The sequence below is a fragment of the Neobacillus citreus genome (assembly GCF_018343545.2).
Lineage (GTDB): Bacteria > Bacillota > Bacilli > Bacillales > Cytobacillaceae > Neobacillus > Neobacillus citreus.
The window spans coordinates 129,440-187,059 of the sequence record NZ_JAGYPE020000004.1 but is presented as its reverse complement, the minus strand read 5'-3'; the positions used below and the strand labels follow the sequence as shown (position 1 = coordinate 187,059).

At 41.8% G+C, this 57,620-nt stretch carries 54 protein-coding genes (1 of these 54 cut by a window edge); 13 read left to right on the top strand and 41 right to left on the bottom strand.

Annotated elements, in window-relative coordinates:
- The 7 genes from KHB02_RS04470 to KHB02_RS04440 form a co-directional block, all read right to left on the bottom strand.
- A partial coding sequence (locus KHB02_RS04470) for a proline dehydrogenase family protein (protein ID WP_241113713.1) occupies positions 1-505 on the bottom strand: 505 nt, incomplete at its 3' end.
- Positions 506-601: 96 nt separating this feature from the next.
- Complete coding sequence (locus KHB02_RS04465) at positions 602-1,057, bottom strand: hypothetical protein (protein ID WP_241113712.1); 456 nt, start codon at positions 1,055-1,057, stop codon at positions 602-604.
- Positions 1,058-1,144: 87 nt separating this feature from the next.
- Positions 1,145-2,083, bottom strand: coding sequence for an NAD-dependent epimerase/dehydratase family protein (locus KHB02_RS04460; RefSeq protein ID WP_213139980.1), 939 nt, complete (start codon positions 2,081-2,083; stop codon positions 1,145-1,147).
- A gap of 84 nt (positions 2,084-2,167) precedes the next feature.
- Complete coding sequence (locus KHB02_RS04455; RefSeq protein WP_213139979.1) at positions 2,168-3,235, bottom strand: phosphotransferase; 1,068 nt, start codon at positions 3,233-3,235, stop codon at positions 2,168-2,170.
- A 30-nt stretch (positions 3,236-3,265) separates the two neighbouring features.
- A complete protein-coding gene (locus KHB02_RS04450) occupies positions 3,266-4,444 on the bottom strand; it encodes a carboxylate--amine ligase (protein WP_213139978.1) in 1,179 nt (392 codons plus the stop codon).
- A gap of 14 nt (positions 4,445-4,458) precedes the next feature.
- Positions 4,459-5,754 carry a glycosyltransferase family 4 protein gene (locus KHB02_RS04445; RefSeq protein ID WP_241113711.1) on the bottom strand — a complete coding sequence of 432 codons (1,296 nt, stop codon included), beginning with the start codon at positions 5,752-5,754 and terminating at the stop codon, positions 4,459-4,461.
- Complete coding sequence (locus KHB02_RS04440) at positions 5,751-6,407, bottom strand: PIG-L deacetylase family protein (RefSeq protein WP_213139977.1); 657 nt, start codon at positions 6,405-6,407, stop codon at positions 5,751-5,753. Before KHB02_RS04440 ends, KHB02_RS04445 begins: the two co-directional genes overlap by 4 nt.
- Positions 6,408-6,557: 150 nt before the next feature.
- On the opposite strand from KHB02_RS04440, the gene KHB02_RS04435 reads away from it, so the two are divergent.
- Positions 6,558-8,141, top strand: coding sequence for an acetolactate synthase large subunit (locus KHB02_RS04435; protein ID WP_241113710.1), 1,584 nt, complete (start codon positions 6,558-6,560; stop codon positions 8,139-8,141).
- Between the two features lie 67 nt (positions 8,142-8,208).
- Here the strand turns inward: KHB02_RS04435 and KHB02_RS04430 are convergent, their stop codons facing one another.
- The 3 genes from KHB02_RS04430 to KHB02_RS04420 form a co-directional block, all read right to left on the bottom strand.
- Entirely contained in the window at positions 8,209-10,164 is a 1,956-nt protein-coding gene (locus tag KHB02_RS04430; protein ID WP_213139975.1) for a TRAP transporter permease, read from the bottom strand.
- A complete protein-coding gene (locus KHB02_RS04425) occupies positions 10,151-10,684 on the bottom strand; it encodes a DUF1850 domain-containing protein (RefSeq protein ID WP_213139974.1) in 534 nt (177 codons plus the stop codon). Before KHB02_RS04425 ends, KHB02_RS04430 begins: the two co-directional genes overlap by 14 nt.
- A 79-nt stretch (positions 10,685-10,763) precedes the next feature.
- Positions 10,764-11,768: a TAXI family TRAP transporter solute-binding subunit gene (locus KHB02_RS04420; protein WP_213139973.1), complete on the bottom strand. Its 1,005-nt coding sequence runs from the start codon at positions 11,766-11,768 to the stop codon at positions 10,764-10,766.
- A gap of 193 nt (positions 11,769-11,961) precedes the next feature.
- Here KHB02_RS04420 and KHB02_RS04415 point away from each other — a divergent pair, with 193 nt between their 5' ends.
- The gene (locus tag KHB02_RS04415) at positions 11,962-12,465 is read left to right on the top strand and encodes a DUF2243 domain-containing protein (RefSeq protein WP_213139972.1); all 504 of its coding nucleotides are present in this window, start codon (positions 11,962-11,964) and stop codon (positions 12,463-12,465) included.
- Positions 12,452-13,255: a cytochrome c oxidase assembly protein gene (locus tag KHB02_RS04410; protein WP_213139971.1), complete on the top strand. Its 804-nt coding sequence runs from the start codon at positions 12,452-12,454 to the stop codon at positions 13,253-13,255. Before KHB02_RS04415 ends, KHB02_RS04410 begins: the two co-directional genes overlap by 14 nt.
- Positions 13,256-13,364: 109 nt before the next feature.
- Here KHB02_RS04410 and KHB02_RS04405 read toward each other — a convergent pair whose 3' ends face one another.
- From KHB02_RS04405 to KHB02_RS04395, 3 genes are all read right to left on the bottom strand, one after another.
- The gene (locus KHB02_RS04405) at positions 13,365-14,270 is read right to left on the bottom strand and encodes a fumarylacetoacetate hydrolase family protein (protein WP_213139970.1); all 906 of its coding nucleotides are present in this window, start codon (positions 14,268-14,270) and stop codon (positions 13,365-13,367) included.
- A gap of 14 nt (positions 14,271-14,284) precedes the next feature.
- A complete protein-coding gene (locus tag KHB02_RS04400; RefSeq protein ID WP_213139969.1) occupies positions 14,285-15,055 on the bottom strand; it encodes a cyclase family protein in 771 nt (256 codons plus the stop codon).
- Between the two features lie 168 nt (positions 15,056-15,223).
- A complete protein-coding gene (locus tag KHB02_RS04395; protein ID WP_213139968.1) occupies positions 15,224-16,414 on the bottom strand; it encodes an aminotransferase-like domain-containing protein in 1,191 nt (396 codons plus the stop codon).
- Between the two features lie 239 nt (positions 16,415-16,653).
- On the opposite strand from KHB02_RS04395, the gene KHB02_RS04390 reads away from it, so the two are divergent.
- The gene (locus tag KHB02_RS04390) at positions 16,654-17,553 is read left to right on the top strand and encodes a DMT family transporter (RefSeq protein WP_213139967.1); all 900 of its coding nucleotides are present in this window, start codon (positions 16,654-16,656) and stop codon (positions 17,551-17,553) included.
- A gap of 31 nt (positions 17,554-17,584) precedes the next feature.
- Here KHB02_RS04390 and cysI read toward each other — a convergent pair whose 3' ends face one another.
- A complete protein-coding gene (cysI, locus tag KHB02_RS04385; protein WP_213139966.1) occupies positions 17,585-19,303 on the bottom strand; it encodes an assimilatory sulfite reductase (NADPH) hemoprotein subunit in 1,719 nt (572 codons plus the stop codon).
- A gap of 27 nt (positions 19,304-19,330) precedes the next feature.
- On the bottom strand, positions 19,331-21,136 hold the full coding sequence (locus KHB02_RS04380; protein WP_213139965.1) for an assimilatory sulfite reductase (NADPH) flavoprotein subunit: 1,806 nt from the start codon (positions 21,134-21,136) through the stop codon (positions 19,331-19,333).
- A gap of 236 nt (positions 21,137-21,372) precedes the next feature.
- Here KHB02_RS04380 and KHB02_RS04375 point away from each other — a divergent pair, with 236 nt between their 5' ends.
- Positions 21,373-22,260, top strand: coding sequence for a LysR family transcriptional regulator (locus KHB02_RS04375; protein ID WP_213139964.1), 888 nt, complete (start codon positions 21,373-21,375; stop codon positions 22,258-22,260).
- Between the two features lie 112 nt (positions 22,261-22,372).
- Positions 22,373-23,218 (top strand): MBL fold metallo-hydrolase, encoded by an 846-nt coding sequence (locus tag KHB02_RS04370; RefSeq protein ID WP_213139963.1) that lies wholly within the window; start codon positions 22,373-22,375, stop codon positions 23,216-23,218.
- On the opposite strand, the gene KHB02_RS04365 is transcribed toward KHB02_RS04370, so the two are convergent.
- Together KHB02_RS04365 and KHB02_RS04360 are read right to left on the bottom strand one after the other, a co-directional pair.
- Positions 23,195-23,869 (bottom strand): NUDIX hydrolase, encoded by a 675-nt coding sequence (locus tag KHB02_RS04365; protein WP_213139962.1) that lies wholly within the window; start codon positions 23,867-23,869, stop codon positions 23,195-23,197. The two genes, KHB02_RS04370 and KHB02_RS04365, sit on opposite strands and share 24 nt — an antisense overlap.
- 121 nt (positions 23,870-23,990) lie before the next feature.
- The gene (locus KHB02_RS04360; protein WP_213139961.1) at positions 23,991-24,494 is read right to left on the bottom strand and encodes a DinB family protein; all 504 of its coding nucleotides are present in this window, start codon (positions 24,492-24,494) and stop codon (positions 23,991-23,993) included.
- A gap of 166 nt (positions 24,495-24,660) precedes the next feature.
- Between KHB02_RS04360 and KHB02_RS04355 the strand changes: the two genes are divergently transcribed.
- On the top strand, positions 24,661-25,056 hold the full coding sequence (locus tag KHB02_RS04355; RefSeq protein ID WP_213139960.1) for a DUF2243 domain-containing protein: 396 nt from the start codon (positions 24,661-24,663) through the stop codon (positions 25,054-25,056).
- 35 nt (positions 25,057-25,091) lie between these two features.
- Here KHB02_RS04355 and clpP read toward each other — a convergent pair whose 3' ends face one another.
- The 8 genes from clpP to KHB02_RS04315 form a co-directional block, all read right to left on the bottom strand.
- Entirely contained in the window at positions 25,092-25,676 is a 585-nt protein-coding gene (clpP, locus tag KHB02_RS04350) for an ATP-dependent Clp endopeptidase proteolytic subunit ClpP (protein WP_213141231.1), read from the bottom strand.
- A gap of 28 nt (positions 25,677-25,704) precedes the next feature.
- Positions 25,705-26,385, bottom strand: coding sequence for a sigma factor-like helix-turn-helix DNA-binding protein (locus tag KHB02_RS04345; protein ID WP_213139959.1), 681 nt, complete (start codon positions 26,383-26,385; stop codon positions 25,705-25,707).
- A gap of 155 nt (positions 26,386-26,540) precedes the next feature.
- Positions 26,541-26,681 carry a hypothetical protein gene (locus KHB02_RS04340; RefSeq protein ID WP_213139958.1) on the bottom strand — a complete coding sequence of 47 codons (141 nt, stop codon included), beginning with the start codon at positions 26,679-26,681 and terminating at the stop codon, positions 26,541-26,543.
- 144 nt (positions 26,682-26,825) lie between these two features.
- Positions 26,826-27,527 carry a type 1 glutamine amidotransferase gene (locus KHB02_RS04335; protein WP_213139957.1) on the bottom strand — a complete coding sequence of 234 codons (702 nt, stop codon included), beginning with the start codon at positions 27,525-27,527 and terminating at the stop codon, positions 26,826-26,828.
- Between the two features lie 33 nt (positions 27,528-27,560).
- Positions 27,561-28,907 (bottom strand): glutamine synthetase family protein, encoded by a 1,347-nt coding sequence (locus KHB02_RS04330; RefSeq protein WP_213139956.1) that lies wholly within the window; start codon positions 28,905-28,907, stop codon positions 27,561-27,563.
- Between the two features lie 2 nt (positions 28,908-28,909).
- A complete protein-coding gene (locus tag KHB02_RS04325) occupies positions 28,910-30,100 on the bottom strand; it encodes a M20 metallopeptidase family protein (RefSeq protein ID WP_213139955.1) in 1,191 nt (396 codons plus the stop codon).
- A 14-nt stretch (positions 30,101-30,114) separates the two neighbouring features.
- Positions 30,115-31,479 carry an APC family permease gene (locus KHB02_RS04320; protein WP_213139954.1) on the bottom strand — a complete coding sequence of 455 codons (1,365 nt, stop codon included), beginning with the start codon at positions 31,477-31,479 and terminating at the stop codon, positions 30,115-30,117.
- Complete coding sequence (locus KHB02_RS04315) at positions 31,476-32,645, bottom strand: amidohydrolase family protein (protein ID WP_213139953.1); 1,170 nt, start codon at positions 32,643-32,645, stop codon at positions 31,476-31,478. Before KHB02_RS04315 ends, KHB02_RS04320 begins: the two co-directional genes overlap by 4 nt.
- A 318-nt stretch (positions 32,646-32,963) precedes the next feature.
- Between KHB02_RS04315 and KHB02_RS04310 the strand changes: the two genes are divergently transcribed.
- Together KHB02_RS04310 and KHB02_RS04305 are read left to right on the top strand one after the other, a co-directional pair.
- Positions 32,964-34,727: a sigma 54-interacting transcriptional regulator gene (locus KHB02_RS04310; protein ID WP_241113709.1), complete on the top strand. Its 1,764-nt coding sequence runs from the start codon at positions 32,964-32,966 to the stop codon at positions 34,725-34,727.
- Between the two features lie 14 nt (positions 34,728-34,741).
- Positions 34,742-36,070 carry an aspartate aminotransferase family protein gene (locus KHB02_RS04305; protein WP_213139951.1) on the top strand — a complete coding sequence of 443 codons (1,329 nt, stop codon included), beginning with the start codon at positions 34,742-34,744 and terminating at the stop codon, positions 36,068-36,070.
- Between the two features lie 51 nt (positions 36,071-36,121).
- On the opposite strand, the gene deoD is transcribed toward KHB02_RS04305, so the two are convergent.
- Positions 36,122-36,835: a purine-nucleoside phosphorylase gene (gene deoD, locus KHB02_RS04300; protein WP_213139950.1), complete on the bottom strand. Its 714-nt coding sequence runs from the start codon at positions 36,833-36,835 to the stop codon at positions 36,122-36,124.
- A gap of 132 nt (positions 36,836-36,967) precedes the next feature.
- Entirely contained in the window at positions 36,968-37,537 is a 570-nt protein-coding gene (locus KHB02_RS04295) for a YitT family protein (RefSeq protein ID WP_338088260.1), read from the bottom strand.
- Positions 37,538-37,697: 160 nt separating this feature from the next.
- Here KHB02_RS04295 and KHB02_RS04290 point away from each other — a divergent pair, with 160 nt between their 5' ends.
- Positions 37,698-38,822 carry a CAP domain-containing protein gene (locus KHB02_RS04290; protein WP_241113708.1) on the top strand — a complete coding sequence of 375 codons (1,125 nt, stop codon included), beginning with the start codon at positions 37,698-37,700 and terminating at the stop codon, positions 38,820-38,822.
- A 508-nt stretch (positions 38,823-39,330) separates the two neighbouring features.
- Here the strand turns inward: KHB02_RS04290 and KHB02_RS04285 are convergent.
- On the bottom strand, positions 39,331-40,032 hold the full coding sequence (locus KHB02_RS04285; RefSeq protein WP_213139949.1) for a 3-oxoacid CoA-transferase subunit B: 702 nt from the start codon (positions 40,030-40,032) through the stop codon (positions 39,331-39,333).
- 1 nt (position 40,033) lies between these two features.
- Positions 40,034-40,720 carry a CoA transferase subunit A gene (locus KHB02_RS04280; RefSeq protein WP_213139948.1) on the bottom strand — a complete coding sequence of 229 codons (687 nt, stop codon included), beginning with the start codon at positions 40,718-40,720 and terminating at the stop codon, positions 40,034-40,036.
- A 398-nt stretch (positions 40,721-41,118) separates the two neighbouring features.
- Here KHB02_RS04280 and KHB02_RS04275 point away from each other — a divergent pair, with 398 nt between their 5' ends.
- Positions 41,119-41,895, top strand: a complete 777-nt coding sequence (locus tag KHB02_RS04275; RefSeq protein WP_213115532.1) for an acetoacetate decarboxylase — start codon at positions 41,119-41,121, stop codon at positions 41,893-41,895.
- A 91-nt stretch (positions 41,896-41,986) separates the two neighbouring features.
- Here the strand turns inward: KHB02_RS04275 and KHB02_RS04270 are convergent, their stop codons facing one another.
- The 6 genes from KHB02_RS04270 to KHB02_RS04245 form a co-directional block, all read right to left on the bottom strand.
- Positions 41,987-42,517, bottom strand: coding sequence for a DUF2179 domain-containing protein (locus KHB02_RS04270; RefSeq protein WP_213139947.1), 531 nt, complete (start codon positions 42,515-42,517; stop codon positions 41,987-41,989).
- A 72-nt stretch (positions 42,518-42,589) separates the two neighbouring features.
- Positions 42,590-44,317 carry a CocE/NonD family hydrolase gene (locus tag KHB02_RS04265; RefSeq protein WP_213141228.1) on the bottom strand — a complete coding sequence of 576 codons (1,728 nt, stop codon included), beginning with the start codon at positions 44,315-44,317 and terminating at the stop codon, positions 42,590-42,592.
- 108 nt (positions 44,318-44,425) lie between these two features.
- Complete coding sequence (locus KHB02_RS04260) at positions 44,426-45,313, bottom strand: glycine betaine ABC transporter substrate-binding protein (protein WP_338088259.1); 888 nt, start codon at positions 45,311-45,313, stop codon at positions 44,426-44,428.
- Positions 45,314-45,322: 9 nt separating this feature from the next.
- Positions 45,323-46,159: an ABC transporter permease gene (locus tag KHB02_RS04255; protein ID WP_213139946.1), complete on the bottom strand. Its 837-nt coding sequence runs from the start codon at positions 46,157-46,159 to the stop codon at positions 45,323-45,325.
- Entirely contained in the window at positions 46,156-47,355 is a 1,200-nt protein-coding gene (locus tag KHB02_RS04250; RefSeq protein WP_213139945.1) for a quaternary amine ABC transporter ATP-binding protein, read from the bottom strand. The genes KHB02_RS04255 and KHB02_RS04250 overlap by 4 nt, the downstream gene beginning before the upstream one ends.
- Positions 47,356-47,413: 58 nt before the next feature.
- On the bottom strand, positions 47,414-48,187 hold the full coding sequence (locus tag KHB02_RS04245; protein WP_213139944.1) for an IclR family transcriptional regulator: 774 nt from the start codon (positions 48,185-48,187) through the stop codon (positions 47,414-47,416).
- A gap of 270 nt (positions 48,188-48,457) precedes the next feature.
- Here KHB02_RS04245 and KHB02_RS04240 point away from each other — a divergent pair, with 270 nt between their 5' ends.
- Positions 48,458-48,652 carry an alpha/beta-type small acid-soluble spore protein gene (locus KHB02_RS04240; protein ID WP_026576247.1) on the top strand — a complete coding sequence of 65 codons (195 nt, stop codon included), beginning with the start codon at positions 48,458-48,460 and terminating at the stop codon, positions 48,650-48,652.
- Between the two features lie 69 nt (positions 48,653-48,721).
- Here KHB02_RS04240 and KHB02_RS04235 read toward each other — a convergent pair whose 3' ends face one another.
- The 6 genes from KHB02_RS04235 to KHB02_RS04210 all read right to left on the bottom strand — a co-directional run bounded on the left by KHB02_RS04235 (position 48,722) and on the right by KHB02_RS04210 (position 56,793).
- Positions 48,722-50,899 carry a malate synthase G gene (locus KHB02_RS04235; protein ID WP_213139943.1) on the bottom strand — a complete coding sequence of 726 codons (2,178 nt, stop codon included), beginning with the start codon at positions 50,897-50,899 and terminating at the stop codon, positions 48,722-48,724.
- Between the two features lie 221 nt (positions 50,900-51,120).
- Positions 51,121-52,026, bottom strand: a complete 906-nt coding sequence (locus KHB02_RS04230; protein WP_213139942.1) for a fumarylacetoacetate hydrolase family protein — start codon at positions 52,024-52,026, stop codon at positions 51,121-51,123.
- Positions 52,027-52,279: 253 nt separating this feature from the next.
- Entirely contained in the window at positions 52,280-53,020 is a 741-nt protein-coding gene (locus KHB02_RS04225; RefSeq protein ID WP_213139941.1) for a maleate cis-trans isomerase family protein, read from the bottom strand.
- 20 nt (positions 53,021-53,040) lie between these two features.
- Positions 53,041-54,375 (bottom strand): MFS transporter, encoded by a 1,335-nt coding sequence (locus KHB02_RS04220; RefSeq protein ID WP_213139940.1) that lies wholly within the window; start codon positions 54,373-54,375, stop codon positions 53,041-53,043.
- Between the two features lie 143 nt (positions 54,376-54,518).
- Complete coding sequence (gene hydA, locus KHB02_RS04215) at positions 54,519-55,925, bottom strand: dihydropyrimidinase (protein WP_213139939.1); 1,407 nt, start codon at positions 55,923-55,925, stop codon at positions 54,519-54,521.
- A gap of 187 nt (positions 55,926-56,112) precedes the next feature.
- Positions 56,113-56,793, bottom strand: coding sequence for a GntR family transcriptional regulator (locus KHB02_RS04210; protein WP_213139938.1), 681 nt, complete (start codon positions 56,791-56,793; stop codon positions 56,113-56,115).
- A 321-nt stretch (positions 56,794-57,114) separates the two neighbouring features.
- On the opposite strand from KHB02_RS04210, the gene KHB02_RS04205 reads away from it, so the two are divergent.
- Positions 57,115-57,620, top strand: the start of a protein-coding gene (locus tag KHB02_RS04205; RefSeq protein ID WP_213139937.1) for a TldD/PmbA family protein. The gene runs 883 nt beyond the window's last position; the window shows 506 of its 1,389 coding nt (coding positions 1-506); the start codon lies at positions 57,115-57,117; its stop codon lies off the right edge, out of view.

The following is a 57,620-nucleotide window of genomic DNA, read 5'->3' as shown; positions in this document are numbered from 1 at the left end:
GATAATCCATTGCCTGATGGAAGTAAGCCTGGATAACGGTACCGACATTATCATACTCTAAAGAAAGATCATCTAATAGATCAAACGTTGGCTGAAGATGCTTGAAATCCTCCATGTCGATATTGACAAACATGTTATATTGATTTGCCTTGTCGACAATCTCTCTGACATTGTTTAAGCAAAGACTATAATCAATATCTAACCCGAGTTGAGTCGGTTTTAAAGAGATATGTGCGTCGGCATTATTACTATGTATTGCTTCGATAACTTTAAGAATCTGTTCCCTAGCAGCTGCTGCCTCTTCTTCTTTGAATACAAACTCTCCCAAATTATCGACAGTACAGGAGATTCCGTTGGCGTTGAGGTCCTTAATACTCTTTATTGCTTCCTCAATATTTGTTCCCGCAACAACACTTTGTGCTCCCATCTTCAAGCCGTACTTTTTGGCAGTACTATTAAGGAATTGATTTTGCGATAGACTCATAAATATATCTTTTAACATCATGACTGCTCCCTTTTACTGTTGTATTCAATTTACAAAAATATTATAGCATACGCTTCCAATAAAACTTATTTTGAGAAAATTCAAAATGAATCTAGCTTATACCCAATTATCGTCACCGCTGTCATAATCTCCTTGGTCATAATCATCCTGCTGGTCATCGTTGTCTGCATTGTCATAATCGTAATCCTGGTTAGGGTCATTCCCTAGCTCTTCCCGGAGCTGTTCAATCTCATCCTCTTGGATAATATTTTGCTCCATCAACTGCTGCATGATTTCATGGTCTTGCAGGTGCTGCATTGTTTGAAATTGATCAAAGCCAATTCTGCCTTGTTCAAAAAGATAGGTCAATAAAGCGCCTGCCGCCATGCCCCCTGCGAAGGTTCCAAACCGACCAAAACCTCCGCCCCCAGAAGGGTAATAATCCTGCCGTCCGTAGTAATTTCTGTGCGGAGGTTCCATGATTTGTGGACGGTTTCGGCTGGTTAGCGGTCGTACAATTAAAAAATATACTAATAAGATAATGATTATGATGCTCGTAAAAATCATTTTCATCCCTGCCCTCAAATAGCTTAAGTCTGTTTGCCTATAGTGTTGCACTTATTTTTAAAAAATAAAAGCCCCCAATTTAGGAGGCGATGTTCAGGCACCAAATGAACCTTTTTCATTTGTGTTCAAGTAATAATTTAGTGTTTCGGTTAGACCGCTATGAAGATCATATTTTGGCTCCCAGCCCAAAAGTGACTTCGCTTTGGAGTTGTTAAGGCAGCTGTGGAGGATATCTCCACTGCGGGCTTGCGAGAAGATTGGTTGGATGTTTTTAGAGGTAAGTTTGGAGATAGATTGAAAGAGTTCATTGATGCTAGTTTTTATATTACAGCCAATATTAAAGGTTTCATTCGTACCACTGTTAAGCGATAGCACATTAGCCTCGGCAACATCTTTCACGAAGACGAAATCTCTTGTCTGCTCTCCGTCGCCATAAATAAAGGGCGGAATTCCCTGAAGAACCTTTTGCGCAAAAATCGAAATGACCCCGCCTTCCCCTTTTGTGCTTTGCCGGGGTCCGTACACATTGGCATATCTCAATATCGTATAGGGAAGTTGATGCAAACTGTTAAAGGCTTTGATATACATTTCTGAGGAATACTTGGAAATCCCATAATAGGATAAAGGCTGAACAGGGAATGTCTCCTCTATACTTACATCATCCTGTTTCCCATAGACAGCACAGCTAGAGGAAAAGATAAATTTCTTCACATCAAATCGCTGGCTATTGGCCAAAAGCTGAATCGTTCCGAGAATATTTTGTCTGGCGTCCCCTGCCGGATCTTGAATTGAATAGGCCACATCTACCTGTGCCGCTAGGTGAATAACTGCATCCGGACGTTCCTTTGCAAAAACAGTCTCGATCTGCGGCGAGGTTATATCTACCTTATAAAAGGGGACATCCTTTTCAACAAACTCAAGACTACCTGTACATAAATTATCGGCCACAACCGGATCATGGCCGGACTTTATTAAATTTTGCACAACATGAGAGCCGATAAACCCCGCTCCACCTGTTACCAGAACTTTCATTTATACTCACTGCCATCCAGTTCAGCGAGTTTGCCCTGCTTCTTTCTCATCATAAAATGATCCCCCTAACTTTCAATAAAAAACCTAATATAAATCGAGCTCCTTACCCCAAACCACGATTTTCTCAAGGTATCTTTTTAAAAGGAGGCTCTTTTCTCCGTTTAACACCCTGCGTAAATGATTTAGCAATCTTTTTTCCAAAACCCTTTGCAAATAAGTCATTTTTAAAAGCTTAACAGGATCTTCTTGAAAGACAATTCCGTACTTTGCCATTTCTTTGCTGTAAATGTCTACACAGCGGCAGCGAATGTCCTCCTCCTTCTTATGCCAATCGGCGCGGAAATCAATAAGCAGTTCAACAAGTACAACAAGATCATACCAGCAAGGTGCGTATTTGGCAGACTCCCAATCAATCAATTGAACAGGCCAATTGTGTTCATCGCTCGTGTCTTGACAGCAAATATTGTGAATATGAAGATCACCGTGGATGAGGCACTGCCCTGCTTTAATCACTTCAGGGAAAAATAATGGCCCCTTTCCCAAAATGACTTTAAGGATATCATAAGCGGGCTCTACCAATTTCCTTAAATCTGGATCCTTCATGGCTAAATCCAGGTGTTCCTTTGTTTTTTCAATATGTTCGATTCTTTCCGTAGTCAACTCCTTAGACTCATAACGGGGAAGCCACGAATCAAATAACGGCGCCTGCTCATCTGAAAGACGGTTTTTAAAAGTAAGGGCATGAAATTTGGCCACTGTTGGAATCATTCGTTCTAGGTGATAAGGTCTCAGCTTAATCTGACCCCGAACCGTCTCCAAGCATTCAGTAAACAGCCAGAATTCACGATCCTTTACATCAGACTCCAGCCAAATCATTTTCGGCATCATTTCCTGAAAAACAGGATAGGCCTTACGATACATATTCATTTCTACCAGGTGGTTTTCTTTTAACGGTTGCTGAAAAATTTTCAGGATGACAGGAACGGTTCCTGATTCCGAATTTAAAGTTAGTTTCCAAACACTTGTTTTATCCCTTGAATTTTTCAAACATTCTATTTCGCTTAAGGTGACGGGTTTTTGAAGAACGCCCGCAAACTTTTCTTCCCAGCCATAATGCTGCCATTGGCTGAGAATTTCTTCCTTACTGGTCAAAGGAAAAATCCCTCCTTTTGTGCAAATTTTTTACCGTCTGCTCCATAAATTGCGAAGATGTGAGACAAAGCTGCGAATAAACGGTAACGGATCGTCCCACCTGAACAGCGCCTCGACTTTTTTCCCGGAAAGACCCTTCAGCCACTCGAAAAATGTCATCTCACCGAGTCTTTTCTTTTGCCGGAAGGACAAGAAATCACGAACAAAGTAGACCCATTTGATACCATCCTTCTGCACTACGACTGGCTCCGGATCTTGATTGGTAAGTGATAAATAATATAAATAGGCTAAATCAACGCCACAAGCAATCGATAAGCCTTGAGTCAAACCGATTCTTGGGTTAATTTCGATGAATTTAAACTTTCCGTCTCTAGGATCCTTTTTAAATTCAGCAATGGCCAATCCTTTCATTTCAATTGACTTTAGAAAGGGTACAGCAAGCTTGATGACTTCCTCCTCCCTTTTGCTGACTACTAGTGCAGAAGAGCCAAAGTGCGGCGGAAATTGATGGAGCTTTTGATTCATCCACAGACCCTTTAAATCCATCTTCTTATCAAAAAAGGTTTTAACGGAGAAAATAGCATTCTCCTCACCCGGTATGGCTTCTTGAATCATTAGCTCTCCATATTGACGATAAAAAAGATATTCCTCTTGTAGTTGTGCGGCATCTTCAATCAAGATGGCTTTTTTATACAGCTTGTGATCAATATTAGAGCGAAAATGAGAGGAATGGACGGGTTTTAAAATACAGGGGAAGATTAGCTGTCCAATAATTTGAACTAGCTGCTGCTCATCGTTTACGATAAAAGTTTTTGGGCAGGGAACGCCGGATTTAACGGCTAATTCATAGGTCAGTCGTTTATCGAGGACTGCTTCGATCAGAGAGTGCTCTGGCAATAAAAAACGATAGTATTGCGATAAAACGTATCTATTTTTTGAAATAAAATGAACATAATCATCTGAGCCTGCTAACATGACCGCTTTCTGAGAAAAGTTAAGTCCAACTTGGCAGAGAAAATAGAGCAGCGCCTCTTCTTCCGTTACCGGATTCGGACAAGCGCCGCAAATGGCATGCCGCGTTTTGCCAATTTTGTATTTACCTAAAGTGTCAAAGGCGTAAACCTTAATTCCTTTTTGTGCCAGGCTTCTGACGATACCGATTCCGGTGGCACTCATATCAAGTACGACGGCAGGGATATCGTGATGCACACGTTTCCCTCCTTTCATAATAAAGATTGATAGATTCCAGCTATTTTTAGAGCCATATAATTCACAGTTAATTGTTTTTTCGCATAGTTCCGTGCCTGTCTCGCCAATTTTTTCCTTAAGGTCTGTTCCTTTACGAGCCTAAGCAGCTTTTTGGCGAGCTGTTTGGAATTGGCGGGTTCTGCTATCAGTCCGGAATATTCATCACGGATGATCTCAGGGATGCCGCCGCAATCAGTTGTTAAAATGGCTTGCTTGGCAAACATCGCTTCAATGACTGAAATTGGCAAAGTATCACTCGTCGTGGGTAGGACAAAGATGTCAGATTCGCTTAAAAGATCCGGAATATCGGTCCTCTTTCCCAAAAATTTAACATTCTTCAGTTGAAGGTCCAGAACCTGCTTCTCGAGTTCCTCCCGCATCTCCCCGTCACCAACAATACGGACTTCTACATTTCCTAGTTTTTTCTTAAGAAGGGCAAGTGCTTCGAATAAATATTTATGGCCCTTGCGCGGGCGAAGACGGGAAACGCAGGTAATCACGATGCTGTCCCTCTGCTTCGCCGCTTTCACTCTTTCAAATTGGATACCGGTATAAACGGTCGTCATCTTTTCATCTTCTGCTCCTAGACTTTGCAAAAGAGGCCTGAATACTTCGCATAAGATGACGATATGACTGGCGTTGATTACGGCTTGTCTATCAATTTCAGAAAAGTAGAATTCCTCTAACGAGCCTTTTTCAATTAAATTGAACTTTAAGCGGCGCTGGGTCATAAAACCATGCGGAGTGAATAATAGTGGTTTGTTATATTTCTGATTTAATTTTGCCATCACCAGTGCAGTAAACCGGTCTTGCGAATGAATAATATCGTATTCTTTTAAATCCACACTTTTTGCCAAAGCTTCAAAAACAGATAAATCACAATAATTTCTTAAAATTTTTTGATTATAACTCCCATAACGGTTAATGAAAAATTGTTTTGCATTCTCGGTAATCTCAGACCGAAGCTTTTTCACTTCATCCCTTGGAAATTGATTCGGGCTCAAAACATCGACCTGGTGCCCCAAATCCTCAAGCCCGCTCTTCAAAGCAGCAATATAATTCTGCAAGCCCCCCACAAACGGATATTCCCAAAAAGTTGTCATTAAAATACGCAATTTATCCTTTTGAGAACTTATAGAAGAAGGTGTCTGACACCTTTTTCCATTATCCTCCAATTGTTCTGTTAATCCATAATATTTGTCCATTTGGGCGATGAGCTGCGGGAATAAGATTTGTGTGGAGGGTGGTTCATTTTTTTGTTCTTCAGTCACTTCCAAACCCTCCTGATGATTTCAAATGCTTCGGCATATTCGACACCGACTGTCATCCCGCGGACTCGAGCCAAATAGGTGACTCCCTCATAAGAACGTGGATGAGGATAAGGGCGCATTTCTACATCATAATGCTTTAGGGCACTGATTTTATCATGAATGGTATCGGATATATCGACAAAATAATTAGGTTTAAACTCCTTGTCATTTGTGTGCTGACTCCATTCGCTTGAGGAAACTGTTTCGAAGCAGAGAATCTCTATCGGTCTCCTGCCGGGCAGCGGCCGGGCTGCCGTAAGGACCGCTTGAAACAGAACCTGATGATCTCGGTTTAGGTCGCCATAATGATGGGTAAAAATCATGCATGGGTCATATTGGGCGATTAGTTTTTCCACTTCCTTATTAAGTTCGTGCAAGGGCATCATTTCTAATAACAGGTTCGGCATTTCTAAAAAAACGGTTTCTTCCACCCCTAGTTGTTCGTTTGCTTTTTGCATAAAGGGCTTGATATGATTCTCCTCTTCCTTCCTCCCTTTTGCAGCAACAACGGTTACAACCTTATAGCCGTGATTAATTAATTTTTTTATCGTTCCGCCGATTCCGAGGATTTCGTCATCGGGGTGTGCTGCAACCACGAGAACTGTCTGATTCACTGTTCCACCTCACCTTATAAAAAATGCTTTCTTGTAATTATATGTAAAAAGCGTATCAGGGACAGGGACACCCGTTCAGGAACAATGAAAACGGGCAGATTTTTTGGACATTATTTGGTAAAAACTAGAGTATGAAAAAATTTTGGGGAGATGAATGATTTGAAAGTAACGGATGTGCTTGTACAATGCCTGGAAAACGAAGGTGTGGAATATATATTTGGAATTGTCGGAAAGGAAACGCTGGATTTTGCCGAATCCATGTCAAAATCGGAGCAGATCCAGTTTGTAAATGTCCGGCACGAACAAGGTGCCGCTTTTATGGCAGATGTTTATGGGAGGCTAGCTAATAAACCTGGTGTTTGTACGTCCACTCTTGGACCCGGTGCCGCCAATCTATTAACTGGCATTGCCAGTGCCCAGCTTGATCATTCACCGGTCGTGGCCATTGTCGGCCAGGCAGGCTTGAATAGGCAGCATCCGGAATCCCATCAATTTGTCGACATTGTCAAGTTGTTTGAACCGGTCACAAAATGGAGCACGCAAATTCTGGAGTCTCAATCCCTTCCAACTACAATCCGAAAAGCTTTCAGAACGGCAAAATTAGAAAAACCCGGCTCTGTAGTGGTCACCCTCCCGGAAAATCTGGCAGCACAGATGATCCCAAACAAACCTTTGCCGGTTCCGCCGATTCCAGACTTGGTTCCTGATATGGAGGCGATAAAATATGCCGTCCGCCTTATTGAAAATCATCTTAAGCCATTTATCATTGTCGGAAACGGGGTCATCCGTCAGGATGCCGGGGACGCACTGCTCTCCTTTATCGAGGCCCTCGATGTCCCTGTCACACATAGTTTTATGGCCAAAGGGGTGTTGCCAAAAGATCACCGTCAGCAATATTTTACCTTTGGCTTTAATGAGCAGGACGAAGTTTTAGTTGGACTAGAAGAGGCAGACCTCCTCATTGTCATAGGGTTTGATGTTGTTGAAAAGTTGCCAAAGGATTGGAATCCAAAAAAACTGCCGGTTTTCCATATTGATACAGTTCCGGCAGAAGTAAATGAGTATTACCCAGTTCAAGCTGAATTGGTCGGAAATATCAAGAAAACACTTGAAATGCTTGTGCAGCAAAAGCTTCCGCACAAAACTTGGGCCCCATCTGGCGGCGGCCTTCAGGAAAAAATAAAAACAGCTTATCAAACAGAGCAAACCGATTCGAATTTAACGATCGAAAACATTCTTCATATAGTTGAAAAATGCACCAACGAAAACGCAATTGTGATTTCCGATGTAGGGGCCCATAAAGTTGCAATTGCCCGAACCTATCAGCCTAAAAAGCCGAATAGAACGATAATCTCAAATGGGCTGGCTTCAATGGGGATTGCCATTCCGGGATCCATTGGTGCGAAGCTTGCCTGCCCTTCCGACCAGGTTATTTGCATTACCGGAGACGGCGGAGCTTTAATGAATATTTCCGAAGTCGAAACCGCCAAGCGTTTAGGCCTTTCTTTTATCATCATTGTCTTAAACGACTCAATGCTCAAGCTTGAAGTCCAAACGATGAACAAAATGTTTGGAGAAAACTACGGCCTTACCTTCGGGAATCCTGATTTTGTCCAATTGGCCGATAGCTTCGGCATTAAAGGTTTCCGGATCGAAACGTTGTCATATTTTGAAAAAGTTTTTAAAGAGGCACTTGCCTCAGAGGAAATCGTATTGATTGATGTTTCCATCTGAAGTAACCCATGACGGGATATAAAAAGGCGGCTCCACCTTAGAACTTTATGGTGGAACCGCTTTTTGTTTAGGGACTAGTTTTCGCAGCATTTCCTCGTTTATGCATTACCTGTAGGCCGAATAAAAGCGCGAATACCACCAGCCCGACAATGTCGCTTATTTTTTCCGGATAAATTAAGCATAAACCGGCAATCAAGGCGACAATCCGTTCTAACCAGTGCATTTTTCTCATCCAAAAACCAATTACACCTGCACTGATGGCAATCATCCCGATAAACGCCGTAAAGACCACCCAAATAACATACGTCCAGGTTGTATTAATCATTAGCAATTCCGGTGAAAGCACAAACATATACGGGATGATAAATGCACTGATCGCCAGTTTCGTTGACTCCACCCCTGTCCGGAATGGTTCACCTCCCGATATAGCCGCTGCAGACATCGCAGCTAAGGCCACTGGCGGTGTAATATCGGCGACAATCCCGAAATAAAACACGAATAAATGGGCTGATAAATCTGGAACCCCTAATAAAATGATGGCTGGTGCGGCTATCGTGGAGGTGATGACATAGTTGGCTGTCGTCGGAGAACCCATGCCCAATATCAGAGAAGCGATCATTGTCAAAAATAAAGTCGGCAACAAATATCCACCGGATAAATCGAGCAAGCCATTCGCCATTTTCAGGCCCAGCCCCGTCTTCGTCACCACCCCAACAATGATGCCGGCGGCTGCTGTAGCGGCGGCCACTCCGAGGGCCGACCTCGCACCATCTGCCAATGCGTCGATGATTCCTTTAAAGCCGATTCTGGTTTCTTTTTTTAATGCACTTACCACCACGGTGATGACGATTGACCAAAGAGCCGCGCGTATTACACTCATCCCGGACATCAACAACAGAACGATGGCAACAATCGGAAGCAATAAATAAAGCTTGCTGAATACTTCTTTCCGGTTTGGCATCTCTTCCTTTGTCAACCCGCGAAGGCCGATTTTCTTAGCTTCGAAATGAGTCATAATCCAAATTCCGGTAAAATACAGGACAGCTGGGATCGCCGCAGCTTTAGCGATATCCCAGTAAGAAATCCCGTTTCCGATAAACTCGACCATGAGGAAGGCCGCTGCCCCCATTACAGGAGGCATCAACTGTCCCCCGGTTGATGAGGCTGCCTCAACTGCCCCGGCAAATTCCTTTTTATAACCAAGATTTTTCATCATCGGGATTGTAAAGGCCCCAGACGTTACTACATTGGCGACAGAACTACCGCTGATTGTTCCTTGCAAGGCACTTGAGAAAACCGCCACCTTGGCCGGCCCGCCGACACTTCGGCCCGCAATCGCAATCGACAAATCGTTAAAGTATTCGCCCACTCCTGTTTTAATTAAAAAAGAACCAAATAATAAGAACAAAAAGATGTAGGTAGCAGACACCGCAATCGGTGTTCCCAATATGCCTTCCGTCGTAAAAAACATCGTTTGCACGAGTCGGTCCAGGTCCAAGCCGCGGTGCGCTAAAAAGCTGGGCATATATGGACCGAATAGAGCGTACACCATAAAAACGATGGCAATAATCGTGATGGGCAAACCAACCGCTCTGCGGGTCGCTTCCAACACCAATACAATCGCTGCCAAACCAACATAAAAGTCAAGATCGGTAAGCATGCCAGCCCGTAATACCAAGTCATCGATCATGACCGGCCAATAGGCGCCAACAACCACTGAAATTGCGGCTAAAATATAATCGTACCAAGCAACCTTATGCTCTTTCCCACGTTTTTTCTTGCTGGCCGGAAAAAGTAAAAATATAAGCGCTAATGCAAAACCTAAATGAATGGACCTTTGCAGTTGGGCAGTTAATACTCCGAAAATTCCCGTATAGAGATGAAATAAAGAAAAGGCCAACAGAATGGCAAACACAATCCAGCCAATCCTGCCCTTCAGCCTTCTTGCACCTGCTTCCGGGTCGTATTTTTCTAAAAGCTCCTGCTGTTGTTCTTCAGACAGTGCTTCCTCATAAGTACTCAAGGATGTTCACTCCTTTCCAAATTTGAAATATATTCAGTTTCCGTATTTCTACATTAACGACTGTTCCCGGTTTAATGGTATGCGCTAAAGGATATTCCTTATGATTAAAAATGACGCGGTGATTGGCCCGGACCTGTCCGATTCGCAAATAAAAGGATGGGAAAATTCGTTTCATGTTCTTGATGTAATACTTTCCGTTGAGCTGTTCAAAACGTTCACCCTTATCGGCATTTGCCGGCATTCCAATTGATGTATCCTCATACTCTAATTCATATTGCTGAATTTGCTGATCAGCGGTGATTTTGTAGCTTTCCACTACGTCAGACAGGTGGATTGAATGGGTGTACTTAATTTGAAAGGTGGATTCATTGTTTACTAGAATAAAAGCGGCTTTGGCACTTGAATGAACCGGTGTGAACACAAGCGCCTGCCGGAGTGGAATGAGTGCTATTACAAGCATAGCGATAGATAAGCAAATAGCTAGCACAATGAATATTTGTGCTATTTTTTTAATTTTCATTTTTCCTCCTTAAATAATGAAGAAAACGAGACCGGCTAGCGTATGCCAGAGCCGGTCAATAATTGTGAACAAGATAGTTTTATTGGGCCTTGACGCCTTTCTCATCAAAGTATTTTTTTGCTCCGGGATGGACATCAATCCCTACCCCATTTAGGGCATTCTCCACTTTAATGAGCTTCCCTTTGGCATGGGTCACTTTATCGAGATTTTCAAAAATGGCTTTCGTGATATCGTATACGACTTGCTCTGACAGATCACTTCTTGCTACAAGCATGGCCTGGACAGCTACAGTAGAAACCACAGAACTGAGCCCATAAGTTCCGGATGGGATTTCATCCTTGATATAGTATGGATACTTTTTAATCAGCGCGTCGATTTTATCCTGGGCAATCGGGACAATGACCACGTTTTCTGTCGCGGATAGGCTCTCTACAGCTCCGGTTGGCGTACCTGCCGTTACGAATGCTGCATCAATTGTCCCGTCCTGAATTCCTTGGGTAGATTCATCAAAGGAAAGGTCCTGCTTTTGAATATCATTGAAGCTAAGGCCATGTACTTCGAGAATTTGCTCTGCATTTGCTGCTGTTCCGGAACCTGGTGCTCCCACAGAAACTTTTTTCCCCTTCAAATCTGCTATGGATTTGATACCTGATTTCTTAGTCGTGACAATTTGAATGGTTTCCGGATAGAGGGTGGCAATAGCCTTAATATTTCCGACCTTTTCCTTGAACATCAGCTTACCTTCAACAGCATAAGCCGCAATATCGGTCTGGGTGAAAGCAATTTCTCCGTCACCATTTTTTAAGGTGTTCATATTTTCTGCGGAAGCTCCTGAAGTCTCAGCGTTTGCTTCTATTCCTGTGGCATCCTTAATAATCTTGGCAAAAGAACCGCCCAGTGGATAATAGGTCCCGCCTGTTCCACCGGTCAAAATACTGATGAATTTTGGCTTTTCTTCTGCTTTTTCACCACCGCTTGTACCGGTTGTGGTCTCTTCCTCCTTCGTGCTAGAACCGCATGCTGCCAGAATCATAGACATGACCACAACAAAAATCATAGAGAGAAGAAACTTTTTCTTTTTCAATTGTAGATCCCCCTTTAAAAATTTTCTGTCTGTCGTAACTATCTTTATTAAGTAGAAGGAGGAAACTTGTCATTTCTGGTTAAATTAGTTCTTTAGTCCTAACTTCTGATTATGGCTATTCTATTTCGGATAAAGTAATAATAGAAAAAAATGGACTGTTATAAATAACAGCCAATTAAACGAGGTTAATAATATGGCTCGAACGATAAAACAAAAAAATAAGCACGGAGTTTATTCTACTCGAAATGTCTGGTCGGGGTTCCTGTTTGGTATTGGATTGGTGGCATTTATAGATGAGACTTTTTTTCACCAGCTTCTCCACTGGCATCACTTCTATGACAAATCCACTACAGGCATTGGTCTGGTTTCTGATGGACTTTTCCATGCGTTTAGTTGGATTGCGACTGTAGGGGCTTTGTTTATGGTGGCAGATCTGCGCCGCCGGAACGCATGGGAGACAACAAGGTGGTTAGCTGGTATGTGCCTCGGTGCAGGTTTATTTAATCTGTATGATGGCATCATACAGCACAAACTGATGAAGCTTCACCAGATTCGCTATAACGTTGAAATATTGCCCTATGACATCGTCTGGAACGTTCTGGCAATAATGATTATAATCGCAGGCTTCATTCTTCTGCACCGGGCACGGAGAAAATCTTTGCCTTCAGGAGAAATGACAGAAAATGCACTCCAATAATCATGTTACTCATTATTTGGACGATACATTTTTACAGGTTGTCCTTTTATTGCCGCTCGTGTTGGTATTGTTTTTGTATCTGTTAGCAGTTTCCCTATTAAAATTTCGAAAAAAAACATGGCCGTTAAACCGGACATTTTTCTTTGTTTTAGCTATATGTTGTGCTGTTGCCGCGGTTAGCGGACCGTTAGCTGTGCGGGCCCATCAGGATTTTACAGCACATATGCTCAGCCACCTGCTTTTGGGCATGCTGGCTCCCTTATTAATGGTATTAGCGGCTCCGATGACAATAATTTTAAGAACATTAAACGTGAATGCTGCGCGGAGACTTGTTACCTTTTTAAAAAAGAGATATTTTCTTTTTCTTAGTGATCCGGTTGTTGCATCCCTGATAAACGTCGGAGGACTTTGGGTTCTTTATACAAGTGACCTTTATATGGCTATGCATAAACACACCCTTGTTTACGTGGCAGTCCATTTACATGTCTTTCTTGGAGGATATGTATTTACCTCCGCGCTTGTGAATATTGATCCAATACCGCATCGAAGGAGCTTTATATACCGTGGAATTGTGATGGTAGCGGCGTTAGCCGGGCACGGAATCCTTTCCAAGTACATTTATGCCCATCCACCTGCAGGGGTTCCAGCTGATCAGGCTGAGTCTGGCAGTTTGCTTATGTACTATGGCGGTGACGTTATTGATCTTATCCTTGTTGTTATTTTTTGCTATCAGTGGTATAAAGAAAACTCGCCGATTGGCAAGCCCCTAAGGGCGAAGACAGAGGCGTAGTTGTAGTTACTCTTATGCGTTAAGAAAGTATAAAGCTTTCGACAGAAAGTTTATACTTTCTTATTAGCCAAATAAAGCCGCCCTCACATATCGGCGGCTTCAGCATGCATTAAATAATCTGGTTCTTCAATTTACCGATGCCGGTGATTTCTAGCTCTACGGAATCGCCGGGCTCTAACCATCGGTGAACCTCTGGTCCAAGCTCGAGGAGGCAGCCCGTTCCGACAGTGCCGGATCCAAGGATATCTCCAGGGTAGAGCGTGACTCCAGCCGATGCCCTTTCGATCATTTGTCCAAATGAGTAATAGAGATCTTTAGCATTTCCTTTTGATAGCAGTTCTCCATTTACTTTGGCTGTCATCGTTAAATCAAAGCCGCGGCCGAATCGATATTTTTCAAGCTCATCCTTCGTGACGATAACAGGTCCGATGGTGGTCGCGAAGTCCTTACCCTTCGCCGGCCCTAGCCCGATTTTCATCTCTTTCTGCTGCAGATCACGGGCCGACCAATCGTTAAATATGGTGTAGCCGAAAATATAGTCTTCAGCTTCCTCTGCCTTGATGTTCTTCCCTTCCTTGCCAATGATGCAGCCCAGCTCCAATTCATAATCCAACGCGAAACAGCCGGGAGGACGTTCTATTTTTTCATTGTGGCCCGACAAAACTAAATGGTTGGTAAAATAAAAAGCAGGTATTTCATACCATTCTTCGGGTACCTTGCGGCCTGTTAGTTTCCTGGCATTCAACACATGCAATTCAAAAGCCATAAAATCCCTTACACTTGGCGGATTTGGCAGTGGAGCTGTTAGTGTAACTTCGTTTAACTGAGCAGATGGCTCCGCAATGCCCTCCAAACTCTTCAAAACTGGCAAATATCCGGTATAGTTTTTAATTAACTCTAATAGATTATCAGGCAGCTCACCGTTGCTAACAAGATTTATATCATAAACGTTCTCATCCTTAATCCAGCCGGCTTTTTGGCGGCCGTTTGCATCAATAAATGTTATAAATTTCATTCCTATTGTCTCCTTTATTCAAAAATGGCAACTGGTCTCGCCCAGCCTGCGCTGGCACCTGTTATTTTGACTGGAAAAACCGCTACTTTGTAGCCGAATCGTTTTGGCAGTAAATCCAAGTTTGCCAGTTTTTCAATTTGGCAATATTCTGCTTCCTTTCCAACATAATGGGCCGCCCACAGGACGCCATCACGCGGATTTTGCTTATAATCGGCAGCTTGATGATAAAGCGGAATGTCCCAGCCCCAGCCGTCTGTTCCCATGACTTTTATTCCTTTTTGAATGAGCCAGCGTGTTGCATCCGCCGATACGCCAGCGTGGACAGCAGCATAGTTCTCTTCGAAATATTTTTTATCGGCATCAGTTCTTATCAAGACAATGTCATAAGGTTTCAGCTGATAGTTCATTTCTTGCAATTGTTTTTCTAAATCTTCTATTTGGATTTCATAGCCCGGCTGTTTTTCGCTAAAGTCAAAGAGAACACCGTTGCCATAGAACCATTCGAGAGGCAGTTCGTCGATTGTTCTTGATGGTTCTCCTGCTGTTTTGGCCGCATAATGCCACGGCGCGTCAACATGTGTTCCGGTATGTGTTGTCAGCGTGACCGTTTCTACCGCCCAGGCTGCGCTGTCCGGAAAATCGCTGCCCTTTAATCCTAGGATTTTGGCGGCCTGCTCGGCCCCCTGTTCGTGCGATTCATAGAGGATTTCAGGTGGGAAAGGCTCCTTCGCTCGAATATCCAATGGAACACTTAAATCAATAATACGCAATTGGCTGCGGTTCATTTATTTACCCCTTTTCCGTAAAGGTATAGGTTGGACATTTTCCGTTTACGACTGAAATCATAACAAATATAGGTTAAAAATGTTGTCGAAATTTACCAATGAGTAAGTATTGACTCATCAAAAAAAGTGTTAAGGAAATTTATCCTTAACACGTTTTTCAATTTAAATTTATTTAGAATGTGCCGGCTTCAGCAGGACACTTACCAACCGATCCATTCCCTCCTGAATCCGTTCAGGTGAAGAATGGCTGAAGTTTAGGCGGAAGGTGTTATACTTTGGCTGACCTACATAGAATGGAGCTCCTGGCACGAAGGCTACACCCTTTTCAACTGCCTGATGCAGCAATGCGGTGGTATTAATCTCTTCATTGGCTTCCACCCACATAAACATGCCGCCTTTCGGTTCAGCACATTTGAACAAGTCAGTGCCGAGCTTTGCAAGGTAATCCCGCATAATCGTCATTCGAAGATAATACTCGCGGCGGATTGTTTGGATATGGGAATCCAAGTCGAAATCGCGCAGCAGATAATATAGTGCCTGCTGGTCTAGGCTGCTCGAATGCAAATCGTTCATTTGCTTGGCTTTCGCCATCATTTGAATGATTTCGATCGGACCGGTTACCCAGCCTGTGCGGAGTGCAGGGACAACGGATTTCGAGAAGGTACTCGTATAAACGACATGGGTACGTTGCTCATCAAGTGATGCCAGCGGCTGGTAATACTCGTCGTCATGGAATTGAATATCCCCGTATGGATCGTCTTCTAATATCAGAATATTATATTGATAGCAAAGGTCTAGTAAATGCTGGCGTCTTTCCGCGCTCCAAACCTTGCCGTCTGGATTTGAGAAAGTTGGAATGACATAAACAAATTTAGGCTGGTATTGTTCCAGTTTAACCCTTAAATCCTCAGGGTCCATTCCCTCCTGATCACTATGGACAGCAATTACCTCCGCCCCGTATGAGTGGAACACCTGCAAGGCAGATAAATATGTAGGGTCCTCGGTTAGAACGACATCCCCTTCGCTTAGCATGATTCTTGAGAACAAATCAATGACCTGCTGGGATCCTGTTGTAACCAATATATTTTCAGGGGAAGATGTAATTCCCTTTCGCTCCATTTTAGTTTGAATCATTTCACGAAGCGGGATAAAGCCTTCAGTTAAACCGTATTGTAAGGCGTTGTTTCCTGAGGAAAAAACCTTATCATAGGCAGTTCTTACCGCTTCCACTGGGAAAATGTCCTCAGCTGGCAGTCCTCCGGCAAATGAAATGACATGAGCCTGTTGCGTCACTTTTAGGATGTCCCTGACAGCAGATGATTCAAAGCTTTGAGTACGAGATGCAAATGGATAATTCAATGTTAGTCGCTTCCTTTTTTGAAAAATAAATAGTTCAATTTAATGCTATTTTACTAAAGCATATAATTGAAAATTGATATTATTTTAAATAGTATAATATAAAATCCTTATATGCAAGAATTTATTTCTAAATGTTTTGAAAAATTGAAACCATTCGCTTTCCTAAATAATTTTAAAGTAGTATCATAATTTAATAGTATAAACTGAATGTTTCAGACTAACTAGAAAGGGTAATTTACATGAAAAAAGGTGTTGCACTATTAATCTTAGCCACCATTCTTTGGGGCGGTAATTACATATGCGGTCGTTTTCTGGCACCTGCTCTGCCGGCAACGCTGCTAAACACGATTCGGTGGGGCATATCAACGATCCTTCTTTGGGGAATACTTGCCTTTAATAAAAAGGATTTCCCTATCCGAAAAAAATGGAAGGAATTTTTGATTCTTGGGTTTTTTGGGGTGTTTGCTTTTTCAACCTTAAATTACTTAGGATTAAGATCCTTAAGTGCTTCTCAAGCTGGAATGATATCTGCAGGGATTCCGATTGCCATCTTGCTGTTTACACCGTTTGTTTTAAAGGATAAGATTCATGCTAAATCGTGGATTGGTGCTGTCATTTCAGTGATTGGTGTGATGATTTTAATTCAGGGAAAACAAAGCGGGGCATCCCACAGCTCCCTAATCGGAGAAATTGAGATTCTGTTATCCTGCTTGGCATGGGGAATGTATACCGTTCTTTTGAAACGCTACGGGAAAAGTATGGATCCGTTAACCATGACGGCCGGCGCATCCTTTTATGGTACCCTATGGAGCGCGTTAAGCTGCATAGGCACCGTCGATACGGGAATGATCCATATGACAGGTTCTGCCTGGCTTGCAGTCGTCTACGTTAGCACGTTGGCTTCTGTTGTTGCCTTCTTCTCCTGGAGCGCAGGAGTAGAAATGGTTGGACCGGCACTAGCTGCGCCATTTATCAATTTGCTGCCCATTTGGACCGTTGTATTTGGTGTTTTGTTATTAGGAGAGAGCGTGTCGTTGGCAACCCTGCTAGGAGGCATCATAACCATTATAGGTGCTGTTCTAGCAACCTATCAAACTCCAAATAAAAGTAAGAAAAGGGGCATGACCCGCACTGCCTAATGCACAGCGGCTTCATGCCCCTTCTTATTTATTAGTCGTGGAAATTAGTTCCGTCTGTAACAGCTTTAATGATTTCAGCACGGATAACGTAGTCTCCGAAGTGCTCTCCTTCATTTCGTTCCTTCGCATAACGGCCAAGAAGGACGCTCAATTCATTTAGAATTTCTGCTTCACCAATGTTTTCACGGTACATTTTGTTCATACGGCTGCCGTCAAAAGCGCCCCCAAGATACAAATTGTACTTTCCGACCGCTTTCCCGATCAGCGCGATTTCTGATAGCGCCGGGCGGGCACAACCATTCGGACAGCCAGTCATGCGGATTGTAATTTCCTCATCACGCAGTCCGTTCTCATCTACAATCTCTTCAATCTTTTCAATTAGCTGTGGCAGGTAGCGTTCACTTTCAGCAAATGCCAATCCGCATGTTGGGAGCGCAACACACGCCATTGAATTACGGCGTAGAGCCGAATGGTGCTTACCATCAGTTAAGCCATATTGCTCCATTAATTCGGAAATTTTTTTCTTTTTCTGACTTGAAACATTGGCAATCACAAGATTCTGATTAGGTGTTAAACGGAAATCACCAGTATGGATTTTGGCTAGTTCCCTTAAGCCTGTTTTCAGCTTGTAATCTTCAAAATCTTTCACACGTCCATTTTCAACAAAGAAGGTAAAATGCCACTTGCCCCCAACGCCTTTCACCCAGCCGTATCGGTCACCATTATGGTCAAAGTGGTACGGCTTTGCCTCATCCAAGCTCCAGCCAAGGCGGTTTTCTAATTCTGCCTTAACCGTCTCCAATCCAAGGCGGTCAATAGTATATTTGAAACGGGCATTCTTGCGAACAGAGCGGTTTCCGTAATCCCGCTGAATCGAAATGGTCTTTTCAGCCAGTTCGACTATTTTGTCAGGAGTAACGAATCCGATGACTTTCGCAACCTGTGGATAGGTTGCTTTGTCGCCATGTGTGCTACCCATGCCGCCACCAATTGCTACGTTGAAACCAGCAAGCTTACCGTCTTCTACAATTGCAATCAAACCTAGGTCCTGAGAAAACACATCAATATCATTTGATGGCGGAACAGCAATACCAATCTTGAATTTACGTGGTAAATAGGTTGGTCCATATAATGGCTCCACTTCTTCTACTTCTGGTGTGCCAGCAATCTTTTCCTCATCGAGCCAGATTTCATGATAAGCTCTAGAACGAGGTAATAGATATTCACTTAAATAGCTCGCCCATTCATACACTTCCGCATGTATCTCGGATTGATATGGATTTGGGTTACACATCACGTTTCTGTTCACGTCTCCGCAGGCAGCAAGAGTCGTTAACAATGTGTTGTGGATTTCCTGAATTGTATTTTTCATATTCCATTTTAAAATGCCATGAAATTGGAATGATTGACGAGTAGTCAGTTTGATGGTGCCGTTGGCGTTCTTATCGGCAAGCCCATCCAATACCAGCCATTGTTCCGGTGTTACAACACCGCCTGGTGCACGGACACGGAGCATAAATTGATATGCTGGTTCTAATTTCTGTTTTTGTCGTTCATTACGAAGATCGCGGTCATCCTGTAAATAACTGCCATGATGCTTCATCAGACGGTTGTCATCATCAGGAATACCTGCGCTTAACCGGTCCTGCATTACTTCCGTCAGCGTGCCGCGTAAATAGTCGCTTTCTATTTTTATACGCTCGACATCACTTGGCTTACCATCCGGTGCTTTTAAAATTGAGTTCACCATGTTGAAAAGACTCCTTTCAAAACCAAATCAATATACGTCACGCTGATAGCGTTTTTGCTGCTGCATTTCGGCTACATACTCTTCCGCTTTCTCACGGCTCATATTGCCTTCTTTTTCAATAATTTCAATTAAAGTGTTATGGACATCATGTGCCATGTGCTTTTCATCACCGCAAATATAGAAGTAAGCACCTTCCTCAAGCCACTGGAACAATTCCTTGCTTTGCTCTAACATGCGCTGCTGCACATATACCTTTTCAGCCTGGTCGCGAGAAAACGCTACATCCATCTTTGTAAGTACGCCGTCCTTTAGCCATTTTTGCCATTCAAGCTGATAGAGGAAGTCCGTCACAAAATGCTGATCGCCAAAGAACATCCAAGCTTTACCTTCCGCACCGTTTTCTTCACGCTCCTGCATGAATGAACGGAATGGCGCAGCCCCTGTTCCCGGCCCAACCATAATAATCGGCGCATCCTGGTTAACAGGCAGTTTAAAGTTTTCATTATGCTGGATGAATATAGGCAAGGTATCTCCTGCTTCCAGACGCTCCGCTGTTAAAATTGAGCAGACACCCTTCCGTTCGCGGCCATGTGCCGCGTAGCGGACGGCGCCAATAGTCAAATGAACTTCATCCGGATTAGCAGACAAACTGCTAGCAATGGAATAAAGTCGTGCTGGAATTTTACGTAATACGGATACAAACTCTTGTGCCGATTCTCCCCAAGCACCAAAATCATGGATCAAATCTAGTAAATCTCTGGACTCAATATAAGCCTTTAATTTATCCTCATTGCCTGCTGCAACAAGTTCCTTAAGCTCAACATTTGTTGACACCTGAGCGATTTTTTCAAGCAGTGGTTTTGTCAATACGGTAATTTCATAATAAGAAGTAAGCACATCTTTAAGTGGACGGGCATCCCCTTGTTTTACGGTAACAACTTCATCCGGACTCCATGTTAATTCCTGAAGTAACAGTTCAACTAGCGTAGGATCGTTCTCTGGATAAATCCCCAGGCTGTCACCCGGCTCAAAACTTAGACCAGATCCTTCAAGCGATAATTCAAGGTGACGAGTTTCTTTATTCGAACCGCGGCCATTTAAATTAATATTTTCAAGGACCTCCGCACGGAATGGATTTGTTCTTGAGTACATAGACTCAGCAGTTTGAGTTGTTCCTACAGGAACAGGGGCTGATGCTTCACTTCCCCCTTGTACTTCATTCAAGCTGCCAAGAACACCTTGCAGCCATTCACCAGCCGGCTCGTCAAAATCTACATCACAGTCAAAGCGTGGATAAAGTCTAGTGCCGCCAAGCTCTTCCAAACGTTTGTCAAAATCTTTTCCGGTTTGACAGAAAAACTCGTATGAGCTGTCTCCAAGTGCCAAAACGGAAAATTGCAGACCGTCAAGCTTTGGCGCCCGTTTTCCAAACAAGAACTCATGGAAGGATTTTGCGTTATCAGGCGGCTCACCCTCACCATGTGTACTAGCAATAATGAGCAGGTTTTGAACCTTTTTTAAATTGTTCAGTTTAAAATCACTCATCGCCGAAACGGTTGCTTTAAATCCAATCCCCTCAAGTGCCTGACTTGCTTTTTTCGCCAGACCCTTGGAATTTCCAGTTTGCGATCCATAAAGAATCGTCACCTCTTTGGATACGCTTTGGGATTGTGCAGGCTGACCTGCCGGTGCTCCCAATGCAATTGAATTCGCAGAGGCAGCAAAGTACCCGCTTAACCAGACCTTTTGCGATTCCGTTAAGCTTGGCAGAAGACGATTTAGGAGCTCTGCCTGCTCCTCAGTAAATGGACTGTTCAATACCTGAAGTTGCAAAAAATATCACTCCCCTAAGGAAAATAAGCCATTTTGAAATTGCTTTAAGACATCATTTTCATTGAAAAATTGATTACTATTATAATAGTTTTACTATTCCTATAAGTCAAGTAGGAATTATAGAAAAAGTATGCTTGCGAATATGTCATTTTCACTTTACCGAATATCTAAACATTAGTAAAATAAATATTAATTATCGAAACTATTAGTTTTTTTAATAATAAGGCGGGATTCCTATGCATTACGAAGAATTAAAAACGTTCGTCACCCTTGCAGAGGTGAAAAATTTCACAAAAACGGCAGAGCTGCTGCTAATGTCACAGCCCAGTGTGAGTTTACATATCAAAAATCTTGAGAAAGAATTTCAAACAAAATTATTTCTGCGCTCTCCAAAATTCCTGCAAATCACTCCGACGGGTGAGATACTTTACGAACGAGCCAAACAAATGATTACCATTTATGAACAAACTCGCCAGGACATTCTTGAACACCAAGATTCAATAAAAGGTGAATTAATCATCGGGGCCAGTTTTACGATTGGGGAATACATCCTCCCGGCTTTACTGATTGATCTGCAGAAAGATTATCCGGAATTGGATCTTCATGTAGTGATCGGCAACACAGAGGAAATTGCACAATCAGTAAAATTGTATAAAGTGGATATTGGATTAATTGAGGGTCACACAAATGAAAAGGAACTATCGGTCCACCCTTTTATGGAAGACGAGTTATTCGTGGTTTCATCGAACAATCATGAACTCGCTCGAAAAAAAGGAGTTACCATGGCTGACCTTCAGAATCAAACATGGGTAACACGGGAAAATGGTTCGGGAACCCGTGAGTATTTAAATCATGTTATTCGTTCCAATGGTTTGAAGGTCAAATCCTTTTTAACCATCAGCAGCAGCCAAGGAATAAAAGAAACGCTCATTAACGGAATGGGGCTGTCACTTCTGTCCGGCAGTATTATTGACAGGGAGGTCAAGCAAGGACTGCTATCTATTATTCATGTAAAAAATCAAACTTTTAATCGAACTCTTTCATATATATATTCGCCTATCATGGAAGAAAAGCGAAATGTGAAGACGTTTATTCATTCCTTAACTCAAAAATGGCCGAAGTAAAATGACTGTGCATCCTTTTCTCTATTTTTCAGCAGGATTTTTTCATTAGCACGATGAATAAATTAGTAAATAAATAGAAATCTGCCGAAAAAGGATGAAAGGATGTATTTTTATGAAAAAAGTAAATGATCTTAAGATAATACGTGTGCCCGTTCCGACCCCTACTTTACTTCCCCATATGACAACCAACTGCTATTTGATTGGGAATGGGGAGGAAAGTATCTTGGTTGACGCCGGATATGACCAGCCGGAAACGCGAAGTGTAATAGAAAATGCCCTTGTTGAAAATGAAATCGCTGTCCCAAAAACGATTATTCTTACACACTCCCATCCTGACCATGCTCCTGGTGTTTGTCAGCTTATCGACTGGAATCCGGTTGTGTACTGTCATCACCTTGAAAAAGAGGAAACTCAATCAGCCATTTCACCTTGGAGCAATATTTCTTTTTTAAATGATTTGGACGTTCTCCGTGTTGCGGGTGAGGAAGTACATATTCTTCATGCCCCTGGCCATACGGCTGGCCAGTTGAACCTGTATATTCCTTCTAAGCAAATTCTCCTCGCAGGGGATAATATCGTCGCGGAAGGAACATCCTGGATTGGCCCTCCGGATGGTGACATGGGTGATTATTTTAAAACCCTCCATCGCCTGCAACAGTTAAAGATCAGTAAAATCGGTCCTGGCCATGGGGAATGGGTTACAACGCCGTATGAGCACATTGAGTTTGTGTTGAACCGAAGATTGTATCGTGAAAACCAAATTAAGGACTTGCTGAAAGAACATCAGTGTTTAACTTCTGTCGATTTAACGAATTTGATTTATCAAGATTCCATTCATCCTAGTGTGTTTGAAGTGGCAAAAAGAACAACTGAGGCACATTTAATCAAATTGATAAACGAGGAATCCGTCACACAGCATGAAGAAGCCTATATGTTAAAAAACAATCTTGTAGTCTGATCGATTAAACTCCGGCATCGAAAGTTGACCGCTTTTTACATAATGAACAATCGTTTTCAATGTATGAATCGTTGGCGGTGCTAATGGAATTGTTTCCTCTTCATATCGAGTTAGAGCTTCTTGGGGATGAATCCATAAAGAATCATCAATTTCATTTTCATCTGGTATTGGCGTTTGACCCTCGGGCAGCCTGGCTAGGAAGAATTTTGTATCAAAGCGAATTTTGCTTTGACTAGGTGTGACAATTCGGCCAAAATAAGTTAAGTATTCTAGATTCAGATAAAGCGCTTCCTTTTTTAACATGTGTAAAAAGGAAATTTCTCCTTTAATTAACAGACGGCGGTATTCCAGGGCGGTATCTTCTTCCAAAAGAACTGGGGTACCGTCGACTGTTTGACAAAGAAGAATGCCTGCTTCCTCAAATAATTCACGTGCCGCGGCGATATAGTAAGACTGGCTTATTGATTCATCCCGCTTTTCGTTTTTTATATACTCATCATCATAGATGGCATCGCTATCATCTACCGCTCCCCCGGGGAATACATAAATACCTCCCATAAATTTCATCGTTTTCGGTCTTTGTGTCAAGTAAACTCTATCGAGATGATCCAATAACACGACTGTGGATGCAGGTCTTGGTGTAACCTCCATATTTCTACCACCTTTCTGTTATTTATAGTTTAATTACATCTATATTCAACCAACCGAGCAAATTTCCCTTCCTTTTTCCATAAGAAAGAGCACACTATTTTTTAGTGTGCTCGAAAAGTGATTATATGGCTGGTGCTTCCATTCCCATTTGGCCCCATTCTTCTCTGGCAGGACCATATACACCAGGTACCTGAAGTCCGGCTTGACGCATTAGCACGGTCATCTGGCCGCGGTGATGGATGACGTGCTTGATGAGAAGATTTAGGGTAACTGCCTTTGGCATCGTCATCCCAAAAACATCTTTCATATCTTTTAAAGAGTCATCGGTCCACTGCTGCTGGACTGCTTCCACGGTGTCGGCACTTACCTTGCGAAATGCATCAGCGATAGTTTTGGCTGAAGTTGGGACTGTTCCTTCGTTTTCAACCTGGGCTACATTGATACCGAATTCCTTTAACATTCCCGGTGTACTGGCGACGACATGCCAGGCAATTCTCCCGAGCGAACGATCATCCGCTGACACCATTTGCTGAAGGGAACCGTCGGTCAACGCATCCATGATTTTTTGTGTAGACCCCGCCTCTTGGTTCCATTCCTGCACGAATTCTTGGATTGATGTATACATGATAATTCCTCCGTTTTGTTGGTCATGATTTACTACCTATATCATTATGACCAAAATGTGGAGGTTCATGTATGTATTTCTTTTTCAAAAAAAGATTAACGAAGCTTGTCTATTAGAATATAATTTTAAAAGTGGTTTCATTTTTTACTAAAAGGGGAAATATAAATTGCGGATTCTTGGTGCGATTACGGCATTCTTTGTTACAGATTTTTTCTTTCATTTAATTGATGCCTTAGCGATGGGTTTGAAGGCTGAAACGCAAGCGCAGCGGATTGGCGCCGTCTTTTTAGGGTTGCTTGTACTTTTGATCTTGATGGCTGTCTTTTACCGCTTCTTTTCACGTTCATTCTTTAATGGGTTTACCGTCGCCGCTGGTTTGTTCTTGAGCTTTGATATTGTTGTCTTTCATTGGATTTTCCAGCTTCATCGAATTACCAATGGGCCGGAAGCCAATTGGCTGGAGCCGTTGTTTGTTGTCTTTGGGTCCTTTTTTGTGTGGTTTGGAATCAAAAAAGAACGGTCTGCTGGAGTCAGCAGCCATAATGGTATGCCATTTACATGAAAAACCGCCTGGATTTGTCGTCCAGGCGGTTTTTGTTAACGCTTCGGATATAAAATTTCATCTATTATCCCATATTCTTTGGCTTCTTCGGCGCTCATGAAGAAGTCACGATCAGTGTCTTTTGCCACTTTATCAATCGGCTGCCCAGTACGTTCAGCGATGATTTGATTAATGTGCTCGCGGAGTTTTAAAATACGTCTGGCAGATATTTCGATTTCCGTTGCCTGCCCTCTAGCCCCTCCTAACGGCTGGTGGATCATGATTTCGCTGTTTGGCAGGGCAAACCGTTTTCCTTTTGTTCCAGCCAGGAGCAGCATGGCTCCAAACGATGCCGCCATTCCGGTACAGATGGTGCGGACATCCGCCTGAATATATTGCATTGTATCAAAGATGGCGAATCCAGCTGATGTCGATCCTCCCGGAGAGTTAATATAAAGGGAAATTTCTTTCTCGGGGTTATCCGCCGCTAAAAATAAAAGCTGCGCTACCACGCTGTTGGCCACATGGTCATTGATTTCATCGCCAATAATGATAATTCTATCCTTTAACAAGCGCGAGTATATATCATAGGATCGTTCGCCGCGATTCGTGTTTTCAATCACATATGGAATTGTATTCATCATAACCGTCTCCTTTTAAGCTATTTGGCTAAGCAGCCATACAGAGAGTGCTTGAAGGAGAGAAGGTTTGAATAAACTTTGCTTTTGGAATTTCGCTGATAAATGAAGATAGCCTTTCAATAAGAAGCGTTGGATCTTCGCTCTTTAATGCTTCATAAAAGAGTTCTGCAAATTGCTCGCGTTCATCGATATTCCAATATGTTTCTGCAGTCGGGGTCTGGTCTTCATCCTTTAATTTTCCAAGACGATTTTTCGCTCGGTGCAAATTGGCCTTTACCGCCATTTCTGATGTGTTTAGGATTTCGGCAATTTCCTTTATTTGATATTGAAAGGCCTCTTTTAATAAAAAGATAATCGACTGCTTTGGGGTGAAATGATTGATGAGCATCTCAACCGTATTGAATAGTTGATCCCGAGTAACGTTGAGGCATGCACCGGTAAATTCAGTATCCTCTTGAATGCTTTCCTTTTTTCTTTTTCGAATGACGTCCACCCAGTGGTTATAAGCAATTTTATTTAAAAGGGCGGGTGTTACCCTTTGCGGATGATTTTCATACTTTAATGCTTTTAGATAGGTTTCATGTGCAATATCGTCGCCATCCCAAGCGTTTTGAGTAAGAAAGTGACAATACTGCTTTAGTTTTGGATACTGCTCCTGCCAGTATGAATCCACTTGTTCATCGACTTTCGGGTTAAGCTTGTGTAACATGGTTTTCACTCCTTTTGCACTCTCTACACTCTAAACGTTTATTGGGAGACGAAAAGATACGGGGTCGGAAAATTTATTTATAAATTTAATTTATCATATTCAATAATGAATGGAATAACACGAAGTACACAAAAAAACGCCATTTCTGGCGTTCTTCATGATAACTGGTTACTTTCATTGATCATATCTTTAACATCTTGAGAAATTTTATCGAAGGTTTGATTCACTCTATTCATTATAGCTTCATCAGTTTCTTTTGTTTGATTTTCGGAAATTTGGTTATTTTCTTTTTCCATAAAATTCACCTCCATTTTTAGAGTGCTTCATTATGGGAAATTTATTACACACCAAGCCCAAGATAGGCTAAGGTTAACATAATATTATTATAAATTAAGCAAGCGCTATTAACATAAATAGTGCTTGCAAAATCAGTTGTCTTACTATTTTAAAAATCCCGCTTCCATATTATTTAGCAGTGTAAATAATACAGTCCTAGCGCCATCTATTGATTCCTCCTGCTTGAGCCAAGCTGCTGGCTCTTGGATATAGCGGTTGGGTGTAATTTGGTCTCCAAAGGTACCCTGAAGGAATTCAATAATCTCCTCTGAAAATTCAGGATGAAACTGCAGCCCAACTACCCTTTCACCAAAAGCAAAGGCCTGGTTCTTGCACCCTTCACTTTGTGCGAGGTTCTTAACCCCCTTTGGCAGGTCAAAGGTATCCCCGTGGTACTGGAACGCATGAAATGTAGAAGGCACACCATTAAAATGGGGTATTTCCCCGGCTTCAGGAGTTACCTCAATCAGATGCCAGCCGATTTCCTGATGGGTATGGGGATATACGTTACCGCCCAAAACATCGGCCAAAAGCTGCGCCCCTAAACAAATCCCCAGCACCCATTTATCCTGATCGATCGCTTCTTTAATATAATTCTTTTCGTCCACAAGCCATGGATAAAGCTCTTCCTCGTATGCTCCCATTCTCCCGCCTAAAATCACCAGCATGTCAAAATCGTTCATCGAGGGAAAAGCTTCATTTTCATAGACGGTCGTGCATGATATAGAATGATTTCTTTCCAAAGCCCAATCTTCAATTAAACCTAATGTGGCTAATGGGTCATTTTGTAGATAATGTATTCTCAATTTTCTTCTCCCTTGCTTTGTTTAAGAGGTTTCTTAAAATCTGGCAGAAAAAAGATTTCGTTCCCAATCGCTTACGTAGCGGGAATATTTGTCCCATTCTGTTCTCTTAATCTTGATAAATTCTTCCCAAATTGATCTGCCGATGGTTTGGGCCAACACGGAATCCTGTGCCAAATAATCAACCGCTTCCTTTAAGCTTCTTGGCACCCAGCTAATATTTCTTTCCTTCAATTGGAACTCGGATGCAGCACTTACATCGAAATCAACTGGTTCGCCTGGATCAAGCTGGTTTTGAATACCCCTTAAACCTGACGCTACCAAACAAGCCGCTAAAAGATACGGGTTGCACGTTCCATCCGCACCACGGTATTCGAAACGTCTGGCTCTTCTTTTCTCTGGTATACGTACCAATACAGAACGATTTCCTGAGCCGTAACAAATATGGGCCGGTGCCCAGGAACCAGGCTGCATTCTTTTATAGGAATTAACGCTTGGTGCCCCAATTGCTATTAAAGAAGAACCATGCTTCAAAAGTCCGCCGATAAACTGATAAGCTTTTTCGGACATATCAAGTCCGCGTTGGTCTGTCGGATCTTCAAAAAGGTTTTCACCCGCTTCATCGTAAAGGCTGATATGGACATGTAGTCCGCTTCCGGCTAAGTGTTGAAAGGGCTTAGGCATTAAGGTCCCGACCATCCCTTTATCGCGGGCAATCTGCTTGAATAAATGCATGAAAGTGACTTGGTCATCTGCCGCTTTTAAAGCATTGGTATATTTTAAATTGATTTCAAGCTGGCCCGGGCCATATTCACTGGAGATTTGCTCAGTTTTAACTCCCATGCCTTCAAGGGAATAAACAAAGTCTTGGATGAAATCCTCTTGCAAATCGGCGCCTTCGGACGAGAAACAATGGCTGTTATCGGCAGGAACAAGCTGTCCAGCTTGGTCCTTTAAAAGGTAAGCCTCCTGCTCGAAAGCCATGTACATTTTTCCGCCCAGGAGCGTTTCTACCTCATTTAATAACCGTTTCAACGCACCTCTTGGACAACCGTGCCATGGTTCCCCATTAATATCAACCAAGTCACACAGCATGCGGGCAGTATTCTTTCGGTAAGGAAGGATAGCAAAAGTGCTCGGATCCGGTACAGCGAAGAAATCTCCATCATTCGGACCATAGGCAGGATTCGGAATATACTCATCAAATGTATCAAAGCTCATAATGGCTGTACTAAAATTGACTCCCTTTTCCATTGCATCCTCAAGCTGTGCCGGACGGATCGTTCTTCCGCGCGTTACGCCGGCATAATCAAGAAATTCCACACGGATAAATTCAATCTTTTCTTTCGCGACAATCTCTAGTACCTGTTCTTTTGTTATCATATTTATTCGACTCCTTTATGCAATCTGCTCATAATGACATGGGTGAATAGCTCGACCCCAACGGGAATGATCGATTCATGAAACTCAAATTGCGGATGGTGTAAATCAAAGGCAGGTTTCCCCTCCTGAGCGACTCCTAGCCTAAAATATGTACTTGGAACCTTTTCCGCAAAAGCCCCAAAATCATCCGCACCCATCGATGGCTCCTTCAATTGGAACACCTTTTCCGGTCCGAGAAGCTCTTTTGCCCCTTCCTCCAATGCTTTCGTCACCCAATCACTATTGATAACCGGAGGATGGCTCTCTTTATAGTTGACGATGGCCTTACCGCCAAAGGCTTGGGCAATATTCTGGCACAATTCTGTTACTTGTGCCGCTAGTCTTTTTCGAGTCTCTCTGTTAACTCCCCTTGTTGTCCCTTCCATTACTACCTTGTCTGCGACAACATTGCTGGCAGTTCCTCCACTAATTTTTCCAACATGGACCACAACAGGCTCCACCGGATTGCTTGCCTTTGTGACTAACGTTGGCAATGCTTGAAGAATCTGCGAGCTTATCGTAATCGCATCAATCGCTTGATGCGGCCGTGCACTATGGCCGCCTTTTCCTTCTACGATAATTTCAAAATCGTCGCAGGAAGCAGTAATTGCCCCATACTTTACACCGACCGTCCCATGTGGGAGGTGGGGCCACAAATGAAGAGCCAGCATGGCATCAACAGACGGATTTTCTAAGACTCCTAGATTAATAAGCTGCTCGGCCGCCCCATCTGCTTCCTCTCCTGGCTGAAAAATGCAGCGGACTCTCCCAGACAATTGGCTTTTTAAATGATATAACTGATAAACCGTTCCAAGGAGAATCGTTGTATGGCCGTCATGGCCGCAAGCGTGCATAATCCCTGGGTTCTTCGATGAAAAATCGAGACCGGTTTGTTCGTGGATGGGAAGGGCGTCAATATCCGCCCTAATTCCGATATGTGCCCCTTCGCCGTGTTCCCCAATAATATCTACGAAAATACCAGTTTCACCAATCTTTTGATAAGGGATTCCCCACTCCTTCAGGCAGGAAGCAATAAAGCGGGAGGTCTCATACTCCTGAAAGGAAAGTTCGGGATGTTGATGGAGATGACGGCGTATTTCATATAGTTTTGTTTCAAGGTCTTTTTGTACTTCTAATTCCTTTTTGGTAAGCACTGTTGAATGCCCCCTTACATTGTTGTATCTTTACTTGAAGTGTTTGATAGATTTTTAGATTTATTAAATAACTTAAATAGCACATACAGAACTACCATGCCAATTGCGCCGCGAACCAAGGTCATTGGCGAGCCGACAAAGGTTCCGTAAAAGACGATTCCAATTCCCACGAAGCCAAGAACCGGGAATAACGGATATAGAGGTTGTCTCCAAGGAAGCTGTTGCACCTCTTGCAGAGCTTTCTTTCGATAAAGAATTCCAGCAATAAGTGCCAATGTCCAAGAAACCAACCAAGCTAGAACCAATTGAGTGGATAGTTCAACATATAGGAAATCGGGATTCAACACCCCTAAAACGACTAATCCTACAGACAACGCCCAAACCACGATAATTCCATAAACAGGTGTACCAGTCTTTGGATGAACATACGCAAAAAAGGAAGGTAAAAATCCACTTTTTGCCTGTGCATAAAAAATCCTTGATGATGCATAAAGTGTACCCATTAAAATACAAGTGGCTGCCGCAATCCATGCTGTCATATTCATGATGTAGGCACCGGCAACACCAAATACCATTCCAGCCGCTTCGGTAAACGGAGAACTATCCATAGTGATTTTGTCCCAAGGAATTAATCCCTGCAAGACAGCTTGTGCTGCTGTATACAAAATAAGGAAAGTCAAACTAGACCAAATTAACGCCTTTGGCAAATCCTTGGGATTTTTTACCTCTCCTCCTGCGGTTGCCAGCGTAACTGCCCCTAAATAAGCGTAGGTTCCAAGTGGAATCGCTGACCAGAACCCATCCATTCCGTGTGGTAAAAATGGTGAGAAGTTTTCAAAGTTCATATCTTTGATACCAATGATCGAGAAAAGAGCCATGACGAGCGTCATGATCACGACGAGAATCAACTGTGTTCTGGCTGCGATTTCTGTTCCAAGAATATTCAGTACAGCAAAAAGGGTAATAAAGAAAATGGCAAAAAACATTGGCCATAAGTCACCTTTTAGCTGCGGAAAAAACCACATGGTAATTTTCCCTAATGCGAGCCCAACACTTCCTCCGGCAATAACCCAGCCGAGTGCAAAGGTGAAACCTGACAAAAAGCCCCACCATTTTCCCATAAATCGCTCGACCCATGTAGACATGGCTCCTGCAGTAGGCATTCCGACAGCCAGCTCCCCTAGCGCAATCATCAAGAATAACTGCGACAGTCCTGCTACACCATAGGCTAGAATCGCTCCAGGCCCTGCGGTCGCAATCCCCTGCCCCATCAATAGGAAAATCCCATCGCCGATAACGGCACCTACACCAAGTGCCCAAATTGACCAGTAGCCAAGCTTTTTCTGTGATTCAAGCCCTAATTGATTATTGTTGCTCATCCAATCGCCCCCTTTAAATAATTCTGATAAACATTTTCGAAATTACGGAATAGGACCATTTCTCCAATGACTCTTGCTGTTTCGGCATCCATATAATCAGATTCTACCCAAGAGGTTAATACCTCCTCGAAGCATTCCTTAAATAAATGAACACCAAGCCAGTTCATTTCCGGTACCGTAAAGGCATCTGAACCGTACATCACCTTATCAAATGGCGCAAATTCAAATACTTGTGATAGAATTCGCTTGACCCCGTGGCCGCTAAATGGATTCTGCAAGGAAATATCCATATAAACATTAGGTAAAATACTGACAATGAATGCCGCTTCCTCTACCCAAGGGTAGCCCCCGTGAACAAGATGCACTTTTGTATCTTGATATTTTTCATCTCTTAGCATTTCTAATAGAAAACTAGGGCTTGCTTTTGGCAGCACCACTTCACCGTCTCCAACACCTGTGTGAATATGCATAACCTTATCCGATGAAGTGCATTCCTCCATGGCAACATGCAAGCAATAATCGCGGAAGCTTTTCGCCGTTGCCCTTGTGTTAGCACTAAATTCTGCATATTCTTCGGCGGCAAGCTGTTCATTCATAGGCGCAATTTCAAGACCACTGCGATAAGCAATAATCGACTTTAATCCCACTACTCCAGCTTTTTTCAACTCATTTGCTAAATCGGAACGATACTGCTCTTGAAATTCTGCAAAAGTTTGACATTCCTCGCTTAAACGGACCATTACTGGTTCAATTCGATAAATTTCCCAGATTCTCGCTCCACATAAATCTGCATATTCGGACTTTAAAAGCGGCGGCTGCGGATACCCAAAGTCTCCGACGATTCCGGTAATATTGGCATCCTGAAAAAGCTCCCGTGTATACTTTTTGAAATCTAGTGCCCTCGCATTTCGCTGTTCCACAACTGCTTCAAGCGTCGGCTCGCATGAAAAATATTTTGCTAAACGCTGAATCAAAATTTGCACCCACATATTACTTCCCGGATATGGCTGTTTAGCAACCCGCTGATAGTTTTCTGGAATTTGATTTGGAATGACAGCAAGCGACAGCTTTCTTACAAACTCATCCGCTGTAAATGGCTCCGAATTGGCTATGTATGGATGTGCATGTACATCAATCGCTTGACAGTCCTGTAATGATACTCTCATTTGATTCCCTCCTTTGTTGTATGTCAAAAGGCATGCAAATTTCGTGCCAACTATTAAAGTTCAGAAAATTACTCAAAAATCCTTATCATAACAAGGAGAAATTAAAATTCCTCTTTAATAAAGGCTGTAATTTCCGAGAAAAAATTTTTTCTATTGAAAAATATTTTTCGGTCATTCTTTTTCACTTTTACTAAAATTCAAAATATATGTGTTGAACCTGTTGTAATTATGATAATATTTTGAAAATAGGTCATTTACCTTTATTAAAGCGACAAAAAATTTTCGCTCATTATTTTTCATGTTAGACAGGTGATGAAATTGAATGTTGATCAGCATCCATTATTAGAAGAAGTATGGAATCATGCCTTTGATTGTATGATGGTTATCAATGAAGATGGAAAAATTATTTCCTTAAACCGCCCAGCGGCAAGGTTATTTCAAGGCAGTCCCTCCAATCTAATCGGATCTTCTGTATTTGAACTTATTCCCTCTGAAGAGTTTGAGAAGAGCTTTCAGAAAAAGGGAAAAACGGGTATCCAGATTTCTTTGGGGACCAAACAGTTTGTCGGAAATATTGGCTGCCATGAAAACATGGATAAAAGTGTTACCTACTATTTATTTTTAAAAGACATCACTCATAGCCAGCAGTTGCAGGAACAAATTAATGAAATGAATAAAGTCAGGCAATTATTTGACGTTATCCTAGACCAGATTGAGGAAGGGATTTGTGTTATTGATGAACACGGTAAGATTCTTTTTTACAATCGCAAATCTGGGGAAGTGGATTCTTTAGAACCGGAAGCAGTTAGAAATAAACGGGTTCATGACATCTGGAATGTGGATGAACACACAAGTACACTATTGACGACCGTTCGTACAGGAAGAACACTGAATCATCGAGAAACACATTTCACAACAAACGGGAAACCGGTTACGACTCTTGTACGTACCGTTCCGCTGCTACTTGGGGAACAAAGGGCCGCTGCAATGGAAATTTCAAAAGATATTACGGAACAAAAACAATTAGCTGATACCATTATGGAGCTTCAAAAACAAACAAAGAGCCCTTCTGCTCTTCCTTCAACCCTAACATTACAAAAGAATCATACCCGTTTTCAATTTGAAAACATTGTTTTCTCAAGCCGTGAAATGGCTCAAACCATCGAACAAGCGAGAAGGTCAGCGAGGTCTAAATCAAACATTCTAATTATTGGTGAAACCGGGACAGGTAAGGAATTGTTTGCTCAAAGCATCCATAATGAAAGCCCGCGGAATCACAATCCTTTCATTGCTCAAAACTGCGCAGCTCTGCCGGAATCCCTACTCGAAGGCCTCCTGTTTGGAACGACTGTAGGAAGTTTCACCGGTGCAGTGGATCGCGCCGGCTTATTTGAACAGGCACAGGGCGGAACCCTTTTACTGGATGAAATTAATTCGATGAGCCCGAACCTCCAAGCTAAGCTTCTTCGAGTCCTGCAGGAACGAAAAGTTCAGCGTTTGGGGTCAGCAAAAGTCATTGATATTGATGTTAGGGTGATTGCAACTATGAATGAAGAGCCTCTTGAGGCGATATCCCAAGGCAGGCTTCGTGAGGATTTATATTATCGTCTTGGGGTGGTCAATCTGGTGATTCCCCCTTTACGTAATCGAAAGGACGATATCCGGACATTGGCCCACCACTTTATTGCAAAACATGCCAAAGCATTGGATGTATCCGTTAACGGATTAGAAGCGGAAGTTTACCATTTCTTTTACCGTTATCACTGGCCAGGAAATGTCCGCCAGCTCGAGCATGTTATCGAAGGCTGCTTAAATCTTGTTTATGACGAAACCACGATCGGTTTTGACCATTTACCGCCGGTTATGAAAAATAAACTTCAGAATTACGAAAAACCATTAGCAACTGAATCATCCGTCCAATTATCAGGCTCCATGCCCGAGCAAATTGAAAAACTCGAACGCATCATGATTGAACAGGCGATGAACCATTCTGGAGGAAACATCACAAAAGCAGCAGAACAGCTTGGTATTTCAAGGCAGAATCTAAATTACAAGCTGAAAAAATATCTTATCTATTCATAAAAGGGGGAACAATTTTGAGCAAGACCTTTCTAAAAGCTGAAGAACAAGTGATTGCCAACAGTTTAAAAATCCGCTTTTACCCGATTGCTGTTCAATCAGCAAAAGGAACTCGTATCACCGGTCAAAACGGGACGGAATATCTCGATTTAACAGCGGGCTGGGCGGTTGCTGGAATTGGCTATGGACATCCTAGGGTCAGCAGCAAACTCAAGGAGCAATATGAGAGCTTATCGTTTACCTCCCAGCTCTCTGCACCAGAACCTACAATGGTCTCTCTTGCAGAAAAACTAATCAAAATCACCCCAGGTGATTTTCCTAAAAAAGTTTGGCTAGGTCATTCTGGTTCAGACGCCAATGATTGTATCGCCAAGCTCGTTCCGCTGGCAAAGAACCGGACGCGAATGATTTCTTTTATGGGTTCTTATCATGGACAGACCATGGGCTCCCTTTCCCTCTCAGGACATCCTGCCCAATCGCAATTTATCGGAAGCGGAAATGTGGTCAAAATCCCTTATCCCAATCCATACAGGCCACCTTTTGGTGAGACGGATCGATTAACAGACCAAGTGCTGCAATTTCTGGAACAAGAAGTGTTTAAAACAATCTGCCCACCAGAACATACAGCGGGAATCATTATTGAAGGAATTCAAAGTGATGGCGGATTAATTGTACCCCCTGAGAACTTTTTGCCGCGGCTTGAAATGTTGTGCAGGCGTTATGAGATTAGTCTAATATTTGATGAAGTGAAGGTTGGTTTAGGACGAACGGGAAAATGGTTTTCGTTTGATCACTACGATGTGGTTCCAGATGCCGTAGTCCTCGGCAAATCCCTGGGCGGCGGTCTGCCCATCAGTGCAGTAGTGGCAAAAAAAGAAATTCTTGATGTTGGTACGGGTATTCATATGTTTACAACAAGCGGGAACCCAGTTTGCAGTGTGGCCTCCCTGGAAACACTGCAAATTATCGAGGATGAAAGATTAATAGAAAATGCACGTGTTAACGGTGAATACTTCTTGAAGGAGCTAGAAAAGCTTCAAGAAAAGTACGAATGGATTGGCGATGTTCGTGGAAAAGGTCTTGCGATTGGAGTAGAGTTAGTGGAGGACAGATTCACGAAAACCCCTGCAGCTGAAAAAACAGCCGCTATTTGCTATCGATGCTTTGAACTTGGGCTGCTTGTCTTCTATGTCGGAATCAACAGCAATGTTATTGAAATCACTCCTCCGCTTACTATCTCCAAGGAGGAAATTGACCTGGCAATCTCCATTTTGGATCAATCCTTTTCCGATCTTCAGGAGCAAAAAATCAATATGGATTTAGTCAAACAATACGCCGGTTGGTAAAAAAATAGGTGTCAGGACTAAGTGCCTGACACCTTTCGTGGTTTCGTCGCTTTATGCCAACTCAAGCGCAACCTCCATCATGTTTGTAAAGGCGGTTTGTCTTTCTTCTGGGGTTGTTTGTTCACGGCGAAGGATATGGTCGCTTACTGTTAGGATTGTCAGGGCATTTACCCCTGCATAGGCAGCGTTCAGATAAAGTCCGGCCGTCTCCATCTCCACTGAGAGAATCCCCATCTTCTGCCACTTTTCCAGTGCGGTCGAGTCGGCATTATAGAAGATATCACTGGTCAGGATATTTCCAACATGCACTGGGAGTCCTTTTTGATCGGCCGCTTTCTTTGCTTTGTCCAATAATTCAAAAGATGCAATATTGGCAAATTCACCGGGTAAATTGTATTGATGCACATAACGAGAGTCGGTTGAGGCGCCCATCGCCAGTACAAGATCATACAAATTCATATGATCCTGAATGGCTCCGCAGGTTCCAATCCTAATTAAATTTTTTACCCCAAAAATATGTATCAGTTCCCAGGAATAGAGGCTCATGCTTGGCATTCCCATTCCCGTCCCCATGACGGAAATTTTCTTCCCTTTATACGTTCCGGTATATCCGAACATATTCCGAACGGAATTGAATTGCTGAGCATCTTCTAAATACGTCTCCATAATAAACTTTGCCCGTAATGGGTCCCCCGGTAAAAGGATGGTTTCTGCAATTTCCACACCATTCGGTTTGATATGAGGTGTTTCTTTCATCTCGTTCATGATGTTTTCTCCTTTGTGCTAAAGCTAATTTTTATTAAGTTCTCGCTTTTAGCCTTTTTTGATTCAGCATTATTAAAAGATACCATTAATAGAAATAATTCTCTATTTTTACATTAATCAATTAGCACAAAGTTAATAACCTTCAATTAAGGATGTGATAATCCCTACAGTTACAATAGCCAAACATGAATAAAGAAAGTGATGAACATCCAGTACCGTGAATCCTGCCAAAACAATCAGTCCATCTATGCAAATAATGGTTAGTGCCAGATTGATCGAAAAGCGTCTCGATATAAGTTTGGCAAGTAAATCCGTACCCCCTGTGCTGGTTTTATGACGGAGCATAAGCCCCACGCCGATTCCAATGATGATTCCTCCGACCAGCGCACCAGTCAAACTTGAAACGGAAAATTCGTCTCGAAGCGGTGCAAGCAAATCAATAAATAATGATGAGACAAGCAGCCCTTGAATGCTGCTTAAAAAATATGCCTTTTCTTTTAGCAATGCCAATATACATATTGGGAGACTTAATACAATCATTGATAACCCAGTTTGGAATTTAAAAAAATAATAAATAATGAGAGCGATTCCCAAAATCCCGCCATCGATTAAATGGTTAGGAATAAAGAACCCGTTAACCCCGATACCAAGCAGCAGACTTCCAACCATCGTAGCAAAAAATTTCTCAAAAATAGTAATCACCTTGTCCAACCTTTTTAATTTTATGATATGAAGGCATCAAAAAATTAAGAATAAGCGAATTTGCAACATTTTCTGTTAAAATAGTAACTAAACCCATAGAGACACTTATAGATAACAGTAGGATTGGCGAGAATGAAATTAGTAATGGAGGTGGAAAAATTTGACTCGAATATTAGCTATTATTTCATTATTATTTTTATTTAATTATTCAGCCCCGCTAATTGAACAAAAATTAGACCACACCGATAAGGTGCAAGCAATTGATAAGATCCACTCAGAGGTAAATATTCCGGAAATCATGTCAGCGATTGGTCAAATATTTGCCCAAGTTGAACAGCTGCTGAAACAGTTAAACTTAAACTTGGAAGAACTTCCAAAGACACCAAAAAAAGAAGAACCGATTGAAAAAATTGAGCTGCAAACACCTGACAAACAACTCTTTTCTATATCAAATATTGAATTAGGCCAGACAAAGGAACAAATTGAAATGAATGTAGGAGCAGCCAAACGATCTTCCCTTAATGAGTATGGGAGCGATTGGTACGCCTACCACACTAATTACCATAATTTTTTAATGGTGATGTACGATGGAAACAATAAAGCTTCAGGAGTATATACGGACCAGGATTTAATCTCTTCTGCAAATGGGATTAAGCGCGGAAGCTCAAAGGACGAGGTTCATACAATCCTGGGTAATCCTCTAAAGCAAATTCAAAAAGGACGGTATGTCTATCAGTTTGAGGAAGACAGGGATTATGATGTATATTTGCAGGATAATGCGTATGTGACTATTTTTTATGATAAACACGAGGGCAATACGGTAACTGCGATGCAGATAATCAGAAAAGACATTGAGGATGAGAAAACTGATTTCTACACGAAAGCAAGTCCTGAACTAAAAGAGGGCTTTGAGTACCAGATGTTTGATTTAACCAATGCTGCTCGAGTGAATCATCAGCTTCCTGTCCTGACATGGGATGAGCACGTGAGAGAAACAGCACGAAAGCACAGCTCGGATATGGCTGTTAATAACTATTTTGACCATACCAATCTTAAAGGACAATCCCCGTTTGATCGAATGAAAGAAGACGATATTATTTTTCGTTTGGCCGGAGAGAATCTTGCCTACGGACAGTTTAGCAGTATTTTTGCGCATGAAGGGCTAATGAACTCGCTCGGCCATCGGGAAAATATTTTGCGTGAAGGATATCGATATCTTGGTGTAGGCGTCGCATTTAATAACGAGTCACACCCATACTATACAGAAAACTTTTATGCGAAATAACCGGTTTACCCATCCTAGTCATTACATTATGGGTAGCGGTAGGCGAAATTAAAAAACGAATACAAAGGGTTCTCGGGCTGTCGAAAAAACTTCGATAGCCTTTTATTTACTTGTTTGGATAAAAGTCCGTATAACCGGGGTTTTCGGACACCTCCCCTTTTTTCAAGCAATTTTGTTGTCTGAAGGTTGTACAGGTTCGGCCTTTTTCACCTCTTTTTCAAGCGATTTTGTCCGAAGGTGGAACTGGTTCGGCCTTTTTCACCTCTTTTTCAAGCGATTTTGTCCGAAAGGTGGAACTTATTCGGACACTTCATCTCCTTTTACAACATGTACCTCCTCGAGGAAAAGAAGGTGACTGGAGCCGAAATATCAACAGGCCAGTTAGCAGGGACAATCATTAATGAATTAAACAAAATGTAAAATTGCCGAGAAAAATACCATTTCTCGGCAATCTGGGGAACCTTTGAGGTTTCCTATTTTATTGATATTGTATCGTTTCAGATAAATTCTATTTTAATACAAGTTGCTCTTCTGTTATAGAATCTCTCTTTACCCATTTGAAGTCATCTGCAATTTCGTAAGAAGCAGGTGTCATTTCCTTCAACTGTTCGAAAGTAAGTTCATCCACCATTTCTACCAGATAAAGCTTCCCTTCTCGGAATTTAAAGACAGCATACTCCGTAACGATAGTGTCGACGCGATTTTTTGCAGTTAAAGGATATGTACACTCCGGAAGGATTTTCGGTTCTCCTTTAGGTGATAGGTGCGTCATCGCGGCAATGACTCGTTTTGCTCCAACAACGAGGTCCATTGCTCCTCCTACACCAAGAACATCCTTTCCTGGTACTGCCCAACTTGCAATATCACCTGTTTCGGAAACCTGCAGGGCTCCAATAACAGTAGCATCAAGATGGCCGCCGCGCATGATACAAAATGATAATGAACTATCAAAATAGGAAGCATGCGGCAGTGCTGTGATTGGCTGAACACCTGAAGCATTCACCAAATCCATATTTTCCGGATCAACAACAAAGTCAGGTCCGGGTTCTGGTCCGGCACCCAAGATGCCGTTTTCAGAATGCAGGGTAACAACTCCCTTTGGCAAATAATCTGCCACCAGGGTTGGGATTCCAATTCCAAGATTTACACAACCTAAAGATAATTCCTGTGCACAACGCCATGCTATATAATGCTTAACAGAGTAGCTCATCTTACACTTCCTCCCTTTTTACAACAATATCAACAAAGATAAATGGTGTAACAATCTTATCCGGATCCAACTCACCAATTTCCACAATTTCGTCTACTTCCACAATCGTTAATTTGGCTGCAGTTGCCATGGCTGGGTTAAAGTTTTGCGCTGTCTTTTTATAGACAAGATTACCCGCTTTATCAGCCTTATGGGCACGGATAATTGCCACATCAGCAGTCAGTGATTGTTCAAGGACATGCTCGCGTCCGTTATATGTACGTGTTTCTTTCCCACGGGCCAGATCTGTTCCCGCAGCTGTTGGGGTGAAAAATGCTGGAATCCCTGCTCCGCCTAGACGAATCGCTTCTGTAAATGTCCCTTGCGGCAATAACTCGATTTCAACACTTCCCTCACGATTCGCTTTCACAAGTTCCTTATTTGTGGAAAAGAAACTCCCTACTACTTTTTTGATGCGATTTTGCTCAAACAAATCATTCAGAATGGATACACTTCCAAGACTATTTGTGATTAGGGTAAGATCACGGAGCTCTTCCCGTCTAACTAGCGCCCTCGAAAGATGACGCGGCATACCAGGGAAACCGAATCCCCCTACCATAATACTGGAACCTTCGGGAATTTCCCCGATTGCCTCGTCTGCTGTTAAGAATTTCACTTTCGTTTGAATCTGTTCAATCGTATCGTTCATCCTGCATTCTCCTTATGAATTTACTGTTTTCACTTTCATACTAACCGGTTGGTATGTTATCATGTTAAATAATAAGACAAGAGGTAATTTTCTGTCAATTAATATTTGAATAATTTTTTTATCTTTTATAGAATAATAATTTTTCCCAACTTTTCAAACCAATTTAACGTTGAAGAGTGTCAATATTATAATACAACCTTCACAAAACATTGTCATAACAATATTTTCGTGCTTTTTCGACAAAAATCTAAAAATTTTGAGTAATCTGCTTATTTCGTTGACAAAGCTATTATTGCATGTACAATAATAACTGTATTGTTATTCGATTTTTATTTTTTAATAGGTTTTTATTATTTAAATAATTTACATATTATTAAACTACTGAAAGGATGTTTGAAATGAAATTAGAAGAAGTTGCAAAACAAATCTCCACTCCGCTGGATGCACCTGCTTTCCCACGCGGGCCATATCGATTTAATAATCGCGAATACTTAAACATTGTCTATCGTACTGACATCGAGGCTTTGAGAAAGGTAGTACCTGAACCGCTTGAAATCGATGAGCCGCTTGTGAAGTTTGAGGTCATCCGGATGCCAGATGTGACTGGTTTGGGCTCTTACACGGAGTGTGGTCAAGTCATTCAAGTTAATTACAATGGTGAAAAAGGCGACTATGTACACTGCATGTATGTGGATAATCATCCAGCCATTGCTGCAGGCCGTGAAGTTGGAGCGTATCCAAAGAAACTGGGCAAACCAAGTTTATACATAGATTCCGACACACTTGTAGGCACTTTGGACTACGGTACATTAAGAGTAGCAACCGCGACGATGGGTTATAAGCATCAGCAAATCGATTTAGAAGCTGCTCGTGAAGAAATTTGTAAGCCGTACTATATGTTAAAGCTAATTCGGGGACAGAATGGAAAGCCTCGTATTTGTGAGTTGGTGCGAGGAGAGATTAAGGACATTACAATCAAAGGCGCATGGACTTCCCCTGCCCGCCTGCAGCTATTTGCTCATGCTCTTGCTCCGCTGGCAGACTTTCCTGTGCTAGAAATCGTCTCTGCTTCCCATATCCTTACTGACCTATCTCTCCCGCGCACAGAGGTAGTTCATGATTATTTAGCCGAAGCTAGTGTACCTTCAAATAAGGAATTAGTAAGCCAAAAATAAGTCGGTAAAAAGGGTCAGTCTCCCATCGCTTTATACTAAAGCACAGGGGGCTGACCCTTTTAAATATAAAAGACAAGCTCTATTTTAGCAGCTAGCCGGTTTTCTTGTTTGGATTTTTTCTCCGATCCAGTAAATATCCTCCCTTAAAAAACCTAGGTTCATAGGATACAATAAAAGCGTTCGGTTCAAATTTTTCAATCATCGAGATTAATTCCTTTTCTCGATTCCGTTTCGTGAAAATTTCCATTTTATAACGGTCCCCATCACGTCCTTCCCCAACAAACAAGGTAATTCCAAACCCATTGTTTCTGAGCGTTTCTATAAGTTCTATGTTTTTTGTTTGAGTGTTGACTGTAAAAATAATATAACCTACCGCCAATTTCTGTTCTATTTTTGTCCCGTAAATGATCCCTATACCAAACCCAACTGCATAAACAACCATCGCTAAAATACTCTGACTTCCATTAAACACTAAAGCTAATCCAAATACATAAACGAGCATTTCCGCCATCCCTAAGATGGCTGCAAGGGTGGTGAGATTTCTAACTATGAATATGATTCGAAGTGTAAGTAACGGTACATAAATAAGCTGCAATAATAAGATTAAAAAGATTTCTAACACACGGAGCACCTCAGATAAAATGACTAATGTGAAGAAAAATCAGCCTGCTCAGTCAAATGACAGTTATTATATTTATTTTTCTGTCTCAATTACCGGCAGCAACAGATAGGATGGATATTCCTCCTGATGGAAAATGGTTTGCCGAGCACATTTACTTTCAAGACTATCAATCATTGTTTTTCCTGTGTTTAAATTCGCATCATAACGCGGGAAATTGCTAGAGGATACCTCCACCCTAATACAATGACCCGGCAGGAACACATTACTGGTAGCCCACATATCAATTTCGATTTCGACGGTATTTCCTGAGTGTTGATTTGACAAACGAACAATTCCATCAGTGAGATTATAGGCTGTACCATCTGGCATGACATCTATCAACTTTGCTGTGAAGTCTGTAGAAACCGCATCTGTTTGGACCCACAGCTTTGCCTTGATTGGACCTGTCACTTCCAATGGCTGTTCTAAAGGCTGTGATGTATAAACAAGGACATCCTCCCGTTCTTCAACTCTGCGTTGGTCCTGAGGGCCGTACGTATGAGCCCCAGCAAATAATGTTCCCCCACCTTTAGTTGGAACTGGATTTTCAGGGTCATAAATGAATTGATCATTCGGTTCGTTCCCAGGCTTTTCCCAAGATAACTCTCCATCACCAAACCTCGTATTGGCCTTCCCTTCGCTATGTAAATAGAAAGGCTTATAATTAGTCCGGGCTAATGGCCATTCATATTCATCACGCCACTCATTAATGCCCATTACAAAGATCTTTATCGGAGCCTCATTCACAATCCCTGTGTCTATTCCTTTTAACCAATAATCAAACCAGCGCAGATGTAATCCCGTTAGATCTTCCTTGTAATCAATCCAGTCACCTGCAGCATGAAGGCCGAAAGACCGTTCACCAAGGGTCGATGTATAAACTCCATGTCCCCAGGCACCAATCATTAATTTCTGATTGTCTCTAGCTTCAGATGTTGCTGCTTTTTCAGACATTCCAAGATAGTTTTGAATCGTCGACGGAAGGAGATTATCATACCAGCCGGCAATATGATACGCAGGTACCGTAAACTGATGATATTTATGAAATATACTCATTCTTTCGCCGAGCTCTTCCCTTACTGTTTCATCGAAGGAATCATAGAAGGCTGAGGCTACTCCAAGCTCTTTTAGTGGCGGCCAGTCCTTTACCGGTTTGAATCGGTACCATTCGTTAATATTGTTATAGAAGTGCGCTAATTGCTTCATCTTTTCCGCAATTAGAGCGGGTTTTTTATATTTTCGTTTGATTTCATCCGGCGCCAGTGACTCAAGCCCCCATGTTTCTGAGGAAGCAAGCAGAAAGGCTCCGCTTTCCGTAAATGTAGTGTCACGACGATTGCTTAAGGTCATTACTGGAGCGATAGCTTGTAAATGCGGCGGCTGTTCAGATGCTGCCAATAATTGTGTGAATCCATAATAGGATAATCCGAACATTCCTACCTTACCATTTGAAAAAGGTAATTTCGCAGCCCATTCAACAGTATCGTAGCCATCTTCCGCTTCATGGATCATCGGGTAGAAGTTTCCTTCAGAATTATACCTTCCCCTTACATCTTGGTTAATGACAACATAACCGTTTTGGACCAAGCGGTTCGTATCCAAATAACGATGGGAGTAAAATGGCAAATCTTTGTTGTATGGGTGCCTTGTTAGTAGTACAGGGAATTTACCTTCTTTATTTGGTCGATAGATATCAGCATATAGAACAGTTCCGTCTCTTAACGTACAAGGAACATTTTTCTCCACCAAAATTTGATTCATTTCCAAATCCCTCTCTCCTTGCCCATATTTATTTATTGTAAATGCTTTAGGCAGTAAAAATAACTCTGTGCTGACCCATAACAAGTCAGCACAGAAAGAATTCATGTCTTATTTTCCGGTCATTTCTTTTACTTTATCTGGATTGTTCTTAATCCACTCTTGGGCAACCTTCTCAGCGTCTTCCTTGTTTTCAATTTTGGCAATCATCTCTTCTACATCATCAATAGGAATACTCCAATTGCTTAAAAATTTATAGGCATCTGGGGCAGTTTCTTTCAGCTTTTTATTGGTAATGACGTGAATGTCAGAAACAGATAAAAAGTTCTTATCGTCCTTTAAGACTTTTAGGTCAAACTTGTTAAACATTGTGTGTGGCCGCCATCCGAAAAAGATAACTGGTTCTTTTTTTGCCATTTTCCGCATGGCCTCAGCGAGCATGGCTGCTTCAGATGAGTTTACCTGCTTAATATCTAACCCATAAGCTTTAATCATTTCATCAATTGTTTTTGAAGCACTAGTCCCTACCTCAATTGAATACATTTCGTTTTTGACTTCGCTTTCTTTCCCCTTCAAATCTGCGATAGAATTAATATCTGTCATATATTTCGGGACAACCCAACCTGTTGCAGCGTCCTTATAACTAATAGCTGTATCTTCGATAGAATCTTTATATTTTTCAAGGTACGGTGTATGTGCCGGAATCCAGGAATCCATAAATACATCAATATCTCCACGTGAAAGACCTGTATAAACACTTCCGGCATCCGCATTCATTTCTTTTACTGTATATCCCATATCTTTTAAAATAAGACTAGCTATTTTGGTTGGCGGTACTGTGCTGCTCCACGGTGTAACTCCAAATGTTATTGTTACTGATTTTTTGCCTTCTTTTGCATCTTGTTTTTTTCCTTCTCCAGATGTACTTGAAGATGAACAGCCAACTACAGAAAGCAGAACCATCGCGATGATTAACCCTAATAATCCTTTTTTCATCATTTCTCCTCCTTAAATTTTGGTTTTTTGACCTAAACTTTGTGTAATACGATCAAGAATAATCGCCAAAACAACAATTGCTAGTCCCGCTGTCAATCCAAGTCCTACGTTCACAGTTGCAATTCCCCGCAATACGGAAGAACCTAGCCCTGGGGCACCAATCATAGAAGAAACGACCGCCATTGATAATGACAACATGATGGTCTGGTTGACACCAGCCATAATCGCTGGCATTGCCAGTGGAAGCTGAACCTTAAACAATAATTGAGTTGTAGTCGACCCAAAAGCTTTCGACGCTTCCACCACTTCAGCTGGTACTTGTTTAATCCCTAAGCTAGTCATTCTTACTGCTGGCGGTGCGGCAAACACGAATGTAGCAATAACTGCCGGTACACCACCAAGTCCGAACAAAAGAATAGATGGAATCAAATAAACGAAAATAGGCAGGGTTTGCATGAAATCTAGTATTGGACGAATAACTTTATCGACAGTCCTGCTGGTTGCACTAAGAATTCCCAGTGGAACTCCGATAAAAACAGAAACAATTGTGGAAACTATCATAATCCCAACTGTTTGCATCGCCGCTTCCCACATTCCGACAGAACCCATATAAAGACAGCCTACCAAGGTGAACAGCGCCAGTCCTTTTCCGGAAATTCTCCACGCCAAAATAATGAGAATAATCGCGATAATTTCGGGTGGAACAGCAATTAAAATCTCCGTAATCATATCAATAAAGGATTGGAATAAATTGCTTATCCCATCAAAAAAACCGCTCATATTTGGAAGAAACCAGTCATTAATAAATGTGTTGGTCCACTCCTCTAATGGTAATTTGAAATAGTTCATGCTGAGACCACCACCCGTTCGTTGTTTTTCCCAAGCACCAATCCTGAAAGAATAGAAACACGTGAGATAATCCCCAATAACTTCCCATTCTCTACGACGGTAATAGGGTATTTTGCATTAGCGGCAATACCAATTAGGTCATTTAATGGAGTATCAGGATCTGATAGAGCGCTTTCAATTAAAACTCTTTCCAATGGGAGATTTTCATTAAACGCCTTAATGGCATCATCAATTGTTAATAAACCAAGATAATTCTTTTCCCTATCAACAACATAAATAATCGGTGATCCGGCTTCCTCCATTCTTCTAACCGCTTCTTGAGATCCTTCATGATAAAACATGACGGCCTCCGGTATTTTCATCACATGGGAAGCTACTAAAACTTTAGAACGGTCGATGTCTTGGACGAAGTTGGCTACATAGCTGTCAGCAGGATTGGCCAAAATTTCTTCAGGTGTTCCGATTTGAACGATCACTCCATCCTTCATGATGGCGATCCTGTCGCCGAGCTTTAGGGCTTCATCTAAGTCATGAGTGATAAATAAAACGGTTTTTCCAATCTTGCTTTGCAGCCTTAACAGTTCATCCTGCATTTCTTTACGGATAATCGGGTCTAGCGCACTAAAGGCTTCATCCATTAATAAAATGTCAGTATCACTGGTCAAAGCCCGGGCTAAACCGACACGCTGCTGCATGCCGCCACTTAACTGGTTTGGCATGCTTTTTTCATAGCCCTTCAGTCCAACGTCCTCAATAATTTTCATCGCTCTAACTTCTCGTTCCGGCTTTTTTACCCCTTGGATTTCCAACCCATAGGCGACGTTATTCAACACAGAACGGTGTGGAAGCAGACCAAATTTTTGAAAGACCATCCCTAGCTTTTTTCGTCTCATTTCAATCAAAGCTGTCTTATCCATCTTGGTGATATCCTGTCCATCGATAAAAACCTCTCCGGCAGTAGGTTCAATTAACCTATTAATCAATCTTATTAAAGTAGATTTGCCGCTTCCCGAAAGACCCATTATGACGAAAATTTCACCTGGTTTTACCGACAAGGAAACCTGATTTACCCCGACGGTCATTCCTGTTTTATTTAAAATTTCATCCTTTTGTTCCCCGTTTTTAAGCATTTCTATTGCCTTTTGTGGCTTTTCTCCGAACACCTTGGTCAAATTTATTATTTCGATTTTGTTCATAAGCTTTCACCTCTTTTTGTAAATTTAGCTCAGGAAAAATTTTTATGAAGCATTTATATTAGAAAAAAGAAGACAAATCCTTAATGATTTTATTGATTTCATGTGCAAGCTGATCAAAGTTTTCCACTTTTTTAAAATTACTGATAATAAAAACGGTTATTACAAATTCAAGCTCTCCCAGTTTATTTTCGATGGGAAAAGACAGTCCTGTGATGCCTTCAAAATGTTCATTAATACTAACTGCATACCCTTGATTTCGGATGGTGGACAGTTCGCCGATGTATTTTTCCCTTTCGGATGTTGTATTGTCGGTATATTTTTTTAAACCGATTCGGTCGAGAATCTCATTTCTTTCATTTTCAGGCATGTAGGATAGAAATAGCTTTCCGGATGCACCGGCGTTAAGAGGAAAACGCTGCCCTACATTGATAGAGAGGCTAAATGGAGATTTTGGGTTGGTTTTTTCTATGTATACCCATTCATCGCCAATCCTTTGGATCAAACCGCAGGTTGATTCTGTCAGTTCACTAATTTTCTCCATATAATCCTTCGCAATTGCCATGTAATCAATTAACTCAGAGGCACGGTTGCCTAAGACGATTAAATAGGGACCCAAGGAAAATTTTTTCGTTTCTTCATTATAGAGGAGTATTTTCAAGGTGACTAAAGTTTGAAGAATCCTATAGCAAGTAGATCGATTTAGGCCGGTACCATTGCTTATTTCCGTTAACGTAGACTTTTTGTTTTTTGGTTTTCCCAAAAATGTTAAAATATCAAAAGCATAAACAACGGCTGGAGCAGAGTACTTATGCTCAACATCATCTGTTCTCATAAGTTCACCTCACATTCAACTGATAGATTCTTTGATTGCAAAAAGTGTTTACATGTAAAAAAGAAGTTCAAATAAGAAAACCGATTTCATATAAGAACTTTCATTTCATATATAGAATACTTATTTTTCTGAATATTGTCAACAGTCGAAAATTAATTTATTTTGTCGTTTGATTGGAATATTTTACGACGAATTGAATACTTCGACTTAGGTAATATTATTTACGAGCATTCTTTTATTGCTCAAAAACTTCGTCGGGAGTGATGTATCATGGCTAGAAACAAACTATTGGTTCCTGGTGCAGGCAATGTTCTGGATCAAATGAAGGAAGAAATCGCCAACGAGTTTGGAGTGCAGCTTGGTGCTGATACGACCGCACGAGCGAATGGTTCAGTCGGCGGCGAAATGACCAAACGTCTCGTTGCTTACGCTGAACAATCATTGCGAAATCAACAAGGCCAATAACCTGTGATTTCAACGAAAAAAGCTGCCCCGCTGGGCAGCTTTTTTCAAACAGGTAATATCACCCGCTGATTAATTTTTAATGGATAATTTTGCTTTTAATTCCAAGCGGCGGCGGTGAAGGATTGGTTCTGTATAGCCGTTTGGCTGGTCGTATCCTTCGAAAACGAGATCACACGCGGCCTGGAAAGCAACTGAGACCTCATAGTCAGGCGACATCGGACGGTAGTTGGTATCACCAGCGTTTTGGGCATCAACCACTTTTGCCATCCGCTTAAGTGTCTCTAATACTTGCGCTTTATTACAGATTCCATGATGAAGCCAGTTGGCAATATGCTGACTGGAAATCCTTAACGTCGCACGGTCTTCCATTAAACCTATATTGTTAATATCCAGAACCTTGGAGCAGCCAACCCCTTGGTCAATCCAGCGGACAACATATCCGAGGATGCCTTGAGCGTTGTTGTCGAGCTCCTGCTGGATTTCTTCAGCAGTCCAATTACGGCTCGGCGATACAGGAATTTCTAAAATATCGTCTCGTAAATCTTTAATCTCATTTTTTAATTGTTCCTGAACACTTGTAACGTCTACTTGGTGGTAATGCAGCACATGCAGGGTGGCAGCTGTTGGCGACGGAACCCATGCCGTATTGGCTCCTGCTTTCGGATGGCCGATTTTTTGCTTCAGCATTTCTGCCATTAAATCTGGCATTGCCCACATTCCTTTACCGATTTGCGCGCGGCCTTGCAGTCCTGTAGCTAGGCCATTATAGACATTTGACTTTTCATAGCTTTGCAGCCAGAGCGATGACTTCATATCATTTTTGCGAATCATCGGACCGACTTCCATCGATGTATGCATTTCGTCACCTGTTCTGTCAAGGAAGCCCGTATTAATGAAGACAATCCTATCTTTTACTTCATGGATACAATTCTTTAAGTTTAAGGATGTGCGGCGCTCTTCGTCCATTACACCAATTTTTAAGGTATTCTTTTTAAGGCCGAGAATTTCTTCTACACGGTCAAAAAGTTCATTTGCGAATGCTACCTCTGCCGATCCATGCATCTTCGGCTTTACAATATAAATGGAACCTTTGCTGGAATTTTGATAAGTTCCGTTCCCTAGCAATGTATGCTTGGCAAGCAAACTTGTCACTACTGCATCCATGATGCCTTCAGGCACTTCATTGCCGTCCTTATCCAAGATTGCATTGTTGGTCATTAAGTGGCCCACGTTCCTTACAAACATTAGGGAACGACCCTTAAGTGAGATGATTTTTCCATCTGGCGAAGTATATTCTCTGTCAGGGTTTAATTTGCGAGTGAGTGTCTTATCACCCTTTTGGAAACTTGCCGTTAAATCACCTTTCATCAATCCAAGCCAGTTTCGGTAAACGTTAACCTTGTCTTCTGCATCAACCGCTGCTACAGAATCCTCACAATCCATTATGGTGGTTAAAGCGGATTCTAACAGGATATCTTTGACTCCTGCTTTATCAGTTTTACCGACCGGATGGCTGCGGTCCACTTGAATTTCAAAATAAAGGCCATTATTTTTCAATAGGATTGCGTATGGCGCAACAGAGTTTCCTTGATAGCCCGCAAATTTAGCTTCATCTTGAAGTCCAACAGTAGTTCCATTGCTTAAAGTTACAGCCAATTTCCCTGATTCAACTGCATATAGAACAGCATTTTTGTGGCTTCCTCCATTCAAAGGAACCGCTTGGTCAAGGAATTCTCTTGCGAATGTAATAACCTTTTCACCACGAACAGGATTATAATTTCCTTCACGTGTTGCTCCACCGTCTTCGCTAATTGCATCTGTTCCGTACAGCGCATCATAAAGGCTTCCCCAACGGGCATTTGCCGCATTAAGGGCGTATCTGGCATTATCCACCGGCACTACTAGCTGAGGGCCTGCTTTAAGTGCCACTTCTTCATCAACGTTTTCTGTTGTGACCTGAAAATCTTCCACTTCCGGCTCTATGTAGCCAATTTCAATTAAAAATTGTTTGTAACTTACGGCATCAAAATCTTTGTTTTCCTTGTGCCATTTATTAATTTTGTCTTGGATTACATCCCGCTTGGCAAGTAATTCCCGATTTTTTGGTGCCAGTTCTTCGATCATTTTTTCGAAATTGGACCAAAATGCAGCAGCTTCAAGATTGGTTCCCGGTAATGCTTCGTCATTGATAAAACGGTAAAGGATATCAGCAACCTGGAGATTGCCCGTCTTAATGTAATTGGACATGCAGTAATTCCTCCCTAAAACTAGTAGTTATTTAAAATCCTAAACTATAAATGTTTGGATTAACAACCATAAATTTGAAATTAACTATTTACAGAAGTCTTTATTAATACAGGTTATATCTTTTCCATCCTGTTATACTACACGTTTTAAGATTAGCATTTTCAGATAGTATATTCAATATTTATTTATAAATTTTCCAACAATTCAATTTCTTCATATTATTATTCTACTATGGAACTGCTATATCCTTCAGATTTAAACTTATTCTTCAAAGTGCCCAATTTGTCTATCTCAATTGAGATTTCATCGCTATCCTTTAGCCATACCTGCTGTTCTTCTGGTTTACCGAGAATGACTCCCGCTGGTGTACCTGTTAAAATGACGTCCCCCGGATGAAGAGTAAAATGGTCAGAAATATAGCTTATAAGTTCCTCGCATGGAAAAATCATATTGGAAGTGTTGGAATCCTGACAAACCTCTCCATTAAGCTTCGTAACAATCCTTAAATTATTGGGATTTTCTACTTCTTCCTTACTGACAAGATACGGACCAAGCGGGCAAAATCCGTCACAGGATTTGCCTAACAGCCACTGTCCGGTTACCTTTTGAAGGTCGCGGGCCGTTAAATCATTGGTAATACAATATCCATAGATAACGGAAAGGGCTTCTTCCTTCTTCACATTTTTGGCCTTTTTACCAATAATAATCGCTATTTCACCTTCATAATCCACTTGCTTTGTATTTTTTGGCAACAAGATGTCTTGCCCATGGGACCGTATGGCTGTATTAAATTTGCTAAAGATAATTGGGACAGGCGGTAATGGGAGCCCGCACTCTGCTGCATGATCCTTGTAATTAAGACCAACGCCAATGATTTTTTGCGGTTCAGTAACACAAGGGCCAAAGGTCAATGACTCCTCTTCTAAGAATAGCGAATCCTCCATGTTAGACAAATCTAATAACTCTTGAAGCTTTTTTGGCCCAAAAGCAATTAATTCAGCCGTTGTTTTCGGCGCAGATTGAATATGGGGGAGTTTACTAACGGCTGCCTTTACGTCCAAGATTCCTCTTTCTGTTTTAATACCCAGGCACAGCTGTTCTTCTTTATAAAAATTTAACGAGATCATTGCTTTCCCTCCGTTTTTGTAAAAAATAGAATTTATTTTCCAAAAAATTTTCAAGTGTTCCTTATTGTTGTATAATTTATATTGGTTCTGTCATTGAAAATGGTATACATCGGGGTTGGGTCAGCCAATCTTCTGTCCCGTAAAATGTATGGAGTCGTCAGTGAAGACGAAAAAACACCATGCAGCACCCAATTGCTTCTTTAAAAAAAAGAGCATTCCAACCCCGCCAGGTTGAAATGCCCATGAAAAAGTATTAGTTGTTTACTGTTACCCTTGAAAACAGTTTCCCCCAACCCTTTACTTTGGCAGGATCGACATTGACCATTTTTAAACACTCCCAGATTAGCACGTTGATCGTGTCATACATTGGGATTTCATACTTTTCCTCATAGTATTCTACTTTTCCAACCGCAGGGAAGTTTGTACACACCACGCTTAGAGCATCTGCAGGCGTCACGCACACTTCCTTAATCTGCTCCTCAATTCTTTCCTGTGAAACTTGACTGAAAGAACGGTTGACAGTTTGGGAAAGTCCAGAAACATTAACCGTCTCTACATTACAATGCTTTTTATATTGTTCAACAATTAATTTATTGATTTCCGGGATATATGGCGTAACCATGTGGATTGATTTAATATTATGTTCTTTAAATGCTCTCACCTGTGACAGCATGGAAGTTGTAGCCGGGATACCCGTTCTTTTTGTAATTTCTTCACAAAGCTTATAATCCATATCAAAGCCTAGCCATCCGCCAGATGTACCGTTCCAGGCAATCACATCTACTTCTGCATGGGCCAACAGTTCAGCTGCTTGCAGCATCGGTTCAAAATTAAATTGGCTGAGAGCATCCTGTTCCAGTGAGATTTTTGTTACCTCAAAACGTCCATAATGGCAGGTAACTTCCGGTACATTGTATAACATTCTTGAGCAGATAGGCTCTAAAACCGTATTGGATGACGGTGTAAGCATTCCGATTTTCTTTGGTTCTGACATAATTACTTTTTCCTCCTTCATTAATTGACTGAGCCAATTTTCTTATTGTAGTTAATTAAGCTAGATACGGTTGCCATGAGAATTCCGGCAAAGACGAACACCATAAGGGCTAAGAAATAGGAACCTGTTGTTGATACAATAATACCGACATAAATAGGTGTGATGACACCAGCAATATTCCCGGCAAAGTTCATACATCCGCCGACAGTTCCGACATGCTCACGCTGTGAAATGGCTGCAGGTACACTCCAATATAAACCTCCCCAGCGCAGGAAGAATAGTGCAAAGGAAAGTGTCGTAATGGCCATGGTTACGGAAGTGGACTTAGATAAAAGGAAAATTGAGATCGCAGTCATAATACCGGCGATAGACAGCATGGTTCGCATAACGGTATTGTCATTGCCGCCCTTTTCACGCCATTTATCCGTAATCAATCCGCCGATAATCTCACCAATAAACCCGGCACCAAAAATAATTAAAATCGATCCGCCAATCGCTTTAATGTCTAGGTTTTGTGTTTGTGCCAGATATGATGGCCCCCATGTCATCAGCCCATAGAAAACAGTATTAAACGAAAACCAGCCAAGGCACATGCACCAGAAATTTCTTGCGGTCAAGTAGTCCTTTGGGCCGATTTTTAAACCAGTGGCATTACGCTTATGTTCTTCATATTCTTCTTCAAGTGCTTTTCTGATATATTCGCGCTCTGCTTCATTGACTTTTGGATTGGCATTCGGTCCCCCTTTGATAACCCTCCAGACAAGATAGGCAACCACGATGGTCAAAATACCGGCGCCAATCAATGCGCCGCGCCAGCCGCCAAACCAGGCCATAAAGGCAACAATAATCGGACCGCCTACAGCTGTTCCCAGTGGTGCACCACTATCAATGATGGTAGCGCCGCGGCCCCGTTCGCTTTTGCTCAGCCAAATCGCCTGCAATTTTGATGATCCTGGCATAACAGGTGCTTCCGTTATTCCCAATAACACACGTAATGTCATCAGCATTTTCGGTCCATTGATGAAACCTGTTAATGTTTGGACAATTCCCCAGCTAAGTGCTGCACCATAGACCACCTTATCTGGACGGATTTTATCGGACAACCAGCCAGAGGGAATTTGCATGAGGGCATAGCCCCAGAAGAATGAACTTAAGATGACTCCGACGATCGCAGGGTCTAGCGCTAGGTCCTTTTGAATTGCCGGCATGGCAATCGATAGAACTGCGCGGTCCACATAGTTGATTGTGACAAGGGCTAAAAGCATAATAAATACGCGCCAACGGACATTCGTTGGTTTGGCAGCGAGTGCCGCATTTGGATTTTTTGAGACTTTAAGACCAGTTCCACCTTGCATAAAAATCCCCCTTTAATAGATTTCATTGTTTTTCCAAAAAAACGAAACCAATGTAAGATGTGTTTTGCGAGTATCGAATTACTTGCCAGCCCTCACCTCCTTTCATATTCGATAACACATCTTAGGGGGTTAATTAATAAGTTTTACATCGCTGAAACTGTTGACTGAACTTTTGAAACCTTATTTCTGAACAGAAACTTTCCACGGCCTTGTTCCCCAATGACATATCCGTCGCGGACAATTACCTCGCCACGAGACAGCACCAGAGTAATGGTTCCCTTGACTTCGGTGCCTTCATAAAGGTTGTAATCAACATTTTGATATTGTTTTTTATGGGTAATGACTCTTGAAACATTCGGATTGAACAGAACAAGATCAGCATCGAAACCAATTCCGATACTTCCTTTTTTCGGATAGAGGCCAAATGTTTTGGCAGGCCCAGTGGAGAGGACCTCAACAAATTTTTGGAGAGATATTCTTCCCTCATTAACCCCGAAGTGATAAACGATGGAGAAAATATCCTCGAGGCCAGGTACACCGTTAGGAATCTTTGCAAAATTGTCTCTTCCCAAAGTCTTCTGTCCCTCAAAAAGGAATGGACAATGGTCTGACCCTACCGTTGAAATTTGACCGGCGGCAATACCGTTCCAAAGATGCTCCTGATTCCATTTTTCACGAAGCGGCGGGGAACAGACATATTTTCCACTTTCAAAATTCTGAAGTTCTAAATAGCTTTCATCAAGGACAAGATAATGAGGGCATGTTTCCGCAGTTACTTGCACCCCGCGTTTTTTTGCCTCTGCTACTTTTTGCAGTGCATCAGCACAGCTAACATGAACGATGTAAATAGGAGCCTTGGCTGCTTCTGCGATGGCAAGCGCTCTTCCGGTTGCCTCTGATTCAGTAATCGGCGGTCTTGTGTAGGCATGATAGATAGGCTCGGTATTTCCTTTTGCGAGAGACTCCGCAATTAATTCATCAATAATATCGCCGTTTTCCGCATGGACATTTGTGATAATCCCTGCTTCCCCCGCTTTTTTCAAAATTTTATACATTTCACGGTCATTCACCATCAGCTCGCCCTTGTAGGCCATAAATAGTTTGATAGAAGTAACACCTTCTTTATCTGCGAGGATTGGGAGTTCCTCGAGAACATGATCGTTGTATTCGCTAATAATGGAATGAAAACCGTAGTCGATTAGCGACGATTCCCCCTTTTTCTTCCATTCTTGTAAATTATCAAGGAGTGTCTGGCCTTTCTTAGGGTTGGTAAAATTAATAATGCTGGTAATCCCGCCTGCCGCTGCCGCTCTGGTTCCGCTTACAAAATCGTCAGCCGTTCCAGTGCTTTGGAATGGCCAAGCAAGATGAGTATGTACATCTATTCCTCCGGGAAAAACATATTGCCCGCTTGCATCAATAACATTGGCATCTGGGGCTGCTGCATAATGGCTGGAAATACCGGAAATCACCCCGTTCTCAATAAGGATATCTGCCTTATAAATGTCGGTCGCGGTAACAATCGTTCCATTTTGAATAATGGTTTTCAACTTGTCTTCAATCCTTTCCTGTGGATTTCTTATAAACAATTATTATATGTCGTCTGTCGACAGTTTAATCGGCAGGGTTCTTTATAAAATCTTCTGTTGCCAAAAGCAATAAGATCCTAAATCAGCTGTAGTCTGTCGACAGTTTAAAATATGAGGCATTTATCCATTTGATGACCTTCTTATTTTTCTATTCTTTAGTGTATCTAGAGAAAATTTCCTTCAGATGCTCCAAGTCAGTTTCAAGATGTTTGTTCATCATAAAAGCCGCCTTGTCTTCATCTCTTCTTTTCATTTGCACTAAAATATCCTGATGTTCGTTATACACAATCCATTCCCTATTCTCACCTTGGAAGTTTAGGGTCCTGAAGTAGTGACTTAATGAATGCAGGTCTCTCAGCTGCTTCTTTAATCTCCTATTTTGGCTGTATTTGATGATTAATTCGTGAAAACGGCCATTTTCGGCAATCAAGGCCTGTCTGTTCCGTTCCCCTTCAGCATCCAAATATTGCTTCGAATCAATGACTGTTTTTTCGATATTCTGCAGTTCCTGCGCTGTAGCAAGCCTAGTTGTCAATCTAGCAGCCAAGGACTCTAAGACCATCCGGCACTCGTAAATATCCACGATATCCTTCAAAGTTGGTTTATAGACAGTGATTCTTGACTTTTCATCAATGGCTAATAACCCTTCTTTTTCTAAAGCGCGGACAGCTTCCCTGACAGGACTTCTGCTGATATTTAAATCTCTGGCGATTCTTGCTTCATATATACTATCACCAGGTTTTAAGTCCCCTTGAACAATCATTTCTCTAAGCGTGTTATAGACTTGATCGTAATATCGGACTGGTTTTTCGATAGAAAAAGAATCCATTTTATTCACCACCTACTGTAGTCTGTCGACACCTTAAAATACGTAAAACTATCAAAACTTTACTAAACATCGTTTATTCGTTAATCAAACTGTTATAATCCACAAAAATATAGTATCACTTTTAATTGGAAAATCCAATAACTATTATTAAAATTTTCCCAAAATTCTATTAGTTTTGTAAACAGATTTTTGTCGACAAAAAAATTAAAATAATTGTCGATAAAAAAACATCTTAAATTGCGAAACCAAGACATATCCTCTTCCGACTATTACATTGTAGTTTGATAATAACGTAGAAAATAAAATACATAGGAGGTCATCATGCTTAGTCAATCATTAATTGAAGACGTACTGACAGCAGCTTTATCCACTGGCGGCGATTTTTCTGAGATTTTCGTAGAGGATCGGTTTACCAATAATATCACCCTAAGAAGCAGTAAAATTGAAACCGCTCTCTCCGGACGTGATTTTGGGGTTGGAATCCGTGTATTTAAGGGATTGCAAAGTGTTTATGCGTATACCACCGATTTCAGTAAGGACGGTCTGGTGAAGGCTGCGAAAAATGCGGCACAAGCCATTAAAGGAAACAGTGTCATCTCCCCTGCCCCATTTGTTCGAGAGTCGTATAGTACACTCCATCCGATCCAATTGCTGCCGCAAGAAGTAGTTAAATCTAGAAAAATTGCCGTCATGAAAAATGCTTCAGATATGGCTAAAAGCTATCACTCTAGTATTTCTCAGGTAACCGTGCGTGTAATGGATGAGGAGCAGAATGTGCTTATTGCCAATTCTGAAGGAAAATATATCGAAGACAAACGAGTCCGCTC

Coding starts and splice junctions, on each gene's coding strand:
- KHB02_RS04405 (WP_213139970.1), bottom strand. CDS start 14,270: ATGAAATTTATAACATTTATTGATGCAAACGGCCGCCAAAAAGCCGGC.
- KHB02_RS04435 (WP_241113710.1), top strand. CDS start 6,558: ATGAATGATTTGAAAGTAACGGATGTGCTTGTACAATGCCTGGAAAAC.
- KHB02_RS04320 (WP_213139954.1), bottom strand. CDS start 31,479: ATGAGCAACAATAATCAATTAGGGCTTGAATCACAGAAAAAGCTTGGC.
- KHB02_RS04330 (WP_213139956.1), bottom strand. CDS start 28,907: ATGATAACAAAAGAACAGGTACTAGAGATTGTCGCGAAAGAAAAGATT.
- KHB02_RS04225 (WP_213139941.1), bottom strand. CDS start 53,020: ATGTCAGAACCAAAGAAAATCGGAATGCTTACACCGTCATCCAATACG.
- KHB02_RS04230 (WP_213139942.1), bottom strand. CDS start 52,026: ATGATCTCGTTAAATTTTTATAAAGAAGAACAGCTGTGCCTGGGTATT.
- KHB02_RS04250 (WP_213139945.1), bottom strand. CDS start 47,355: ATGAACAAAATCGAAATAATAAATTTGACCAAGGTGTTCGGAGAAAAG.
- KHB02_RS04340 (WP_213139958.1), bottom strand. CDS start 26,681: ATGGAAAAAGAAAATAACCAAATTTCCGAAAATCAAACAAAAGAAACT.
- KHB02_RS04415 (WP_213139972.1), top strand. CDS start 11,962: ATGGCTCGAACGATAAAACAAAAAAATAAGCACGGAGTTTATTCTACT.
- KHB02_RS04465 (WP_241113712.1), bottom strand. CDS start 1,057: ATGAAAATGATTTTTACGAGCATCATAATCATTATCTTATTAGTATAT.
- KHB02_RS04265 (WP_213141228.1), bottom strand. CDS start 44,317: ATGAATCAAATTTTGGTGGAGAAAAATGTTCCTTGTACGTTAAGAGAC.
- cysI (WP_213139966.1), bottom strand. CDS start 19,303: ATGGTGAACTCAATTTTAAAAGCACCGGATGGTAAGCCAAGTGATGTC.
- KHB02_RS04460 (WP_213139980.1), bottom strand. CDS start 2,083: ATGAAAGTTCTGGTAACAGGTGGAGCGGGGTTTATCGGCTCTCATGTT.
- KHB02_RS04390 (WP_213139967.1), top strand. CDS start 16,654: ATGAAAAAAGGTGTTGCACTATTAATCTTAGCCACCATTCTTTGGGGC.
- KHB02_RS04245 (WP_213139944.1), bottom strand. CDS start 48,187: ATGAGAACAGATGATGTTGAGCATAAGTACTCTGCTCCAGCCGTTGTT.
- clpP (WP_213141231.1), bottom strand. CDS start 25,676: ATGAATACAATTCCATATGTGATTGAAAACACGAATCGCGGCGAACGA.
- KHB02_RS04235 (WP_213139943.1), bottom strand. CDS start 50,899: ATGTCCAATTACATTAAGACGGGCAATCTCCAGGTTGCTGATATCCTT.
- KHB02_RS04425 (WP_213139974.1), bottom strand. CDS start 10,684: ATGAAAATTAAAAAAATAGCACAAATATTCATTGTGCTAGCTATTTGC.
- KHB02_RS04260 (WP_338088259.1), bottom strand. CDS start 45,313: ATGATGAAAAAAGGATTATTAGGGTTAATCATCGCGATGGTTCTGCTT.
- KHB02_RS04255 (WP_213139946.1), bottom strand. CDS start 46,159: ATGAACTATTTCAAATTACCATTAGAGGAGTGGACCAACACATTTATT.
- KHB02_RS04280 (WP_213139948.1), bottom strand. CDS start 40,720: ATGAACGATACGATTGAACAGATTCAAACGAAAGTGAAATTCTTAACA.
- KHB02_RS04370 (WP_213139963.1), top strand. CDS start 22,373: ATGAAAAAAGTAAATGATCTTAAGATAATACGTGTGCCCGTTCCGACC.
- KHB02_RS04345 (WP_213139959.1), bottom strand. CDS start 26,385: ATGTTACACAAGCTTAACCCGAAAGTCGATGAACAAGTGGATTCATAC.
- KHB02_RS04275 (WP_213115532.1), top strand. CDS start 41,119: ATGAAATTAGAAGAAGTTGCAAAACAAATCTCCACTCCGCTGGATGCA.
- KHB02_RS04210 (WP_213139938.1), bottom strand. CDS start 56,793: ATGGATTCTTTTTCTATCGAAAAACCAGTCCGATATTACGATCAAGTC.
- KHB02_RS04240 (WP_026576247.1), top strand. CDS start 48,458: ATGGCTAGAAACAAACTATTGGTTCCTGGTGCAGGCAATGTTCTGGAT.
- KHB02_RS04400 (WP_213139969.1), bottom strand. CDS start 15,055: ATGAACCGCAGCCAATTGCGTATTATTGATTTAAGTGTTCCATTGGAT.
- KHB02_RS04375 (WP_213139964.1), top strand. CDS start 21,373: ATGCATTACGAAGAATTAAAAACGTTCGTCACCCTTGCAGAGGTGAAA.
- KHB02_RS04360 (WP_213139961.1), bottom strand. CDS start 24,494: ATGTATACATCAATCCAAGAATTCGTGCAGGAATGGAACCAAGAGGCG.
- KHB02_RS04365 (WP_213139962.1), bottom strand. CDS start 23,869: ATGGAGGTTACACCAAGACCTGCATCCACAGTCGTGTTATTGGATCAT.
- KHB02_RS04220 (WP_213139940.1), bottom strand. CDS start 54,375: ATGCAAGGTGGAACTGGTCTTAAAGTCTCAAAAAATCCAAATGCGGCA.
- KHB02_RS04410 (WP_213139971.1), top strand. CDS start 12,452: ATGCACTCCAATAATCATGTTACTCATTATTTGGACGATACATTTTTA.
- deoD (WP_213139950.1), bottom strand. CDS start 36,835: ATGAACGAGATGAAAGAAACACCTCATATCAAACCGAATGGTGTGGAA.
- KHB02_RS04315 (WP_213139953.1), bottom strand. CDS start 32,645: ATGAGAGTATCATTACAGGACTGTCAAGCGATTGATGTACATGCACAT.
- KHB02_RS04285 (WP_213139949.1), bottom strand. CDS start 40,032: ATGAGCTACTCTGTTAAGCATTATATAGCATGGCGTTGTGCACAGGAA.